General features: G+C 52.7%; 16 protein-coding genes, 11 tRNA genes and 1 pseudogene (1 of these 28 running past the window's edge). 1 reads left to right on the top strand and 27 read right to left on the bottom strand.

The genetic code is table 11. From position 1 onward, the window contains the following. The 15 genes and pseudogenes from FGI41_RS19875 to sigW form a co-directional block, all read right to left on the bottom strand. On the bottom strand, nt 1-10,438 hold the 5' portion of the coding sequence (locus FGI41_RS19875; protein WP_255298559.1) for an SDR family NAD(P)-dependent oxidoreductase. The gene continues 3,218 nt to the left of window position 1, outside the view; the window shows 10,438 of its 13,656 coding nt (coding positions 1-10,438); the start codon lies at nt 10,436-10,438; the stop codon falls past the left edge of the window. Between the two features lie 54 nt (nt 10,439-10,492). Beyond that, the gene (locus FGI41_RS19870) at nt 10,493-25,399 is read right to left on the bottom strand and encodes an SDR family NAD(P)-dependent oxidoreductase (RefSeq protein ID WP_304364769.1); all 14,907 of its coding nucleotides are present in this window, start codon (nt 25,397-25,399) and stop codon (nt 10,493-10,495) included. Nucleotide 25,400: 1 nt separating this feature from the next. Beyond that, nucleotides 25,401-40,976 carry a non-ribosomal peptide synthetase gene (locus FGI41_RS19865; RefSeq protein ID WP_139492060.1) on the bottom strand — a complete coding sequence of 5,192 codons (15,576 nt, stop codon included), beginning with the start codon at nt 40,974-40,976 and terminating at the stop codon, nt 25,401-25,403. Nucleotides 40,977-41,067: 91 nt separating this feature from the next. Beyond that, on the bottom strand, nt 41,068-41,817 hold the full coding sequence (locus FGI41_RS19860) for a polyketide synthase (RefSeq protein ID WP_139492059.1): 750 nt from the start codon (nt 41,815-41,817) through the stop codon (nt 41,068-41,070). A 63-nt stretch (nt 41,818-41,880) separates the two neighbouring features. Continuing rightward, nucleotides 41,881-42,648, bottom strand: a complete 768-nt coding sequence (locus tag FGI41_RS19855) for an enoyl-CoA hydratase/isomerase (protein WP_139492058.1) — start codon at nt 42,646-42,648, stop codon at nt 41,881-41,883. After that, on the bottom strand, nt 42,645-43,907 hold the full coding sequence (locus FGI41_RS19850; RefSeq protein ID WP_139492057.1) for a hydroxymethylglutaryl-CoA synthase family protein: 1,263 nt from the start codon (nt 43,905-43,907) through the stop codon (nt 42,645-42,647). The genes FGI41_RS19855 and FGI41_RS19850 overlap by 4 nt, the downstream gene beginning before the upstream one ends. Before the next feature lie 87 nt (nt 43,908-43,994). After that, nucleotides 43,995-45,206 carry a cytochrome P450 family protein gene (locus FGI41_RS19845; RefSeq protein ID WP_139492056.1) on the bottom strand — a complete coding sequence of 404 codons (1,212 nt, stop codon included), beginning with the start codon at nt 45,204-45,206 and terminating at the stop codon, nt 43,995-43,997. 135 nt (nt 45,207-45,341) lie between these two features. Then, nucleotides 45,342-46,208 (bottom strand): annotated as a pseudogene (gene fabD, locus FGI41_RS19840) (ACP S-malonyltransferase); the annotation flags it as partial. A gap of 11 nt (nt 46,209-46,219) precedes the next feature. Continuing rightward, nucleotides 46,220-46,897 (bottom strand): MBL fold metallo-hydrolase, encoded by a 678-nt coding sequence (locus tag FGI41_RS19835; protein ID WP_438358042.1) that lies wholly within the window; start codon nt 46,895-46,897, stop codon nt 46,220-46,222. 1,099 nt (nt 46,898-47,996) lie between these two features. Beyond that, entirely contained in the window at nt 47,997-49,829 is a 1,833-nt protein-coding gene (glmS, locus tag FGI41_RS19830; RefSeq protein WP_139492054.1) for a glutamine--fructose-6-phosphate transaminase (isomerizing), read from the bottom strand. A gap of 454 nt (nt 49,830-50,283) precedes the next feature. Further along, nucleotides 50,284-51,630: a phosphoglucosamine mutase gene (gene glmM / locus FGI41_RS19825; protein ID WP_139492053.1), complete on the bottom strand. Its 1,347-nt coding sequence runs from the start codon at nt 51,628-51,630 to the stop codon at nt 50,284-50,286. A 58-nt stretch (nt 51,631-51,688) separates the two neighbouring features. Further along, nucleotides 51,689-52,927, bottom strand: a complete 1,239-nt coding sequence (locus FGI41_RS19820; protein ID WP_139492052.1) for a CdaR family protein — start codon at nt 52,925-52,927, stop codon at nt 51,689-51,691. Then, on the bottom strand, nt 52,920-53,735 hold the full coding sequence (cdaA, locus tag FGI41_RS19815; protein ID WP_255298557.1) for a diadenylate cyclase CdaA: 816 nt from the start codon (nt 53,733-53,735) through the stop codon (nt 52,920-52,922). The genes FGI41_RS19820 and cdaA overlap by 8 nt, the downstream gene beginning before the upstream one ends. Before the next feature lie 137 nt (nt 53,736-53,872). After that, nucleotides 53,873-54,499 (bottom strand): zf-HC2 domain-containing protein, encoded by a 627-nt coding sequence (locus FGI41_RS19810; RefSeq protein ID WP_139492050.1) that lies wholly within the window; start codon nt 54,497-54,499, stop codon nt 53,873-53,875. An 18-nt stretch (nt 54,500-54,517) separates the two neighbouring features. Continuing rightward, the gene (sigW, locus tag FGI41_RS19805) at nt 54,518-55,081 is read right to left on the bottom strand and encodes an RNA polymerase sigma factor SigW (protein WP_139492049.1); all 564 of its coding nucleotides are present in this window, start codon (nt 55,079-55,081) and stop codon (nt 54,518-54,520) included. 176 nt (nt 55,082-55,257) lie between these two features. Here sigW and FGI41_RS19800 point away from each other — a divergent pair, with 176 nt between their 5' ends. Further along, nucleotides 55,258-55,449, top strand: a complete 192-nt coding sequence (locus tag FGI41_RS19800; RefSeq protein WP_368656790.1) for a Spo0E family sporulation regulatory protein-aspartic acid phosphatase — start codon at nt 55,258-55,260, stop codon at nt 55,447-55,449. A gap of 172 nt (nt 55,450-55,621) precedes the next feature. Here the strand turns inward: FGI41_RS19800 and rocF are convergent, their stop codons facing one another. From rocF to FGI41_RS19740, 12 genes are all read right to left on the bottom strand, one after another. Next, a complete protein-coding gene (rocF, locus tag FGI41_RS19795; RefSeq protein WP_139492048.1) occupies nt 55,622-56,518 on the bottom strand; it encodes an arginase in 897 nt (298 codons plus the stop codon). A 177-nt stretch (nt 56,519-56,695) separates the two neighbouring features. After that, nucleotides 56,696-56,769 (bottom strand) — tRNA-Gly (locus tag FGI41_RS19790). Nucleotides 56,770-56,778: 9 nt separating this feature from the next. Next, a tRNA-Pro gene (locus FGI41_RS19785) sits at nt 56,779-56,855 on the bottom strand. Between the two features lie 15 nt (nt 56,856-56,870). Further along, a tRNA-Arg gene (locus FGI41_RS19780) sits at nt 56,871-56,947 on the bottom strand. Between the two features lie 8 nt (nt 56,948-56,955). Then, nucleotides 56,956-57,031 (bottom strand) — tRNA-Gly (locus FGI41_RS19775). A 12-nt stretch (nt 57,032-57,043) separates the two neighbouring features. Next, nucleotides 57,044-57,119 (bottom strand) — tRNA-Lys (locus tag FGI41_RS19770). A 4-nt stretch (nt 57,120-57,123) separates the two neighbouring features. Continuing rightward, a tRNA-Gln gene (locus tag FGI41_RS19765) sits at nt 57,124-57,198 on the bottom strand. Nucleotides 57,199-57,206: 8 nt separating this feature from the next. Next, nucleotides 57,207-57,291: transfer RNA gene (locus FGI41_RS19760), tRNA-Tyr, on the bottom strand. Between the two features lie 14 nt (nt 57,292-57,305). Further along, a tRNA-Val gene (locus FGI41_RS19755) sits at nt 57,306-57,381 on the bottom strand. Between the two features lie 7 nt (nt 57,382-57,388). Further along, nucleotides 57,389-57,465: transfer RNA gene (locus tag FGI41_RS19750), tRNA-Glu, on the bottom strand. 11 nt (nt 57,466-57,476) lie between these two features. Beyond that, a tRNA-Thr gene (locus FGI41_RS19745) sits at nt 57,477-57,552 on the bottom strand. A gap of 1 nt (nt 57,553) precedes the next feature. Next, nucleotides 57,554-57,628, bottom strand: a tRNA-Asn gene (locus FGI41_RS19740). Between the last annotated feature and the right edge of the window lie 43 nt (nt 57,629-57,671).

The raw sequence follows: 57,671 nt of genomic DNA, 5'->3' as shown, positions 1-57,671 counted from the left end.
TCTCGGTCGTCTTCTCGTCCCCGATGCCCATGCCGCCGTCTTTCCACACCGGCCAGTTGATGACAAAGGTCTTCCCTTGACCCTGCTGTTCATTACGATAGCGGGCATATGCCATCTGGAACCGGTTGCCGATGGCGTAATCGCAGGAACCGAAGTCGCCTAAGATCGCTGCTGATGAAGAGAAGTAGCAGACAAAATCAAGCGTCTCAGCTTGGAGCAATTCGTCTAGCAGCATCGTTCCGTTGACTTTTGGATCGATGATCTCTTGGAAGCCTTGCATATCTTTCTCAAAAAGATTCTGGCTGCTCACGACACCTGCAGCATGAATGACGCCGTGGATGGCACCGAAGCGTTTTTTCGCTTCGTTCAGACCTTCTTCCATGCAGGCAGAATCGCAGACATCTGCCTGTACATACATGACCTGACCGCCCAGCTCTTCCAGCGCTTTCACCTGAGCCTGCTTGTCCGCATCCATCGGGGAGCGGCCTGTGAGGATCAGGTTGGCAGAGTAGTTGGCCGCCAGATGCTTGGCGAAAAGATAGCCGAGACCGCCACAGCCGCCTGTAATCAGGTAGGTGGCTTCTGGTCGCAGGAGGTTTTCGCCTTGCTCGACGATGGTCGGCTCGATGGTAGATACATAGCGCTTGCCACCCTCATATAAGACACTCTCCGCTTTGGGAGCTTGAAGTTCTGCCCAGAGGATGTGCGCCCAATCTCTCACCGTGTCGGCTGGATTCACGTGGCCCGCAACTTGATAGACTGCTGACACCTTGGTATTCGGCAGAGCTAGTCCGAGAGAGCGTTCGAAGCCGATCCATGACTCCGCGTAGCAGCGGTCGAGTCCATTCTCATATGCGCCTGCGAGTAATAGGCGCTTTGGCTTCCAATTGGCGTGGCCGATTGATTTGAGGATATGGGCGATGCAAGAGTAGTCTTGGATGCAGCCCGCATCCTCCAGCGTCCAGAGATACAGGATCGCGTCTGGCTCGCCGTGGTCTGCCTGAATGCTTGCGAAGGCTTCCGCGTAGCTGTTCAGCCCGTTGCGGGAGATGCTGTATACGCGGTCAGATTCTTTTTGATAGACCTGGCCTTGGGCAATAAAAATCACCTTGGTCTGGGAATCAAAGGTGTGGACTGCTTCTTCCACCGTTTTTTGATTCTCTGGATCGGTGAGGAAGCATAGCAGAGTGTTGATCTTGGTAGCAGTCGTCTCCGTGAGGCTCTGCTCTGTCCAGTTCTCAGCGAAGGTCATCAGTTCATAGGCTTCCGGGAGTTGGATATCGCGGCTGTAGCCAACGGTATGGTTGCCAGCTTCCGTTGCGTATCCTTTGAGTTTGGCGCGCAGCTTCCCTTTTAGCTGGTTGGGTGCTTTGCGTGAGCGGGTTCCTTTTCCTTTAGCGTCGGACTCTGGAAGCCAGTATCGCTCGCGGGCAAACGGGTAAGTAGGAAGACTGGTACGGAGCGGCTTATTGCTGCCGTACAGCTTGTTCCAGTCGAAGGTAAGCCCCTTGACCCACAGCTCCAGAAGCTTGGCGTATTTGCCTTTGCTGATCCATGCTTCGATGATCTTCTCGGTATCTTCGTCCGCCGCAAACACAGCCAAAGAGTTCTTGTTGTGCTTGATATGATCGCGGTAGAGGTCGTCTACATAGTCACTGCCGTCCAAGAATTGCTTCAGCTTGCCGATAAGCTCTTGGATCGAGCCAGCCAGTACGCCGAGGCGCTCTTCCATCGCTTCACGCCCGACTTGGAGAGTGTAGGCGATGCGTGGGAGATCAGCGTCGGTCCATTGCTGTTCTTGGATCGCGGTCAGCAGGCGCTCGACCTGTTCTTGCAGACGCTCTGCATTTTTCGCGGAGAGGACGATGAGTGCCGGTTGGTTCGGGTTGTTTTGGTTCGCTGTAGCTGACGCCTGTGGAATGTACTCCTCGATGATGAGATGGGCATTGGCCCCACCCGCGCCGAAGCTGCTGATACCAGCCCGTCTTGGTACTTCTTGTCCGTCGATGACCGGGCGCTTCCATTCGCCAAGCTCGTGCTGGACGACAAATGGCGTGTTGCTGAAATGGATATTTGGATTCGGCACCTCGGAATGCAGAGAAGGCGCGATCTGGCGGTGTTTGAGCTGAAGCAGCACTTTGGTCACAGCGGCGACACCTGCCGCACTCTCACAGTGACCGATATTCGATTTCGCGGAACCAATCGCGCAGAACTGACGGTCTTGGGTATCTCTCTCAAAAGCACGGGTCAGACCGGAAATCTCAATCGGATCTCCAAGCGCTGTACCTGTTCCGTGTGCTTCAATATAGCTGATCGTTCTCGCCGGAACCCCTGCTCTCTGCAAGGCTTCGGTGATCAGCTCGTACTGGGCGTTTGGATTCGGTACGGTGTAGCCGTTGGTTTTGCCCCCGGCGTTGATCATACTGCCTTTGATGACACCATAGATCTGGTCGCCGTCTGCGATTGCTTTGTCCAGAGGCTTTAACAGGATGGCTCCTACGCCTTCCCCATCGACGAATCCGTCTGCGTGATCTCCGAATGACTTGCACTTATCACCTGCTGAGAGCATCTGCATGGCTGATAGATTGAGATAGTGGATCGGATCTACCACCAGATTGACGCCGCCTGCGATGGCGACTTCGCTCGTCCCGCTGTATAAGCTCTCCAGTGCGAGGTGAATCGCTGTCAAAGAAGCTGAGCATGCGGTATCCACCGCCAAGCTTGGGCCCTGGAAGTTGAGCAGATAAGAGATTCGGTTGGCAAATGACCAGTAGCCATACCCGGTCGGATAGTTCTTGTTCATGACGCCGGTGAAGACGCCTACTTTTCGGCTGGCACTCAGATTGGCAGGAGTGTAGCCTGCGTCTTCGATACTGGCATAGGCGGCTTCGAGGAAGACTCGCTCCTGCGGGTCCATCCGCTCTGCTTCTACCGGAGAGATCTGGAAGAAGGCAGGATCGAACTTGTCGTAGTCCTCGATGAATCCGCCCCACTTGGTATAGATCGTGCCGCGCTTGCCTTTTTGCGGATCGTAGTAGTCGTTGTAGTCAAAACGGTCTTTTGGAATCTCGGTGATGCAGTTCTTGCCTTGTCTGAGATTGTCCCAGAATTCGTGTACCGTTTTGGCTTGGGCATAACGGCCGGACATACCGATGATGGCAATATCACGGACGGTGGAAGCAGGTGCTGTGGATGCTGTCCCGGTGACCGGAGCATCTGCTGTCTGCTTCATGAAGCGTCTGGATTTGTGGCGGGACTGGCTTGGCAGACTGGACGACTGGTCGGTTGTCTCTACGGCTGCTGTCTCCACGCTCTGGCTGCCCGCTTGATTCATCTCGTGCTGATCGAGACCGACGAGCTTGATCAATGCGTCTTTTTGCGTCTTGATAAAATGCTCGACCAGCGCATCAATCGACTGGTGCTCAAAGAACAAGGTGCTGCTTACATTCTCCAGTACCTTGCGCAGGGTATTGGTGAGTTGGACAACGACGATCGAGTCGATGCCGTATTTTTCGAGCGGATCAGAAGGGTCGATCCGGTTGGCCGGGATTTTGAGTGTTTCCCCGACCAGCTTGACGATGTAGGTCGTCACCTTATCCCGGAGCAGAATGTCTGCCTGACTGGTTGGCTTGGCAGTGCTCTGTGCGGAAGATGCTGTTGTCGCTTTTGCCTGCGTATCCTTCGCGCGGGCTGCTGAAATCGGCTGCTGGTGAACCACTTTCTTTTGGCGGATCACCCCGTCGCTTTGGGCGACGACGATCTGGTGGTGCAGGGTGTGTGCTTCTTTGGCTGGGAAAATAACGGTGTCGTAGCCTTCCCCCACAAGCACCTGCTGCCAGGATTCTGGGTACAGACCAGGGCAGCCTGCGATGCGGATTTCAGGGTCCTCATACAGCCACCAGCCCTCTAAGAGACCAAAAGTAAGGTGGGTAAACAGACCGTTTCCTGCCATCTCATTGAGCAGGATCAGCCCGCCTTTTTTGAGGACGGCTTTGGCGTTGCGCAGGGTTTGACGGATGTTCTTGGTTGCGTGCAGGACGTTGGCTGCGATCACGAGATCATATCCGCCCGCATCGATGTCTTGCCCGGCAAGCGGTGCTTCTACGTTGAAGATCTGATAGGTCAGGAATGGATTCTCAGGACCGTACTCTTTTTCGGCGTGCATGAGGAACGCACGGGAGAGGTCGGTGTAGCAGTATTCCTGAACATACTGCTGGTATGGCTTGAGCTTCTGGAATACCCCGGCACTTGTTCCCCCGGTACCTGCCCCGATCTCGAAAATGCGGATTTTCGCGGCAGGGTCTTGCGCAAGGCGCTCCTGCAGGTACGCGACTACGGTGCTAGAAAGCACATCATTGAAGTGGTCGGCGACTGGATTGTGCTTGTAGATGCCCTCTACCAGTCTCATCGAAGAGTCCGGGAACATGATATCGGTGGCAGGAACCTTGCCTGTCAGAATCTGTGGCAAGGATTTGAGCGTGGCATCGACGAGGATGGACGAAGCTTTGGTGCTGCTGTCTTCCTGCCATGCTGCCTTTTGCGCCTCCCATTCCTTCCACAGGGTATCCATATCCATCAGGGTTGGGTTGACTACGTGATAGGTGTCTCCTTCTTCTTTGAGGTAGTTGTAGCGCAGCAGAACGGCGATGCTCTCATCCAACCACTTGTCGTACAGGGCGTGCAGCTTGTAGGTGGAGGCGAGGTCTGCTTTCGCTACTTTTGGCTCGGTAAACATGCCGATGGTTTGCAATTGGGCAAACAGCATTTTGGCGAGAAGCGCGTCCATCTCTTGATTGTGGGCGTACTTGATCTGTTCGGCGGTGACACTCTTCTTCGGAATCTGGTGCTCCAGTTTGTAGATATCTAATGAAGAGACAGCTTCATAGGCGGTGATCTCTTCCTGTGGATTCATGCCTTCGACGGTAACTGGCTTGCTCGTATGGATGAGGGCCATCTGATCGATTGGGCCGGACAGCAGGACATCGAGTGCCTTCATGCCTGCCTGTGGTTCGATCAGGGCTAAGCCGATCTGACCGAGTAGCTGGGCGAATTCTTTGTCCTCGGCTACCGAGCCATCGCCCCAATAGCCCCAGTTCATCACCTTGACTGGGCACTTCCAACGCTTGGAGAGCTGGTGGGCAAAAGCGTCTTCAAAAGCACAGCCTGTGGCGTAGTGGCTTTGCTTGACATTTTTGATATAGGCGACGAGAGATGAGAAGAACAGGACAAAATCAAGCGGCTCCTGCCCAAAGACTTGAGCCATACGGACGCTCACCGCAATCTTAGGAGCAAGTCCGGCTTGGAATTCTTCCACCTTCATGTTCTCCAGGCTCTGTTCGTTCAGGACCATCGCAGATTGGATGATTCCGTGAATCTCGTTGTGGCGCTCTTTGATCTTGGCATACGCTTGCTGCATGGACGCAAGATCAGATGCGTCCGCTGCGATATACTCGGGAGCCGGACCTAGAGCAGCGAGTCTGTCGATCTTGGCTTGGATGCCCGCATGGATCGCACTGCGGCCGATCCAGATGATCTGGGCTTGATGGTGGCGAATCATGTATTCGCTCCATGCTTCCCCGATGTAACCGGCCCCGCCGATGACGACATAGACCCCGTTCGTCCGGTATAACGACTGGCTGGCAGATGGCGTGTGCTGGAATGGAACCAACTGCTGCTGATACCATTCTCCTCTGCGGTAAGCCCAGGCATGTCCCAGACGATTGGCAGGCAAGGTAAAGATATGGTGGCCCGGCCAAGGACGACCCGCTTCCAGATCGATCAGCCTGATGGCCCAGTTCGGATATTCCTTCGCCATCGTGCCAGCAAGTCCGTGCAGGCTGGCATGGGACGGATTAACGTCGTCTTGCTTGTGGACATGCTGGGCTTGGCTCGTGATGATGCTCCAGCTGACGCGCTTGTCGCTGTAGCCTAGTTGAAGCATCGCTTTGACCGTCCGGAAAAGCTGGATCACACCGCGATTCTGCTCGTCTAGCAGTTCCTCATCTGAGAGAGACTGCGGCTGATGAGGGGCAATCCAGAACATATGATCAACTGCGCCATAGGAGGCCAGTTTCTTGGCGATGTCTGATATGTCATCGGTTGGGTGCAGGTGTAAGGCGGCGGCTGTCGGGAAGTATTGTTGGATGATGCTGTGGTTCTCTTCCGTGCCTCCTACGATGACTACCCGTTCGGTTGAAGCGGGTGCGTTCGGAGCCAGTTCGACTGAAATCGGTTCCCATGTCGGGAGCAGCATGATATTGCCGACAGGTGGTTGTGTCGTGTCTGCTGCGATGACTTCTACTTTTACTGTTTTCGTTTCAGATGCGGTATGTTCTGCTTGTGCGCCGCCTTCCATAGCTCGGATGGAAGCACCTTTCATCTGTACATAGATCACTCCGTCTTCATCGCACAGGTCGATGTCATACTTGACGACCTTGTCTCCGGCTTCGCTGCCCTCGCTGTAACGGACGTACGACCACATCTCAGCCGGGCATGGGCCGAAGATCTCCAATTGCTCCATGGCAAATGGAAGGGAGAGTCTGGCCTCCGCTCCATCTCCCTCCTTCGCGCCTAACACAAATCCCACTGAGGTATGGAAAGCGGAGTCCATCAAGCTTGGGTGCAGGAGGTATTGGTCTTGCGTATTTCTCACAGAGACAGGCAGTGAAATGCGGGCGAGCAGCTGCTTCTCTCCGATGTAGAGCTTCTCAATGCCTTGGAAGCCTGGACCGTAGCCCAGCTCCATGCTATGGAACGCTTTGTAGATGTCCTCCTGCGTCACGGTCAGTTGGTTGCACTCGGCTTGCAGGCTTCTGATATCCAACGTCAGATGTGCATCTGGTCTTGTACCCAGTACGGCGCTTCCTTGGCTGTGTACCACTTGGCCGCTGTCTGCATCGGCGGACTCACTGTAGACCTCATACGAGATCTCCCCGTTGTCCTCCGCGTACAGCCCGATATGTACGTCTACCGGCTGATTGGTCTGAATGATCGGTCGAATCCAAACGATATCCTTGAGTCTGATGACACTCAGGTCTTCTTCGGCTGCGCCTGTTGCCTTTTCAACAGCGGTGCGTGCCATCTCTAGATAGGCGACGCCCGGCAGGATTTTTTGCCCCCGAACGACGTGATCGGCCAAGAAGAATTCTTGTCCGGTAAAGGTGGAGCTGAACCGTTGCTCTGTGAAGTCAGAGGTGTTCTGATGCAGTAATGGATGGATGACTTGAGTGATGGTTTTGCTGTTTGACTTGGCAGGAGCTTCTGGTACCCAATAGCGTTCCTTGGCAAAAGGATAGGTCGGTGCGCTGATTCGCTCAGGACGATGCTCTCCGTAGATGGCATTCCAGTCGATACTCATGCCGTTGACCCATGACTCGGCAATTTGCTGGAGGTTGCCGTTATCCATCCACGTACGGACGAGTTCATGGGTATGTTGATGTTCCCCTGACGGCACGGTCAACTCTTTGCCATTCTTGACCAGTCCAATCCAGCAGTCGGAGATCGCGGTCTGACCTTCTGTAAAGGCTTTTAATTTGGCCTTCAGCTCTTGGATGTCGCCAGCGAGGAAGACTACACGCTCTTCCAGCGGTTCGCGGCCAACCTGCAAGGTGTAGGCAAGGTCAGCGAGATTGATTCCGTCATGGAGGAAAGCCAATAGTTTCTCGGCATAGGCTTGCAGACGGTCTTTGGTCTTCGCTGACAGCGGAAGGAGCGTCGGCTTCGCATGGGAAATAAGCGGCACCGTGTTGTCGCCCCGCTTTGGTTGTGGGATGTATTCTTCTAAAATAATGTGGGCATTGGAGCCAGATGCGCCGAATGAACTGATCCCGGCGCGGCGTGGAAGCTTGATTTCCTGACCGTTGTCGATCATCACGGGCTGCTTCCACTCTTGGGTCTCTTGCTGGACATAGAATGGAGTGGACGGTAAATCCAAGTAAGGATTAAGCTCCTCAGAGTGCAGGGACGGTACGAGTGTCTTATGGTAGAGCTGTAGCGCGACCTTGCTCAGACCGCTGATGCCCGCTGCTGATTCGGCGTGTCCGATGTTGGATTTGACGGAGCCGATTGAGCAGAACTGCTTGTCCGCTGTGTAGAGGTCGAATGCTTTTGTTAAACCCTGAATCTCGATTGGGTCGCCCAACGATGTGCCTGTTCCATGTGCCTCGATATAGCTGATCGTGCGCGGGTCTACTCCTGCCTTTTCCAAACAAGACTCGATGACATCTGCCTGTGCTACTGGGCTTGGGACAGTGATTCCGCTTACGGTACCGACGTGGTTGATCGCACTTCCTTTGATCACAGCATAGATATGGTCGCCATCCTGTACGGCTTTGTGCAGTGGCTTCAAGAGGACAGCCCCGACGCCTTCGCCTGATACATAGCCGTCCCCGCCTTTTCCGAAGGTGTGGCAGCGACCGTCGCTTGCGAACATGTCCCCGGTGTTATAGCTTATGTATTTATTCGGGTGAAGCGAAAGATTGACACCCCCTGCGAGCGCTGCCTCACATTCGCCACGGCGGATGCTTTCCAATGCCAGATGCAGGGCAGTCAGAGATGAAGAGCAGACTGTATCTACTGCCATGCTAGGGCCGTGGAAATTGCAGATGTAGGAGACACGGTTGGCGATCTGCGCGTAGTTGAGGGAGAGCGGGAAGACATTCTCCTTGGATACTGCTTCTGTACCGACCAAGGAATAATCTTTGTGCATGACCCCGACGAAGACGCCTACCGGACGTCGTTTGTTCTGGCCTTGCGCTTTGACCAGTGACTTAGGTGTGTAGCCCGCGTCCTCGATGGTTTCCCAGCAGGTTTCGAGGAAAAGCCGCTCCTGCGGGTCCATGATCTCTGCTTCTCTAGGAGAGATACGGAAAAATTGCGGGTCAAAGCAATCCTGATCGTCGATGAAGCCGCCCCATTTGGAGAGCGTTTTGCCTGATGGTGAGGTTAGGTCTTCGAGCTCTTTCCAATCCCAGCGAGAGGCAGGGACTTCGCTGATGCAATCTTTGCCTTCCATGAGGTTTTGCCAGAACTCTTGAATGTTGCGGGCTTGAGGATAGCGGCCTGCCATCCCGATGATGGCGATGTCTTCTTCAACGGTTGGTCTGGCTGTATGAGATGATGAAAGCTTCTCATCGTTCTGGCTCTGATTCTGGTCGGACGATACGTATCTGTCTGTTGATGTGTGGGAGCTTCCCGCATCAGTCGCTACTGTAGCCGAAGAGACGGCTGTGTGACCTGCCCCCTCTTTTTCCTGTGCGGATGTAGGGGATGCTTGAAAATAAGCGCCGTACTTATTCGCCAGATAGGCGGCCAACTCGGCAATAGTCGTATATTCGAACAGCAGGGTCGGCGTCAGACTGGCACCGATTTTGGTTCCGATCGCATCTACCATTCCGAGCAGACCGGGAGAATCCAAGCCGATATCGTAGAAGCCTGCTTTTGGATCGACTTGGTCGTACGGTACGTTCAGCTGTTGTGCCAGTAACTGCTGTAAAAAGAGTTCAATATCGTTGATCGAGCCGGTGCTTGGTGTGCCCGGCAGATTGGTGTTGGGACGAGAAGAAGAAGGCTGATCCTTCTTCTTCCCTTCCGCTGCTGGCTGTGGTGTGCTTGTTCTGTCTGGATGGATCAGGTCTGCTTCGCGGACCAGTTTGCTGGCGAAGTTTTTCAGTTCGGCCACCTTTTGTCCAGATTGATTGAAAAATTCGAAGGTGAGGTAGATCAGCTCTTTCTCCTGACGCACCGATGAGGTCTGAATCCGGGTCATGCATTGTTTTTGCAGGGGTTCAGATGCACGGAATGATTCATAGAAAAGCGGAAGATAGAGTCGTTGCTCCCCTTCTAATAGAGAAGACAGCATCCCGGCTGAGCCTACTCCACTGCCATCAATGAGGGTCGGATGGAACAGAAAAGCCTGTGCATGAGGCAGGGCCTCCTGACCGAGAGAAATCTCGATCAGCATGCCCTCTTCCTTCTGATACATCTGTCCTTCTGCCTTCATGAAGCCGGTATGAACCAGCTCCTTCGCGCGGCCTTGTGCATAGATGTCGTCAAGCTTCATGGTGCTTTGTGCAGATTGTTTCCAAGCTTGGGAGTCCAGAGCTTCTTGGAAACGGGTGGCTTGGCCTTTGACCATTTCGGCGGTGGCGTATTGTTTTGGGCCCTCCGTCAGTTGGCCGTTGGTCTTGGTCTGGCCTTCGATGCGGATACGCCAATGGCCCACTTGGGTTTGTGTGCACTGGATGTCGAGCTGGATCTCATCGTCTTGACCCACGATCAGCGGATGATAGATGGATACGTTCTTGAGCTCCAGCTCCTGATAAGCAAAACCATGTTCGCAAAACACCTGATAGATGAGGTCAATGTAAGCCAGACCCGGTAATAAGTCTTGTCCATGAACCCGGTGATTGGCGACAACCGGGTTCTTTCTCGTTATCATGAGTTGTTCATGAATGCTAACTTGTTCAGAAATCACTATCTTACAACTCCTCTCTTACGCAAATGTTTTCCAGAACATTCCCTTGGAAGCACCCTGGAGTTGAGGTTGGCTGTCTTGTTTGAGCGGCTTGCGCTTTAGTTCCGGCTGTGGCAGAGGGTGTCTTGTCACCGTGCGTGGTGAAGTCTCTTCCCATGCTTCGATGATCACATGGACGTTGGTTCCTCCGTCGCCGAAGCAGTTAATGCCTGCGACAGGTGTGGCACCCATCCACTCGGTAGATTCGCGGTACATGCGGAAGTTGGCAGCTTCCATATCAAAATGCTCCATGCCTTGTTCGCCGGACAGGAATGGGGCGAGCTGGCGGTTCTTCAGCATCAGCACCACTTTGATCAGACTGGCGATCCCTTCTGCGCACAACGGATGGCCGATGTTCGGCTTGACCGATCCTAAGCCGATGGGAGCCTCACCAAAAGAGCGGTAGACAGATTGAATTGCTTTTAGCTCCAGTAAATCAGTAACGGTGGAGCCTGATCCGTTGGCTTCGATGTAGCTGATGTCAGAGGCTTTTTTGCCGCTTTTCGCAAGGGCTGCCTGCATGACATCCTTCTGGGCTTGCAGGTTCGGAGTGGCCGGGCCTGCTGTTTTTCCGTCATTATTGACCGCTGTTGCTTTGATTACGGCGTAGATGGAATCTCCGTCCTGAAGCGCCTGTGACAAGGTCTTCACCAGAACCATACCGACGCCTTCCCCGAGGACGACACCACCTGCGCGCTGGTCGAATACATGGAAGGCAGGATCTGCGCACAAAAGTCCGCGCTGCGAGAACATCTGATGAGCATCATCTGTATTCAACAGGCTGACGCCACCAACAACTGCTGCTTCGATATCGCCGCTGCGGAGGGCTTGAATCGCCATGTTCAGACCGACCAAGGCTGAGGAGCAGGCCGTATCGAGAACGAGGCTTGGGCCGCGCAGGTCGAAGAAGTGCGAGATGTTGGCTGCCAGATAATTTTGACCCAGTGCTACAACTGGATTGCGTGCTTGCTGCAGGCTTGCTTCGCCCGGCTTATGCTGGCTTCGTCCGCCAAGGTAGACCCCGATTGGCTTACCCTTGATCTCCTGATGGGTGTATCCCGCGTGATACCACAGCTTGAGGCTTTGCTCCAGCACGGCCAGTGCCTGCGGGTCCATCGCTTGGACATCCTCATCTGGCAAACGGAAAAATTCGGAGTCAAAATGCGACATGCCGTCGATCAGGCCCGCGTAGTAGGAGTTGGCGTATCCCCAGCGTTCCTGTGGGACAGGGCCGATGGCGGAGCGGCCTTCTGCGATCAGGCTCCAGTATTGCTCCAGCGATTCTGCCCCTGGGAAGTGGCAGGAGAGTCCGATGATGGCGATATCTTCAGTGCGGGTGGTTGTGCTTGGTGGTGTCACCGTTACCTGCACTTGTGCGGGTTGTTGTGGTTGGATGATTTCTTGTGCAGATGCGGTGAACTGGTTTGCTACTTCGCTCTGAATGACAGAGGACACGGTCGGGATCGGAGAATCGGTTGGGGCTGGTGACGCATCCGGAGCCTGATCCGTGCTCGGAGCCACCACTGGCGGCTGCTCTGGCTTCTTCGAAGAAATCCCCAACACTTTCATCAATTCATGCGCATAAGCATCCATGAGCCATTCGGCAAAAGACTCAATCGTCGGATACTCAAAGATAATCGACGGATCGATGTTTCCTGCGATCTGCTGGTTAATCTGCTGCAACAGCTGGGTCAGCACAATCGAATCGATCCCATACTCTTCGAACCGTTCGTCGATCTCCAGATTGTCACGGCTGATTTTCAGTTCTTTAGAGAAAAGGCCTAGCAACCATTCATGTGTGAGATCTGCGAACTCTTGAGAGATTGGCGCAGATGAAGATGGGGACGCAGAGACAGATCCCGATACAGGCGCCGATACAGGCTCAGGCTTGGCAGGCTCTACTCTGACCACTTCCGCCTTCACAGACTCACTTCGCGCCGTAACTGTCTCCGCGTCATTCCGAAGCGGTGTTCCAGCTGAAGGGTTGTCTTCTATCACACGTTGCATCAAGCGGCGAGGGTTCCACCGATCAGGGTTAATCACCGCCGGGAGGATGACCGCATTTATTTTCTGGGAAAGAATCTGATCCAACAGCTGCAAGCCTTCCGCATTGGTCATTGCCTGCAGTCCGGTCAGACCGTACGCTTTGCCTTTTACTTCACCCATGCCTGTCTCTTTCCAGTTCGGCCATACGATGCTGACGATTGGACTGTCGTTCTTGTGCGCTTCCGCAAAATAGTCCATGTAGGCATTTGCCATGGCGTAATCGCTCTGTCCTTTTGCCAGAACAGGAATCGTGCCGGACACAGAGGAGAACAGGACAAAGAACTGCAATGGTTCATCGCGGAGTGCATGGTACAGGGTTTGGAGTCCAGCGACCTTTGGCTCCAGTACCTTTTGGATATCGGCTACGGCTTTGCGCATGAAGGCAGGGTTTTTGATATCGCCCATCCCCGCGCAATGAATCACGCCGCCAATCGGGCCCATACTGGTTTTGATGTCCTGCAGGGCTTCTTGGACGGCAGCAGCATCAGATAAAGGCAAGGAGAGCACTTGTACTTGTGCGCCTAGTGCTTCCAGCTCCAGAATGGACTCGATTTTCTTCCCGACAGATGTGCCGGATTGTTGGAGCGCGGTCCATTGGTCACGAGGCGGCAGTGCTTCGCGGCCAGTCAGTACCAAGCGTCTGACCCCGTAGTGCTTCACAAAATGCTGGGCGCACAGATAGCCAAGACCTCTTGTCCCGCCTGTGACCAGCAGTACATGTCCTTCGGGGAATGCCTGTGGCATCTGTTCCGTCGTATCCTCCGAGATCGACCATTCAGCCAGATGGGCACGGTACCGGATTCCGTCGCGGTAGCACACCTCAATATCCGTACCCTCTGCGTACAGCTCTTCGGCGATCAGTCGGGCGATGGCCTGATCATCGAGGAGGGCTTCCACATCCATATGTCTTGATTTGAGATGGCTGTACTCGGTCTGCAGCATGCGATAGAGCCCGACATAGGCTGCACCGGACAGGTTCATCGAAGAATTTTGGAAAGACTCCAAGCCTTTGGTGACACACATCACGGTCAGGCCTTCCCGATGCCCGTGCTCGATCAGCTTTTGCAGCCACATCATCCAGTTCATCTGCTCATCAGTGCTGCTTCCGCAACCGATGAGATCGATAAACCCGTCAAAGCTTGTCCAGTCATACTCGGACAGTTGTGACCCAATATTATTGATCTGAAGGATCTGGCAGTCAAAGAGGTGCGCGGATAGCTCAACAGCCAGGCTCGCAGTCTCCTTGTTAGCCAAGATCGCGATGGTGCGGCTTCCTTTTTTGGTAGAAACGATTGGGCTTGGTTCCCACTGTTTCTTCAGGAAGACGGTCGGGCGTGTCTCTGCGCTGTCATTCGTCCCCTCAGCCACCGTCGTTGTCGGTACGGTTGCAGTTGTCGTCTTAGGCGCAAGACCATTCTCCGCCTCTGGTTTGTCCGGATTTTCTGGAATCCAGTAATATTCTTTGGCAAACGGATACGCAGGAAGGCTAATCCGGCGCGGTCTGACTTCGCCGCCATACAGCTTGTTCCAATCCATCCGTAAGCCTTTGACCCACAGCTCAGCCAGTTTGCTGAGTTTTTTCTTTTCAATCCACGTCTCAAGCAGGGATTTGGCGTCTTCATCTGTTTCGAAGACCTTGACCTCCCCTTTGCTCTGTTTCACTTGGGCTGTGAAAATGCCTGCCGTGGTTTTGTCTGCGAGGAATGCATCCAAAGATTGCAGCAGTGTTTCCTTGGAATCCGCTACAAAAGCCATCCGGTGATCCATCGCTTCTCGTCCAACCTGCAGAGTGTATGCCAGATCGGTCAGACTCCATTGCGCTTGGGATTGGATGAAACGCTTCATCCCTTGAGCATAGGTCTTGAGCTGTTCCTTTCTCTTGGCAGACAGGACAAAAAGAACCGGTTCAGTAGATTCGGTTTGTTGCGGTCTGTTTTTACCTGGCAGGTACTCCTCGATCACCAGATGGGCATTCGTCCCACTGTATCCAAAAGAGCTGACACCAGCCCGGCGCGGTGCACCCTTGGCTGTCTCCCACTGCTTGTACTCGGTATTGACATAGAACGGCGAATTCTCAAAATCAAAATGCTCATTCGGGTTCGTGAAGTTCAGGGTCGGAACCAGCTTTTCATGCTGCATGCAGAGCAGCACCTTTTGCATGCTGGCTACCCCTGCGGCTGCTGAGGTATGGCCGATGTTGCTTTTTACGGAACCGATGGCGCAGAAGTTCTTTTGGTCGGTTCTTTCTTGGAAAACAGTAGAAATCGCATCCAGCTCGATCGGATCGCCTTGCTTGGTTCCGGTTCCGTGCATCTCTACGTAGCTGATGCTCTCCGGATGGATGTGATAGCGGTCATAGATGTCGCGCTCCAGCTCCATCTGGCTTTTGGCGCTCGGTGCGGTGATGCCGTTGGTTTTGCCGTCCTGATTGATGCCTGTACCGATGATGACCCCGTAGATATGGTCGCCATCCGCCTCGGCATCCTTCAGCCGCTTGAGCACCAATGCACCCGCCCCTTCACCTGGGACAAAACCGTTGGCGCTGTTATCAAACGTTTTGCATTGACCGTCTGGCGACAGCATCCCTGCTCCACACATGCTGATGTAGGATTCTGGCGTGAGGTAGAGGGTGACACCGCCGACCAGAGCCATGTCGATCTCCCCGGTCTTCAATGCCTGGCAGGCCAGATGCGTCCCGACTAACGAGGAGGAGCATGCTGTATCAATCGAGATGGCAGGGCCTTTCAGGTTGAGATAGTACGAGATGCGGGCGGCTGCGATGGAATAGGTGTTGCCGGTCGCACTTCCACCAAGCTGATTCTGCAAAAGCAAGGTGCCGTAATCATTGTTCATGATGCCCAGATAGACACCGCATTTTTGGTTGCTCAGGGATTGTGGACTGTAGCCTGCATCCTCGAACGCTTTATAGCTTTCTTGTAAAAAGATGCGGTGCTGCGGGTCGATCAGTTCCGCTTCGGACGGAGGAATATTGAAAAAGAGCGGATCGAAATATTCGATCTCATCCAGTGCGCCGATCGATTTGCAGTAGATTTTGCCTTTTTGGCTCAGCTTCGGATCATAGTATTGATTCACGTCCCAGCGTGATGTCGGAATTTCACGGACGGAATTGCGGGCATGGATCAGGTTGTCCCAGTACTCCGTCAGATCGCCTGCCCCTGGGTATCTGCCAGACATGCCGACGATGGCGATGGCGTCTGGAGATGTTGGGATGGTGGCGTCTGAAGGTTTCGGTGCTGGAGTTGCAACTGTTGGGGCTGCTGCTTCTTTTGGTGCTGTAACGACAGGTTTGATCCCTACGGATTCCGTAGCTCGCGTTTCCTTCGCAACTGGCTGTTCGGCTTGGACATTTTCCATTGCTGGCTTCGGTTGTGCAGTTGGAGTTACAGTAACAGGCTGCAAGACATGAGCCGATGCTGGTTCTGGCGCAGGCTCTTGCGTTGGCAGGGTTACGGTCGTACCCAGTTCCTTTTGCAGGAATCCGGCAAAGTCACGGATGGTCGGGTAGTCATATACTTTGGTGACCACGATCGAGGTTCCGTAACGCTTATTGATGGCTTTGATCCATTCCAGACCCGTGATGGAATCCATGCCGAGGTCGATGAATTTTTCATCCAGATCCATATCGGAGTGTTCCATGTATAGGACTTCGGCCAGACTCGCTGCGAGTTCTTCGTGCAGGGCTTCTACCGACACGGCAGGCTGACTCATAGTGGTAGCGGCAGTCGTTGCCGTTGCCGCTGGGATTGGTGTCAGTTCATCCTGTGCGGTGTGGACTGGCTGCAACGCAGAAGCGGCGGCCAGAGTATGAGTCCCCAGTTTACCCAGTTCATTTTTCAAGAACCCGGCAAAATCACGAATCGTCGGGTAGTCGTACACCTTGGTCACCATGATGTTGGTTCCATAGCGCTTATTGATTGCCTTGATCCATTCGAGTCCGGTGATGGAGTCCATGCCGAGATCAATGAATTTTTCGTCCAGATCGACTTCTGATTGATTCATGAAAAGGACTTCTGCCAGACTTTCCGTTAATTCTTCGTGCAGAGCCTCGACCGAAACCGAAGGCTGTGCTGGTGCAGAGGCCGCTGGAGTTGGCTGTTGGACTGGTTGCTGTTGAATGGATGGTTGCTGGGTTAGCTGCTGTTGCTGTACCACTACGACTGGTGTAGCTGATTGAGTTGCGTTTTCCGAAACAAGTGTTAGTGGTTGTAACAAGATGTTCGTTGGCTTATTCAGTACCTGCGCTGCTTGAACAGGTGTCACTGGGGTCGCCGGGATCTCTGGGAGCGACTGATTCCCTTGCTTCGCCAGTTCGTTTTTGAGGAAACCGGCAAAATCACGGATCGTCGGGTAATCATATACCTTGGTCACCATGATGTTGGTTCCATAATGTTTATTGACGGCCTTAATCCATTCCAGACCCGTGATGGAATCCATACCGAGATCGATGAATTTGGCGTCTACATCTACGTCCGCCTGATTCATGAAAAGAACGTCGGCCAAGCTTGCCGTCAGCTCTTCGTGCAGAGCTTCTATAGATACGGTCGAGTGAGACGTGGTCGTGGATGATGTTGTCGGAATCACATGTTGGGTCTGTCCATCCAGCAACGGCTTCAATGCGACATCGGTTGGTTTTGCCTTCACATGAGAAGCGGTGAACTCTGTCGCGATAGGTTGTGTGTTTACGATTGCTCGTGCAGGAGTGGATGGCTGTTGAACAGCACCTGGCATTACACTGCTGACAGGTCTTGCTTGATCGGCAGATCTGGTACTACCAGAAGATCGCACCGGAGTAACAGGCTGTATACCTCCAGCGGATTGAGCGGCTGCCACAGGTTTGAGGGTATCAACCGATGTTGCCATAACTGGTTGCAGGCTGCCCCCGGTCTCGCCCGTGGTTCTTCCCCCTGCCTTTTTTAGACTGTTCTCCCCGATCCAATAGCGCTCCTTGGCAAACGGATACGCAGGGAGGCTGATCCGGCGCGGCTTCGTATCGCCGTAGAGCTTGTTCCAATCCAGGTGCAGTCCCTTCACCCATAGATCCATGAGCTTTCCATACTTCCCTTTTTGGATCCAAGCTTCAATGGTCTGCGCCATATCTTCGTCTGCAGCAAATACATCGAGGGTGTCTTTGTTGCGCTTGACTTGTCCGCGGTAGAGGTCTTGGATATAGGCTTGGCCTTCGGTGAATCTGCTCAGTTTTTCTTCGAGGTCGGAAATACTTCCCGCAAGCACGGCCAGACGCTCGTCCATGGCTTCGCGTCCGACTTGGAGCGTATAAGCGATTCTCACAAGGTCGGCGTCGGTGTAGTGATATTCGCGGATGGCGGCAAGCAGGCGCTGTGCCCGTTGTTGAAGCTTCTCTTCGTTCTTGGCGGAGAGCACGATCATGACAGGATTTTGGCGGCTTGGAGCAGTCGGGCTGATGCCAGCACCTGCTGTCTCCGCACTCGGAATATACTCTTCAATCAGGACATGCGCGTTGACCCCGCCTGCGCCGAACGAGGAAATCCCGGCAATTCGCGGAACTTCTTTGGTGACGCCGTTGATTTCTAGCTCAGGACGCTTCCACTCGGCAAGCTCTTGCTGGACGACAAATGGCGTGTTTATAAAATCAATGTTCGGATTCAGCACCTGGGAATGCAGTGAAGGCACGATCTGTCGATGTTTGAGCTGGAGCAATACCTTCGTGATGGCGGCAATTCCGGCTGCGCTCTCGCAGTGACCGATGTTGGATTTGGCTGATCCGATGGCACAGAACTGCTTGTCTTTGGTGTGTTCGCTGAAGGCTTTGGTCAGACCCGCGATTTCGATTGGATCACCCAGCGATGTCCCGGTGCCGTGTGCTTCGATATAGCTGACAGCACGTGGATCGATTCCCGCTTCCTTCAAGGCGCGGCGGATGACGTCGGCTTGTGCATTTGGGTTCGGAACGGAGTAGCCGTTGGTTTTTCCGCCGTGGTTAATCGCGGTGCCTTTGACGACCCCATAGATGTTGTCACCGTCTGCAATCGCTTTTGCCAATGGCTTGAGCAGAATCGCCCCGACGCCTTCACCCGGTACATAGCCCTCCCCGCCGATGCCGAAGCTCTCGCAACGGCCTTTGCTGGATACGAATTTGCCTTGTCCGAGCATCAGGTATTTGTTCGGATGGATGGAGACGTTGACCCCACCCGCGACAGCGACCTCGCATTCTCCATGCTGCAGGCTCTGGCAAGCCAGATGCAACGCGGTCAAGGAAGAGGAGCACATCGTATCCATAGCGATGCTCGGCCCGTGGAAATTGAAGTAATACGACACACGGTTGGCGATGGAGGATGGATTGCCGGTCAGCGCAATTGGTCGGCCGAGTGCCTGCTCCTGCGCCCCATATAATTGATATTCCTCATACATCACCCCGACGTAGACCCCGACATTGGCACCCACATCAAAACCGCTTGGTGCGCCGATATTTTCACGGGTATAGCCCGCGTCCTCCAACGTCTCGTAGACGCATTGCAGGAACAGGCGCTCCTGCGGGTCGATCAGCTCTGCTTCCCGTGGTGAGATATTGAAAAAGCGTGGGTCGAACTTGTCTACATCATTGATGAAGCCGCCCCATTTGCTGTAGGTCTTGCCCGGTTTGTCTTTGTCCTCATCGTAGTACAGGCTGTGATCCCAGCGGTCTTTTGGAATTTCGGTGACGCAGTCTTTGCCTTCCCGCAGGTTTTTCCAGAACTCGTGGATCGTATCGGCCTGCGGGTAACGTCCCGAGATCCCGATGATCGCGATGTCTGTGTCTGTTTTTGGTGTTTCCTTTGCTTTTGGAGCCAGCTTCTGTACAGGTACATAGCCAGATGATTTGCGGCGGCGGTTGGCTTTTGTATGGATCTGTACTTGTGTCGGTGTCTTCTGTGACTGCGCTTGCGTCTGTGACTGAACTCGTGGGTCATTCGAGCCTGCGCCTGTGTTCGCGGCAGAAGTACTTGTCTGCTCATCCGCTGGCGTCGCTTCTTCCTTGATACCCAGCAAGCCGATCAGCTGGCTATGATAATTTTCGATGAAATACCCTGCCAATGAACGGATATCCTGATACTCGAAAAATAAGGTTTTGGATAATGACCCGAACTCACGCTCCAATTCGTTGGTCATCTGCATGATCATCAGCGAGTCGATGCCGTATTTCTCCATCGGAGCACCTGCGTCGATGCGATCGGCTGGCAGCTTGGTGATGTGGGAAAGGACGCCTTTGAGGTACTGTTCGGTTTTTTCCTTCAGTACGTCTTGGGCGACGCCTGATGCTGCTTGCGGATCATGGCTTGGCAGAGCGGCGGTATCGGTAGCGGTTGCCGTATCAGATGGCTCAAGCTCCAGCAGGTTGCGGACTTGTTGGACATCGCCTTCGACGACCAACACTTGTGACTTGCCATAAGCCAGCCCTTGGTACAACGCTCGGATACCGGTTTCGGTCCGCATCGCCACCATGCCAGTGGTTTTCTTCATGAACTTCTCGGATTCGGCGTCGACGTGCATGCCGCCCTCTTTCCACAGTGGCCAGATCATGGAGAGAGTCTTGCCGTGGCGTTGTCCACTGGCTGTCAGTGTGTTGCGGTATTCCGCGTAGACGTTCATAAAAGCATTGGCCATCGCGTAATCAGCTTGACCCAGGTTGCCGACTGCAGATGCTCCAGATGAGAAGAGAATGAAGAAATCAAGCGGCAGCTCCTTCGTGATCTCGTCCAGATAAGCCAGTCCAGTGACTTTTGGTGCGAGCACTTCTCGGATCTCTTCGCTGGTTTTCTTCAGAATAAAATTGTCCTTGATGACACCTGCGCTGTGGATGATACCGTTGAGGCTTCCGTATTCAGCTTGGATGTCTTGGATCAGCTGGTGTACCGCCGCTTTTTGCGTGACATCGACTTGCTTGTATATCACCCGTGCTCCTGCGTTCTGCAAGTCGCGGAGCTGGGATTCTTTTTCGTTGTTCAGTGGGGAGCGGCCTGTCAGGATCAAGACGGCATCCTTCACTTGGCTTGCGATTTCCTGTGCAAAAATCAGCCCGAGACCGCCTGCACCGCCCGTGATGAGGTAGACGCCTTTGTCTTTCCAAGGGACGCCTGCTTGCGCATCGGCTTTTCCTTCGGCACCCGCTTGTGCAATCTCAATGTCATTCCATCCAGCCACCAAGCGTTGGCCTTCTTGGTAACGGACGTGCTTGTCGATTCGGCCCCGGCTGTTCTCTTCGAGCAGGCGGGCGATATCTTCTGCGTGGATGCCCGGTTCTGCTTCGATCAGTTGCCCGGTCAGTTTTGGGTTCTCCATCTGAGCTGTTTTTAACAATCCAGACAGAGCGCTGAGCAGATGCTGACCGCGTTGGGATGAAACGACAACCTGAATCAGCACATTCCCCTTTGGCTTGGACAGCAGGATTTTCTGGATTTCCGCGAAAACCTGCACAGCATACGCTTCAAAACGCTCTTGGATGCTGTCCTGTCTATTATGGAACGTGATGCAGTCAAGCTCCGCTTTCAGTTGCCCCGATGTGATTTCGCTGAAGTCGCAGAGAATTGCTTTTCTCGCTGTAAAATCAACCGCTGGCTGGCCTTGGGTAACAGCCCGTTCCGTCCAGACCGGCTCAAGCAACAGCGTGCCGATCGTCGCAGAATCTCCAGCCACAGCCGCTTCACCCTCCAGCGCACGAGAGGCAAAGCCCTTCAATCTCACGCCTACCTTGCCTTGGTCATCGCACAAGTCGATATCCAGCTTTTGAATCAGATCGTGAGGGGTGCTGCCTTCGCTGTATCTGGTGTATACCCACATCGAGGAGGTGCATTTCCCGAATATTTCAACAGACTCCATAGCAAAAGGTAACATGGGCTTGCTCAAATCATCTGCGGATAGCCGCAGCCCTACAGACGCCTGCAAAGCGGAATCGATCAGGCCCGGGTGCAGGACATACTGGTCAATCGTATCGGCAATGGCGGTTGGCAAGGACAGCTTGGTCAAAAGCTGCTGATTCCCCACATAGATGTTCTCGACCCCTTTGTGGCCCGGCCCATACTCGATCCCCATCTGCTGATACGCTGCATAGCATTCAATGGAGCTGAATTCCCGTATGTTACAGCTTTCTTTTAACGTGCCGATATCCAGCACAGGTGCTTCTTCTACTGGGTAGAGCACTGCACTGCCTTGACCGTATACCACATCTTCCGCATCCACCTCGTCGTGGGATTCGCTGAAGATCTCATAGGCAATCTCTCCATCATCCTCTGGGTAAAGCCGGATGTGAAGCGGTGTCTTCTGGTCTGCTACGGCAAAAGGACGAATCCAGACGATATTTTTCAGCTCGATTCGTGCTTCTGTCTGATCCGCTACCGCCTTCTCCACAGCGGCCCGAACCATCTCCAGATAAGCGGCTCCCGGCAGCATGCGTTGGCCTTGGACTACGTGATCTGCCAGGAAAAATTCTTCCCCGGTAAAGACCGAACGGAACTGCAAGCCCGAAATGTCAGAGATGTTCTGATGCAACAGCGGATGAATGGCACTGACGGCGGCTGCGCTCGGTTTTCCGTTATCCTGCGAGCGGTCTGTCAGCGGCAGCCAATAGCGGACTTTTTCGAACGGATAGGTAGGCAGGCTGATCCGTGCAGGCTTGGCGTCTCCGTAAAGGAGCTTCCAGTCCATCGCAAGGCCCTTGACCCATCGTTCTGCGATCTTGGTGGCGTTGCCTTCTTTGATCCATGTATGTAAGTCAGCCGGGTTGTCCTGACTGGAGCTTTTCGAATGGGAATTAGTCTTCTCTTGATTGCTGTCTTGCCCAATCCAACGAGGTGTGGCCGCTTCGTTACCTTCTGCGAAGGCGGCAACTTTTTCCTTCAGTTCTCGGATGCTGGTCGCAAGGAACACGACCCGCTCTTCCATCGCTTCACGGCCTACCTGCAAGGTATAGGCGAGATCTGCCAGATTGATTCCGTCGTGGAGGAAATCGTGGAGCTTCTTCGCATACGCTTGGAGGCGATCCGGGCTTTTCGCTGAGAGCGGGATAATGGCTGGGGCATCGGTCATCAGCTGGACAGGCTTGTCATTGTGCGCTTTCTCTGGGATGTATTCCTCCAGTACGATGTGCGCATTGGAACCTGTCGCGCCAAAAGAACTGACTCCTGCGCGGCGTGGATAGGTGATTGCTTGTCCGTTTTCGATGATGACGGGCTGCTTCCATTCTTCGGTGACGTGCTGGATATAGAATGGAGATTTCGGTAAATCCAGATACGGGTTCAGCTCCAGAGAATGCAAGGATGGCACGAGCGTTTTGTGGTGGAGCTGGAGCGCTACCTTGGTCAAGCCGCTGATGCCTGCTGCGGATTCAGCGTGACCGATGTTGGATTTGACCGAACCGATGGAACAGAATTGCTTGTCCTGTGTATGCTGGCGGAATGCTTTGACCAAGCCTTGGATCTCAATCGGGTCACCGAGGGATGTCCCTGTTCCGTGTGCTTCGATGTAGCTCATCGTCCGCGCGTCGATGCCCGCTTTGTCCAAGCAAGCCTCGATCAGATCTGCTTGGGCGACCGGACTTGGGACGGAAATGCCGCTGACCGTACCGACGTGGTTGACGGTGCTTGCCTTAATCACCGCATAGATCCGGTCGCCATCCTGCACAGCCTTATCCAGCGGCTTCAGAAGAACAGCACCAATCCCCTCACCGGATACGTAGCCGTCACCGCCTTGGCCGAAGGTGTGGCAGTAGCCGTCGCTGGAGAACATGTCCCAGATGCCGTAGGTCATATATTTATTCGGATGCAGGGAAAGGTTGACCCCGCCCGCCAGTGCCACCTCGCACTCGCCGTGGCGAATGCTCTCCAATGCCAGATGAACGGCGGTCAGTGAAGATGAACAAACTGTATCGACTGCCATGCTCGGCCCATGGAAATTGCAAAAATAGGAGACGCGGTTGGCAATCTGTGCGTAGTTCAGCGAGAGCGGGAAGACATCACCCTTCGCAATCGCTTCGGCACCGATCAGGGAATAATCCTTGTGCATGACCCCGACGAAGACGCCGACGTTTTGTCTTTTGCTTTTGCCCTTCGCTTCTACCAGTGTCTTAGGGGTGTAGCCTGCATCCTCGATCGATTCCCAGCAGGCTTCGAGGAACAGACGCTCCTGCGGGTCCATGGTCTCGGCTTCCCTTGGTGAGATACGGAAAAATTGCGGGTCGAAGCAATCTGGATCATCGATGAAGCCGCCCCATTTGGAGATGCTTTTGCCAGAAGGAGACGTGATGCCTTCGAGACTGCGCCAGTCCCAGCGAGAGGCAGGAACTTCGCTGATGCAGTCTTTTCCGTCTTTGAGATTTTGCCAGAACTCATGGATGTTGCCTGCTTGCGGATAGCGGCCTGCCATCCCGATGATGGCGATGTCACCGACTACATTTTGATAAGGTGTAGCAGCGGTTGTTGATGGTTTGTGAGTGGCTGTGCCTTGGGAAATAGCTGGTTCAGCCGTAGTGGTGGCTGCTGTCATAGATGAGGTCGCCGAAGCAAAAGTAGAATGAGCAGGCGTGACTGCCTCTCCGTCCTCCTGCCCCGCTTGGGCTGACCCGCCAAAGCTTGACGCGTAATTTTCCTCCAGATACTCAGCCAATTCCGCGACGGTTGTATATTCGAAAAGCAGTGTCGGAGACAGGCTCTCGTCGATCTTGTCCCCGATTGCTTCTACTACATCTAAGAGACCAGGCGAATCGAGGCCCATCTGGTAATAGCCGACCTCGGTTTCGATCTGGTCTTTTGGTTTGTTGAGGCGCTCTGCCATGAGTTGTTGCAGGAAGTCGATGATGGTGTCGTATGATCCGGTGTTGGTGGTGTTGGCATTGCTCGCGGGAGCCGTAGAAGATGCTGCTTGGGTTGAATCCAAAGTAGCAGCAGCAGGCTCAGCCAGCTGTTGTCCCTCTGCCGACTGTACCGCCTCTGGCTCTTCCGCTGATTGGGCTGTCTGTTTTCGCTCCGGATTGATCAGCTCCGCTCCCCGGACGAGCTTGCTTGTGAAGTTTTTCAGTTCGGCGACCTTTTTCCCGGCAGAATTGAAGAATTCCATGGTCAGGTAGATCAGCTCTTTTTCCATGCGTACGGAGGAAGTCTGAATCCGTGTGATACATTTTGTCTGCAAAAGTTCTGTGGCACTAAACGACTCATAGAACAAAGGCAGGTAGAGCCGCTCCTCACCTTTTACCAGTGACGCTACCATCAGGTTGGAGCCGACCCCGCTGCCGTCGATCAGAGTCGGGTGAAACATAAAATGCTCTGCTGTGGGAAGAGCCTCTTCCCCGACAGACAGGTCCATCACGATTCCCGTCTCGGTCTCGTAGATCTGGCCTTCTACCTTCATGAAGCCGATGTGTACCAGCTCCTGACTGCGGCATTGGTCGTACATGGTATTGAGATCGACGGTACGGAGCAAAGACTGCTTGAGTTGATCCAACTCAAGCGTCTCTGCAAATACCACGGGTGTGCCTGTGTGCATTTCGGTTTTCATGTAGATTTTTTTATTGGAAGCCGGTTGGCCGCTGCGCTGTTCGTGGCCTTCTACGGTGACATTCCAGCGTCCTGCCTTCTTCTCCACACAACTGATTGTGAGGATCGTGGTGGCATTCTTCCCCACGGAGAGTGGGGTGTAGATAGACAAGTTGCGGAGTTGAAGGTCGGCATAGGAATAACCATGTTCTCTGAAAAGCTGATAGATCATGTCAATGTACGCCAATCCCGGCAACACTTCTTGTCCATAAACCACATGATTATGGATAATCGGATTTTTGAGCGACAAGGTGATCTGTTTCACTATGTTTTTCACGTTAGACCTCCACTTCATAAGTGTCCCATATGTTTGCCGTAACGGTTGGGGACGACTGCTGTTCCGGTTGTATCGATGAATGTCCGGTACCTTGTGGTGCAATCGGGCGTTTATTCAGCGCAGGAACTGGCAGTGGGCGACGTCTCACCGTATGGGCGGTATCTTCTTTCCAAGCCTCGACGATCACATGTGCATTGGTGCCTCCGTCTGCGAAGCAGTTGATCCCCGCGATTGGCACAGGGGCTGTCCATTCTTCCAGTGCCCGGCTGAACGTGATGTTCGCCGCTTCTCTGTCAAAATGCTTCATCGGCTGGTCACCGGATAAGAATGGAACAAACTGGCGGTGACCCAGCATCAGCACCACCTTGATAAAGCTGGCGATGCCTTCCGCGCAGAGCGGATGCCCGATGTTTGGCTTGATCGAGCCAAGACCCAGGGGATGACTTCCCGCGACAGTTGCAGGCCGGTAGATAGATTGGATCGCCTTGAGCTCCAGCAGGTCGGTCACCATCGAGCCTGAGCCGTTCGCTTCGATGTAGCCGATCTCTTCAGGCTTCTTCCCGCTTTTCGCAAGAGCTGCCTGCATGACATCCTTCTGGGCTTGCAGGTTCGGTGTCGCTGGGCCTGCGGTTCTTCCGTCGTTATTGATCGCCGCCGCCTTGATGACGGCATAGATGGAATCACCGTCCTGCATGGCTTGCTTCACGGTTTTGAGCAGTACCATTCCAACGCCTTCCCCGAGGACTACCCCGTCGGCGCGCTCGTCAAAGACATGGAAGGTCGGTTCCGGGCACAAAATATCGCGCTGCTCAAACAGTCGGTGGGTGGCATCTGACTGCAACAGGCTGACCCCGCCGACGACAGCGGCTTCGATATCACCACTGCGCAGGGCTTGGACCGCCATATTCATACCCACCATAGCGGAGGAGCAGGCGGTATCTAATACGAGACTTGGCCCACGTACATCAAAAAATTGCGAGATGTTGGCCGCTAAGTAGTTCTGTCCGACGGCGACGATTGGATTTCGCGCATGGAGAAGATTCTCCTCCGTCGGTTTATGCTGGCTTCGGCCTCCGAGGTAGACACCGATGGCTTTCCCCTTGATTTCTGTATGGGTATAGCCCGCGTGATACCACAGCTTGAGGCACTCTTCCAACACGATCAAAGCCTGTGGGTCCATCGCGGTGACATCCTCTTCTGGAAGCAGGAAGAAGCCCGGGTCGAACTCGTTGATGTGATTGATCGTTCCTGCATAGTACGGGGATTGATAGCCCCAGCGTTCTGCCGGGACTTGCCGGACTGCCGAGCGCCCTTGGGAAAGGAGCTCCCAGTAAGATTCCAGCGTGTCCGCTCCTGGGAAGCGGCAGGAAAGACCGACGACGGCGATATCCTCAGCGTTCGCACCAGAGATCACATTTGATTGGAATGTGGAAGAACGAAGCTGGTCTGCTGTTGTTGGTTTTGCGGTTATTGGTTCTGCTGCATGCTGTTCCGCAATCACCTGTACGGACGCGACCTCAGCCGTCGGACGCTCAAAAATCGACGCCAATGCATCTGCATGCGTCTCCACGAGCCACTCCGCAAACACCTGAATGGTCGGATACTCATACAGAATCGACGGATCAAGACTCGTCCTGATTGTCCGGTTAATCCGTTGCAGCAGCTGTGCGAGGATGATCGAATCCACCCCATAATCCTGGAATGGCTCCTCCATGTCTAAAAACTCGCGGTCGATCTTCAGCTCTTCGGAGAACAACCCCACCAGCCATGCTTGCGTATCTGCCAGCAGATGCTCCGTCGCATCCAATCCGGTCCCGTTCGTGGCTTCTGTGGTCATTGGCTCTTTTGGCTCTGCCGGCTCACTCATCTCTGCTTGTCCGAATACCTGTGCCAAAGAGCCCGCATGCGTATTCACCAGCCAATCCGCAAAAAGCTGAATGGTCGGATACTCATACAGAATCGACGGGTCAAGGCTTGTGGTGATTGCCCGGTTAATCCGTTGTAGCAACTGAGCGAGAATGATTGAATCCACACCGTAATCTTGGAACGGCTGATCGATTTCCAGCTGTGCAGGATCGATTCTAAGCTCTTCCGAGAACAATTCTGTCAACCATGCTTGGGTATTTTCTGTAAGAGTCTTCGATCGAGCAGAAGCACTTGCACCCGCACTGCCAGAAGCTTTGGTTTCTTTCAACCCGTTACGAGAATCGGTACGTCGTTGGGAAGCACCAGCCTGTGATGATGACCCAGCTGCCAGAGCAGGATCGAGCAGTGTGCGTCTCATCAGGCGCCCCGGTCTCCACTGACCCGGATCCACCACTGCAGGCAATACAACGGTATGCGCCTTCTGACCGAGAATCTGATCCAAAGCATGCAGACCCTCTGCATTGGTGATGCTCAATAGGCCGCTTTCGGTATAGTTGCGGTTAGACACTTCGCCCATACCCGTCTCTTTCCAGTTCGGCCACTGGATGCTGACGAACGGGGTATTCTCTCGATTCGCTTCAGCAAAATAGTCCATATACGCATTCGCCATCGCATAATCGCCTTGCGCCGCACCGAGTACCGGGATGATCGCGGATACAGAAGAGAACAGAACAAAGAACTGCAATGGCTCATGACGGAGCACACGGTACAGGTTGTTCAGCCCCGCAATCTTAGGCTCCAGCACGTTCTGGATATCGCTCTTGGTCTTGCGGATAAAGGCGAGGGTCGTCATATCGGTAATACCCGCACAATGCAGGACACCGCCAATTGGCCCCATCGTCTGCTTGATCTGATTCAGGCTTTGCTCGACGGCAGCCGAATCGGACAGGGGAAGCGACACTACTTGGACTTGCACCCCTTGGGCTTCCAGCTCTTGAATCGCTTGAAGCTTCTGTGCTGTCGATGTGTTGGATGACTTATGCAGATCCCACTGCTCACGAGGCGGTAGCTGTTCTCGACCCGTCAACACCAGCTTTTTCACGCCGTATTGTTGGACAAAATGTCGGGCACATAAGAAGCCAAGCCCTCGTGTACCTCCGGTGATCAACAGGACATGATCCTCTGGGAAGGTTTTTGCCGACGGATAGACAGCGATTTTTTCAAGCTCGGACTGCTCTGCCAAGAAAACACGATAACGCATACCGTCTCGGTAGCATACTTCCGGCTCTTCACTGTCAGCATAGAACTCAGCGGCAATTTGTTGGGCCAAAATAGACTCTTCGTTGGTTGCATCTGTATCCATGTGTCTGGATCTGAGATGGCTGTACTCGCTTTGCAGCATGCGGTACAGACCAGCCCGTGCAGCACCTGACATATTAATAGAAGAATTGCGGAACGGTTCTAATCGGCTGGTGATACCAAGAAGCATCATGCCTTCTTTATGTCCGTACTCGATCAGGTTTTGCAGCCACTTGATCCAGCCTGTGGACTCATCTGAATCGTTGCCGCAGCCGACGAGATCGACAATACCGTCAAAGCCCTTCCAGTCGTAATCAAATGTCTGCGGATTCATCTGCTCTACATTCAAGATCAGATGCTCTGGGAAGTACTGAGAAAGCTCGACCGCCAGCTTCGCCGTCACCTGATTGGTCAGGATTGCGATGGTGCGGATGCCTTTTTCCCTCGCAACAGCTGGACTCAGTTCCCACTGCTTCGTCAGGAAACGGTGGTTGCGCTGCTTTGCACCCGCAGAGCTATGCAGCGATGTGGCATGGGCATTCCCACCAGCATGAGAAGCAACTCCCTGCTTGTTGTCTGGAGCCAAAGCCATATCCTCCGGCAACCAGTAGATGTCTCTGGCAAATGGATAGGTCGGCAGGCTGATGAGGCGCGGCTTATTCCCGCCATACAGCTTGTTCCAGTCGACGTTCAGACCTTTTACCCAGAGATCGAGCAGCTTGGCGTATTTTCGCTTGCTGATCCAAGAATCAATGGCCATCGCCATATCTTCATCGCCTGCAAAAATAGCCAGCGTCTCTTTGTTGCGGTTGGCCTGTCCACGGAAGAGGTCCTCGACGCCTTTTTTGCCGTCGGCGAAGGCTTGGAGCTTCTCTTCCAGTTGGGCGATACTGCCTACGATCAGAGCCAGACGCTCTTCCATCGCTTCACGCCCGGTCTGGAGTGTATAAGCGATGCGGCTCAGATCCTTGTCACTGTACGTACCTTCGCGGATGGCAGCGAGCAGTTGTTCTGCTTGATCCTGAAGTCTCTTTTCATTCTTGGCAGACAGCAGGATGACGGCAGGATGGTCTGGAGTGACGTTAGGTGCTTGCGACACTTCGTCTTTCGGGATATATTCCTCAATCACGATATGCGCGTTGACACCTCCGATTCCGAACGAGCTTACACCCGCCCGGCGCGGCAGCTCCTTCCCTGTCTCATCGAGGAGTACTTTCCACTCGGCTTTTTCCTGCACGATGTAGAATGGACTGTCCTTGAGCTGGATATATGGATTAAGCGTCTCGCTGTGTACGCTTTTGACTAAGGTCTTGTGTTTCAGTTGGAGCAGGATTTTGATCACGCCGGAGATACCCGCGGCCAGCTCCAGATGACCGATGTTAGACTTCACAGAGCCGATCCCGCACTGATGTGCTGCCGGGTCTGTTTCCCCGATTTCCTGGTACAGCTCTTTAAAAGCAGCCTTCAAGCCATTGATCTCGATTGGGTCACCCAGCTCTGTGCCGGTTCCGTGTGCTTCGATATAGGTGACGGTGCGTGGATCGATACCCGCTTTTTTATAGGCGGTCACCAGTAGGTCGGCTTGTGCCTTCGGATTCGGCGAGGTCAGGTTGTTAGCCCGTCCGCCGTGGTTTTCCGCTGTGCCTCGGATGACACCGTAGATATGGTTCTGATCGCGTTCGGCATCGGACAGCTTTTTGAGCATGACCATCCCGACACCTTCACCCCGTACATAACCGTCTGCACCGACGGAGAAGGTTTTGCAGTGTCCGTCGATGCTGAGCATGCCCGCTTTGCTGTAGCTGATGTGGGCTTCTGGCGTCAGGATCGTGTTCACGCCGCCTGCGATTGCCATGTCACAGCTTCCGTCTTGGATGCAAGACACAGCACGGTGGATCGCAACCAGTGAGCTGGAGCAAGCAGTCTCAACAGGTTCACTTGGCCCGTGAAGGTTGAGGAAGTAGCTCAAACGGTTAGGCCCGACAGATGGGATCAGACTGCCTGTAGTGGCATGACCTTCGAGCGGGATATTAGCTTTGTAGAACAGATCTTTGTATCCCGTATTGCCTGTACCGATGAACACACCTGTTTTCGACCCGGAAAGGCTCTGGGCTGTGCATCCTGCGTCCTCGATTGCCTTCCATGCGTAGGTCAGCAACAGGCGCTGCTGTGGATCGATATAGTGCGCCTCTCTCGGAGAAATCCCGAAGAATAACGGATCAAACTCGGACACGCCATCGATAAAGCCGCCCCACTTGATATTGGTCTTATTCGGTTCAGCCGGGTCTCCATAGTACTCCTGCCAGTCCCAGCGGTCTTTTGGTACTTCGGTGATCGTATCTTTGCCTTCGGCGAGGTTTTTCCAGAATTCATCGAGGTCTCGTGCCCCCGGGAATTTCCCGCTGATCCCGACGATGGCGATTGGTTCGAAGTCGCGTGCCTTTGCTTTCACCTCTGTCGCAGCAGCGGCTACCGCTACCTGGGCAAAACGGCTTCTTCTACGCTGTCTCGAAGCTACAGGTGCTGGCTGTTCGACGGCTGGTTCGATCTCTCCCCCGACAGGTTCCACCGCCGTCCCCTGTTCTGCAACGGCTTTTGGAGCAGCGACCGCCGATGACCCGGCGAATTTCTCCGCCAGCTTCGACTGATACTCACTGATCAGCGCTTCGATCAGGCTCTCCAGCGTCCCGTGCTCGAAGAAGATCGTTGGCGCCACATCGACTTGATATTCCTGATTGATCTGATTCGCAAACTGAGTGAAGGAGATGGAATCAAAGCCATACTCGCCCAGCTCCGAATCTACATAAATATCTTGAGGATTCACTCTCAAGATGTTGGAAGCGATCTGCTTGAGAGACTCCGCTACCTTATCAAAAAGCCCTTCTGTCTCAACGCCCGCACCGCTCACTTGCACCCCCTGTGCTTCGCGAGGTTGCACTTTTGGCGGTGTCGGAGCGGCAAAGAGCTTCTGCTTGAGCTTATTGATGTTGCCCTCCACGACGAATACCTGACTCTTCTCAGAAGCAAACGCCTGATAGAGTGCTCTGAGACCGTTCTTCGTTTTCATCGGGGCAATCCCGATGTTTTGCAGCATCATTTTCTCGGTCTCGGCATCAACATGCATCCCGCCCTCTTTCCACAGCGGCCAGTTGATCGATAAGGTTTTTCCATGGCGTTGCTTGGAGGCTGTCAGCGTGTTGCGGTACGCGGCATATGCATCCATGAAGGTATTGGCTGCGGCGTAGTCGGCCTGACCCGCGTTGCCCATACTGCCGGAGATGGAGGAGAACAGAATCAGGAAATCAAGCGCCAGTTCTTTGCTCGCTTCGTCCAGATTGACCAGTCCGGCTACTTTTGGCGCCATGACCTCTTGCAGCTCGGTGAGCGGTTTTTTGACGATGAAATTGTCTTTGATCAGACCCGCGCCGTGGATGATGCCGTCGAGCTTGCCGTATTCCTGTACGATTTCTTGGATCAGCTGACGGGCCGCTTGTTGATCGGTCACATCGGTCTGCTTGTAGGTGACGTTGGCTCCCAGTGCACGAAGCTCGTCCAGCTGTTGTGCTTTGTCCGCTGTGAGAGCAGAGCGTCCGGTGAGGATCAGTCCTGCGTGTTGTACCTGCTGTACGATTTCCCGGGCAAAAAGCAGGCCTAAGCTACCCGCACCACCCGTGATGAGGTAAATCCCGCTGTCTTTCCACGGTAATGGCATCTGTTCTCCGTCCGCAGGCTGTGCAGGGGTCATCTCACGCCAGTCGGTCACATAGCGCTTGCCGTCTTGGTAACGGATATGCTTGTCGCTTGGGCTTTGGCTGTCGGCTTTCAGCTTTTCCGCCACATTTGCAAAGCTCTCTTGGTCTTCGCCGCCGATCTCGATCAGCTGACCGATTAGCTTGGCGTTTTCCAGACGGGCTGTTTTGAGTAAGCCTGTCAATCCGGCAAACAACTGCTGCTCGCCTTGCGTGGAGACCACGACTTGCAGGAGGACATTGCCTTGTGGCTTGGCGTTGAGGATCGCTTGGATGCGTTCGAACAGCTGCTCTGTGTAGGCTTGGTAACGGTCGGCAGGTGTTCCGTCCTCGCCGCCAATGCCAGTACCCAGGGTAACCACATTGACGTCCGCCATATGAGATGCGATGTGTTCACGAGCTGCTTGGGTCGCTTCACATAGAAAGACGGTATGCTCCACATATTCATGTACGGAAGCCTGCGCTTCTACAACAGCCTCTTGTTCCTTCCAGACTGGTTCGAGCATCAGAACTTCCCGTTTGGACGCCGAATCGGCTGATTGGACGCCACCCTCCAGCACACGCGTCGAGAAGCCTTTGATCCGCGCGCAGACAGCTCCGGTGTCATCACACAGGTCGATATCAACACGCTGTACCGCATCTCCGACCTTGTTGCCTTGGCTGTATCGTGCATAAGCCCACATGGAAGAAGCGCATTTCCCGATCACTTCCAGCTCTTCTAAGGCAAAAGGCAGCAGCAGCTTCTGATCAGCATATCCTTGCATGATGCAGATCGTACCGGTCTGCACAGCGGCATCCATCATACTCGGATGCAGGACGAACTGATCCAGTGTGGCCGCTACGGATTCAGGCAAAGTCAGCTTGCCCAATACCTCTCCATGACCTACATACACTTTTTCAATCCCACGGAACCCGGAACCGAACGCAATGCCTCTGCTGTTCGCCTCTTCATAAAAATCAACAGGGGAAATCTCGCTTTGATTGCACCGTTCCCGTATCTCTGCCAGATGGACAGCGTCTGCTTCTGCCGCTGTGATCAATTCCACACTGCCTTGGCCGTGTACGACAGCATCGGATTCATTCTCTGTTTCATCCTCTGTCAGGCTGTAGACCTCATAAGCAATTTTTCCGTTCTCTTCTGGGTAGAGTCCGATATGCACCTCTGTCGGCTGGTAATCGACTACAATCGGCTGAACCCACACGACATGCCCCAGTCTGATTCGGGTGCTGGTATCCTTCGCAAGCCCTGCCGCTTGATTCACTGCGGCCCGTGCCATCTCCAGATACGCTACCCCCGGCAAGATCGGCTTCCCTCTCACCACATGGTCAGCGAGGAAGAATTCTTCGCCTGTAAACGTAGAAGTAAAGCGCTGTTCTGACAAATCAGAGGTGTTCTGATGCAGCAACGGATGCAGGATGCTTGCTGTCGCAACCGTCCCAGCCACTGCGCCAGTGCTTACGGCTTTTGCCTTGGTGGTCTCCACCTGCGGAATCCAATAACGTTCCTGTGCGAATGGATACGTCGGCAGACTCATCCGGCGAGGCTTGTCTGTATGCTGATAGAGCAGTGCCCAATCGACATGAAGTCCCTTGCACCAGATGTCTGCCAGCTTGTTCACTTTGCCTTTGGCGAGCCAAGTACGGATCAGCTCTGCACTGTCTTCGTCTTCCTCCAGCCAAGCGGCGTCTTTGGCTTGTTTTCGTTCACCGCGAAGGCAACCGTCGATCTTTTCTTTCACTTGGATGAAATCCGTCAGCTGCTGCTTGAGCTGATCGAGATCCTCCGCGATAAAAATCACCCGGCTGTCCATCGCTTCCCGCCCTACTTGGAATGTATAGGCGAGATCAGCCAGCGAGCCAGTGTTCCAGTGATACGTATCGAGGAAAGTCAGAAGATCCTGCACATAGGCTTGCAGACGAGTCTTGTTTTTCGCTGATACCGGGATGAGATACGGACGGATGACCGCCGCTTCCCCGCTTGGTTTTACCGATGACACCGCTTCGATGCATTGTTCAAAAATCGCGTGAGTATTCGTACCACCAAGCCCGAATGAACTGAGTGCAGCCCGATGCGGACGAATACCTTTTTCCAAGGCTTTTCTCTCCTTCACCACATAAAACGGAGAGTTGACCAAGTCCAGATTCGGATTCGGCTCTTGATAGTTAAGGGACGGAGCAAGCTCACCGTGGTACAGGCTCATCGCCACCTTGATGCAGCCAGCCAGACCCGCGGCGGTATCTGTGTGCCCGATATTGGTCTTCACCGAGCCGATCCCGCAGAACTGCTTTTTGTCCGTAAACTGCTTATACACCGTGTTCAAAGCCGCAAGCTCAATCGGGTCTCCCAGCTTCGTGCCTGTCCCGTGCGCCTCCATATAGCTGATGGTCTCTGGATCGATGTTGGTCTTGTCCAACACCTCTTGGATGACCTCGGCTTGGCCCTTGACGCTTGGTGCATAGAAGCCGACCTTGTCCGCACCGTCGTTGTTGAGGCCGACGCCTCTGAGCAGGGCATAGATATGATCACCGTCTTTTACCGCATCGATCGCTTTTTTCAGTACGATGACGGCAACCCCTTCTCCGCCGATCATCCCGTCTGCGGAAGCGTCGAACGCCTTGACATGCCCGTCACTTGAGAAGTTCAGGCCCGTCTGGTGCACATATCCCATGCTCGACTGGGAATACAGTGTCGTCCCTCCGACCAAGGCATACTCGGATTCACCAGACAGCAGGCTCTGGTACGCAGAATGCAATCCGACCAACGAAGACGAGCAGTTGGAATGCACAAAATAGCTCGGCCCCTTCAGACCCAGCTTATGCGAAATCATCGTCGGGATCGTCCCGCTCTGAGCCAGCACCCACGATACATAGCCGTCAGGTGACTGGAACATGTCGGTTGACTCATCAGGCAGCATGGCGCGGTAGGAGTTGTTGCTTGCTGACATGTAGACACTGGTTTTTGGAATCTGCTTGGAGACATATCCTGCATCCTCGATCGCTTTCCAGGAGTGGAGCAGCAACAGTCTTAGCTGCGGGTCCATGAACTCGGCATCTTTTACCGAGATATTGAAAAAGCTTGGGTCGAACAGATCCTTCCCGTCAATTGTGGACTGTACCGGGACGAAGCTTGGATTCTTCACCAGTTCTTCGGGCACACCCATGCCAAGCAGCTCTTCTTCGGTGAAGAACTTGATGCTCTCTTTGCCTTCACGGAGGTTATTCCAGAACTCCACATGGTTTTTCGCTCCCGGAAATTGGCAAGACATACCGATAATCGCCAGGCTGTCTTTGTAATAAGAAGGAAGATCATCCGCTCGATCTTTTGAATGGTTTTGCTGTTTTTCATGACTTCCCCGCTCGTTGATGGCCGATCCTGCACCTTCTGGCAAGTCTGTCAAATCTGTATATCCGGTCGGAACGTTCCCTTTTTGTTTGTTGACATAGGCACTGACCGCTTTGATATTCGGATACTCGAACAAATCGGTTACACTCAGCTCGCAAGCCAGCTCCTGCTTGATGCGCTCGACCACGGAGACAGCAAGCACCGAATCTCCACCGACATCGAAAAATCCGTCTTCCGGCCCGATGTTGCTGATCCCAAGCACATCCTGCCAAATCGTCTGGATGGTCTCCTCCACACGAGATTGTGGCATGATCCGTTGTTCTGGGCGTGTCAGGGTTACCTCTCTTTTTTCGAGATCTTTACGGTTGATTTTGCCGTTGGGGGTCAGCGGCATCTTGTCGAGCTGGACGAAATGCACAGGAACCATGTAGTCAGGCAAGCTTGCTTTTACATGGTCGCGCAGCTCTTGCGGAGTCGGGATGGCTTTAAGGTCGGTTGCCGTATAGTAGGCCACCAGCTTTTTGTTGTCGTTGTGCTGGTGAACGACGACCGCATTGTCCCGTACGCCTGTGTGTTCGCCGATCCGGCTCTCGATTGCTCCCAGCTCGATGCGGAAGCCGCGGATTTTGACTTGGTTGTCCATCCGTCCCAGGCATTCGATCTGACCGTTCGGCAGCCAGCGCGCCAAATCGCCGGTTCGGTACAGCTTGGTTCCCGGCTGGAACGGATTGTCGACGAATTTCTCTTGGGTGAGTTCAGGCTTGTTGTAATAGCCTCTGGCCAAGCCGTCTCCTGCGATGCATAGTTCTCCCGGAATTCCTGCTGGAGTGAGCTTGAGATTCGCATCGACGATATACACCTGTGTGTTGGCAATCGGCTTGCCGATCGTGACTGGTTCGTCAGCCTCTATACGCTGAATTGTTGACCAGATGGTCGTCTCAGTCGGGCCGAACATATTCCATGCTTCACTGCCCGTCCGGGTAAAATGCTGCTTCAGCCCAGGGGACAGCGCTTCGCCGCCGCAGAGGATTTTGACCTGCTCTTCATTTTTCCAGCCGGATTGGAAAAGCATCGTCCATGTGACCGGCGTCGCCTGCATCACGGTCGGCTTGTGCTTCTGAATCTCTTGTTGGAGCTTGTCCGCATTTTTCGCTGTCTCCGCTGCACAGATATAGCATTGGGCGCCCACCATCAGCGGCAAGAACAGCTCCAGACCTGCGATGTCAAACGAATACGTGGTCACGGCAAGCAGTCGGTCACTTGCCTGCAAGCCCGGTTTGTGAGACATCGTCACCAAGAAGTTGGTTAGGGCCTGATGCGGGATCATGACTCCTTTTGGTTTGCCGGTACTGCCGGAGGTATAGATCACGTAAGCGAGATGGTTTGGAGTCACTTCACGCTTCAACGTGCCACTCTCGTTCGCCTCACGTGCGATACGCTCGATTTCGTCCCAATCGGTGTCCAAAAGAACGACCTGTGCTTGCTTACCTGCACTTAGCTGATCGAACTTACTGCGTAACGGAGCTTGTGTCAGCACGATGGATGCTTGGCTGTCTTCGAGCATGTAGGCCAATCGTTCCTCTGGATAGTCCGGATCGAGCGGCACATATGTCGCTCCCGCCCTCAGAATCCCCAACAGCCCCACTATCATATCAAGCGAGCGTTCCACACAGATTCCGATTAAGCGGTCCGGACCTGCCCCTTGCGCTTGCAGGTACATCGCAAGACGTGTGCTTTTCTCATTCAATTCCCGGTAGGTGAGAGATTCCTGCTCATAGACTACCGCGACAGCATCAGGAGTCTTGGCGGCCTGCTGCTCGAACAATTCATGGAAGCATGCATCCGGATACGCTTCCTGTGTTGCATTCCACGTATGCAGCATCGTCTGCTCTTCTTCCCTCGATACGAGTGAGTACTCTTTTACCGCCAACTCTGGATTCTCGATCATCGTCTCGATCAGATGGATATAACGATCGTACATGCGCTCAATCGTGGTCAGGTCGAATCGGTCCGCATTGTACTTGATGTGCAGCTCCATCTTCTCTTCCTGATCCCATAGCTCAAATGCTAAGTCGAATTCACCCTCCTGATAGACCCCATCCAAGAAGTCCACAGAGACGGTCTCACCGTACTGCCCCAGCATCTCTTGGTAGCTGGTCGATTGCAGGTAGTTTTGATAATAGAAGCCCGTCTGGAAAATCGGGAAGCCCACATGGTCACGCGGGATGTTCAGGTCACGAATCATTCGCGTAAACGGATAGTGAGCATGATCTACCCCATCCAGTACGGTCATCTGCAATTGGTTGACGAACTCCAAGAACGATTCCTCTGCCGCAATCTGTGCGCGAATCGGAATCATATTGAGGAAATAACCGATCACCGCATCAAAACGTTCCTCCGGTCGTACCATCGCAGGCATCCCCACGACGATCTCGTCCTGACCCGAATAGCGGTTCAACAGCACCATATAGCTGCTGAGCAGGACAGTCGATACATTCTTGGCATGCTGCTTGGCAAATGCCTTAATCCGTCCGATCAAGTCAGCCGGAAGCACTCTGGTATAGGTCTGCCCCTCGATCTGCAGGTCGGAGCGTGCCGGACGGTCGGCCGGAAGCTGAAGCGTCGGCAGCTCTCCTGACAGCTGTTCCAGCCAATACGCACGGTGCCCCTCGCCTTCCTCGCCTGCGAGCATCTCCTGTTCCCACATGACGAACTCATCAAAGGACGCGGACAGCGGCACGACCTCCAGCTGCTCACCCTTCATCAATCGCTTGTATCCATCCAGCAGGCTCTGGATAAATGTCACAGACGATACCCCGTCGAAGATCAGATGGTGGAACACAACCAGCAGGTAATGCTCCGTCTCCGAGCGCGACAAGATGTAGGTACGCATCAATGAGCCTTGCCCGAAGACAAACGGCTCTTTTACCTTGCCTCTCAGATATGGAAGTATCTCAGTCTCTTCCAAGCCCGATACATCCTCCACCGAAAAGATCAGCGGCTGGGATGGCTGTGTTTTTATGTACGGTGCTCCATTTTCCTCATGGATCGCACTTGTCAGGATCGGGTGTTGCCGGGTGACGTGACGGAACGCCTGCTTCAGCTTCTCGATATCCAGCTTGGATGTAAAATGGAAGCCAAGTGGAACATTGTACGCCGTGGTTTCAGGCGATATTTTTTGCAGCGCCCACAATCCTTTCTGTACTTCGGAAAGCGGGGTCTGGAAGGATGTCTTGGCACCCGTCTGTTTCGGGATCATGCTCTTCGCGTCCATGGCAGTGGCAGTCGGCTTGTTCTGCGTTTTCGCGCTGGCCGCTGCTTTTTCTGCTTTTTCCGCCAGATAGCCCGCTAAGGCATGCAGGGTCGGATACTTGAACATATCTCTCGCTGTCAGCTTGACACGGTAGCCTTTGTCGACCATCCGCATCATTTTCATCAACGCGATGGAATTGATCCCGATGCTGTGGATATTGGTGTCTGGCTCCACCCACTCTGGAGTAATATTCAGATCCTCTATGAAAAAGCGGATCAGCTCCTGCTGGATGTCTTCTCTCGTCACCTTGTCTGTCTGCTTGTCTTGGACAGCCCCTTGCCCGCCTCGGATGACCAGCTCCAAAAGCTCAAGCAGGTCAGCGAACTCGCCTTTTTCAAACGCTTTTTTCAGCTGAGCACGCTGGATTTTGCCAATCGCCGTCTTGGGAATCTGCTCTCGATCCAGCGGCAAGAGATAATCAGGCGTAATCCCGACGGTCTGAGCCATATGGGAGCGGATTTTTCTCAGCAGCTGTGCCATCTCTGCATCCGTAAGCGCTGTGGCTGTAACGAAGAAGATCGCCAGCTGGTCGGTCGTATCGTCATTCAGACGAACCCCGCATGCCGCTGTATAAGAAGTCTCGATCTCCGGCAATTCCTCGACCGCTGATTCGATCGCATGGCTGTAATAGTTGATCCCGTTGATGATAATCGCATCATTGTTGCGGCCCGTAATGGTCAGACGGCCATTGCGCAGATACCCGAGGTCTCCTGTATCAAACCAGCCGTCAGCCGTGAAGACTGTCTCATTGAGCTCCGGACGGCGATAGTAGCCACTCGTGACAGAAAGCCCGGACACTTGGAAGCGCCCGATCACGCCTTCTTCTACCACTTCGTTCTGATCATCGGCAATTCTCATCGAAAAACCTGGCATCGGCAGACCGATCTCGACGAACTCATCCTCATCACTGGTCGTGGCTCTCGTGAATTCCCGTGAAAAAATCACGCCAGACGAGGTCTCCGACATCCCCCAAGCCGGGACAATTGCGTTGGCTGGCAACCCGTACGGCTCCAGTAACGCAAGCAGCCTGCGTCCTGTCTTGGCAACCAATGCTTCCCCACCGTTGAACAGACAACGCATGCACGACAGATCCCAGTTCCGCCCTTCGAACTCGTCGGCAAAATCGGCGATCAGCCCAAAGGCAAAGTTCGGTGCCCATGTAACTGAAGCCCGATAATGATTCATCCAATCCATCCATCTCAGCGGATCGACCAGAATCGTCTCACTCGTGCAGGTGATCTCCTGACAGCCCAGCATGACACCGCGCATATGCATCATCCCGATTCCACCGATATGATCCAGTGGCATCCAGTTAAAGGTCACATCCTCACTGGTAAACCCGTGCATCTGAATGTTACCGATCAGCATACTCACGATGTTGCGGTGATTCAGCATCACAGCCTTAGGAAGTCCTGTACTGCCGGAGGTCAAGAGCAACAGCGCCATCTCTTCTGGATCAGCGCGATGCCAGTCTTCCGCCATCTCCTCTGCATAGAGATCTTCAATGGCAAAAGCCCGGAACTGCTCAATCCCTTCTCTTTTCGCCCATTCGATCATTTCATCCAGCATGTCGCGGTTGGTGATGACAGGCGGGTGATTCAGGGTGATGAGGGCATTTTGCAGCTTCTGCGTACCGCTGTTGGTCTGCGTATAGGTCGGGGCGACAGCGAGCGGAGCGGGTACCACCCCGGCTGCGACACATCCCCAGAACGCTGGGATGAACTGATCGTTTTCACCGAGCTGAAAGACCACGGTATCCTGAGGGCCGAATCCCGCAAGACGAAGGCCTCGTGCAATCCGCAGTGCATCGTTCCATAGCCCGGCAAAAGACTGATGTACCTCTGTGCCATCTGGCTGCAGATAGATGATGCCTCTGGTGTCACCTACTTTACTCGCTGTTTGATATAAGATGTCGGGAAGGATCGTTGGGTGGTCTGCTTCTCTTCGTAGTTGCTCCCCATGACTGATTGACAGATTGATGGTTTCACTAGCATGAACCTTACTCAATTAGAGCTCCCTCCATTTCTCCTGCTCTTCCACAAACGCAAGGCAGGTCCTATCATCTCGGTGCATTCTCTTATGCATCCACGAATCCCGGCTAGCTTCCATACAGCTGGGTGATCCGCTCTTTGACCTCTGCTTGGTGAAAGGTCTTCTCATGCATGATCAGCTCCTGCTCGATCACACGCGGAAGCTGTTCACGAAGCGGTGCCACCAGATGATCTTTTAACGTAATCAGAGAATGCCGCGGCTTCTCTGCCAGCTCACGGGCCAGTTCCAGCGCATAGCCCATCACTTCCTGACGCGGCAGAACCGGGTAGGGCACTCCTCTTTTCTCCAGATCAGCCCCACGGTAATTGCCCGCATTCATCAGCAGCTCTTGTCCGAGGCTGAACCCGAGCTTCTGCGGAACGATGAAGGTCCCACCCATGCCAGGTGTGAAGCCATATTTCATAAAGTTCGTCGTATAGATACTCTCCCGGCTCAAGACCACGAAGTCAGCGAACAGCCCCATGACGAAGCCGCCCCCGATCCCATGCCCCTGCATCGCCGCAATCACCGGAATTTTGCAATCCAATGCGAGAGAATAGATGTTATCGTCAGTAAACTTGGTTTTACCTTGTTGGATATTTAACAAGCCTTCTTGTGTTCCACCAGATGCAAAATAGCTATCATACCCTGTTAAAATCACAACCTTATACTGTGAGTTATTCTGGATGACTTCAAAAGCACTGATCAGTCCTTGGATCAACCCTTCTGAAAATGCATTCTTATGGACTCTATCCTGCATCTTCACTTGGATAATACCTGGCTCCATTTCACGTAACTCAACAACAGGTTCTGACATATTGCCTCCTTACACACTCTCGTAACAGATTTGGTTCATCTACATCTATTAGGAAACGCTGTACTATCGGCTCTCCCACGGAAATTGCCCGGTCTGCACATACCGGATGATTCCCTCTTGGTTCTGCGGGTCGGCAAACACCTCTTGATTGGACGCAAGAGCCAGCCCCTTGGATTGATACAGCAGATCGTTCAACTCAGCAGAAAACCTTTTATACCGCTGCACAGCAGACTTCGACAACCGTCTCAGACGTACCAGATGCTTGCGCAAAAGCACCTCACTGTTCGCCTCATACGCATCCACCAAGCGCCAGGTATGTGCCTGCTGCACCGTGATCGGCTGGGTCATCAAGGTCAGATAATGCGCATTCTGATGTCCAATCCTCCGCACCAAAAAAGGCAGCACACACGCCGGAAACAATCCAAACAGCAATTCAGACAAGCTAAAATGCGCCGTCTCATCAGCCACGACAATATCACTCGCAGCCACGAACCCGACGCCACCCGCATTTACTTTTCCCCGGACATGCGAAATCGTAATAAATGGCCCGGTAGCCAGCTTCAGCCACAGATCATACAGCGGCTCCTGACTCTGTGCCGTCCGATTCCCGCTGACCAGCTCGTTGTAGATCCCGTCAAAATCAGCCCCGAAGCAAAACACCTCCGGCAAGCCCTCCAGCACCACAACCGTTGCGGCTTCCTCACACAGCGCCAGCACATGATGCATCTCTTCGATCAGACGGTCATTGATCGTATTGTTCGCCTCAGGCCGGTACAGCCTGATGTAGCAGATCGACTCCTGAAACCGAACCTGTATCGTCTGGTAATTCATCGGACCCACCGGTATTTGCGATGGAATTCAGAGATCTCCTCCAGATACAGCCGTTCCTTGCCTTTCCCTGCCGCCAATACACCTGGGATGAAATCCAGATCCAATTTGACATTGCGGGTCCCGAATTTCACGGCTCCATTCCCTTTAAAAATCGCCTCATACTCTTCCATCGAAAGCTGGTAACGCTCATCGAGATGCCGCTCCATCGCAAAACGGCGCTGGCGTTCCTGCCCCTGTGGTGTCACCACACCGCTGAAGAATTCGGAGCAGCAGCCAGAGCCGTAGGAGAAGCAGCCTACCCGTTTCGGTGCTGTATACTGTCCCTGATCGACCGTACTTGCCAAGGACAACAGCATCGTCGCCCCCATGATATTGCCCACCCGCTGGCAGTAGGTCATCCCCGGTATGACACGCGTCTCGAAATCCTGTTCGATCTCATTGCGATTCGCTTTGGTCATCTTGCGCATCATGGTTCGATGTGCCCCTTTGACCATCCCTCCGAACGGAGTATGGTAAGCAAGGTACTGGAATGTCTCCTGATAATCCGCCTCTGGTACCCGTCTCTGATATTCGCGGAATGTCTGCTCACAGCAGTCCATATACGACATCAAGGACAGGTCAGCATCTCCCGCCTCACTGTCTGGCACCGGACGGCATGTGTCCATCACTTCATAGCCATAATAACCGGTTGCGCCCACATCCACTTGGAATACGGACGGATTTTCTCCAATCAGTACGGCGACCGCACCAGCCCCTGCACTCGGCTCAGAGTACGACCAGTCCTCACTCAATGCATCTCCGCCCTCTGCCACCAAAAAGCGGGAAATATCGGTCGCCACCACCAAAGCCTTCGCCCCAGGAGAGGACTGCGACAAAATAAAATTGACCGCCATCTGAAACCCAGCCGCCCCAGAATAACAGGCTTGCTTGATTTCAAATAAGCGGCAGTTTCGGTTCAGCCCCAGATAATGATGAATGTAGGTACTCATGGATTTCCCGAAATCGATCCCTGATTCGGTGCAGGTGATCAACAGCTCAATCCGGTCCTTCTCTGCTTCTGACAACGAGTCAATGATCGGCTTCGCCGCATTCACGCCATACGTAACCGGATCTTCATACGGCAAGGCGACCGCCTTTTCTTTCATCAATAAATTCTCGAATCGCGCAGAATCCAGATTGCGGTGCTTCGCCAGCTCCATTACATCCAGATACGCCGATCCCCCAAAAATATTTATCGCTTCCACTCCGGCAGAGACCATACCTGCTTTCCCTCCATCTGACACTTTTATTGGTTAATGATTGCGATTAGCTGCAAGGAACCTGCTATGGGTACTGCCAATCCCCCCTTACAGGGAGACTGGCAGCTCCTCCAACCCACGCAAAAATGCATTCTTTCTCCATTTCAGCTCATCTGCTGTTACCTTCAGCTGAATATCCGGGAACCGCTTCAATAACGCTGAGAATGCAATCTGCCCTTCCATTCTCGCAAGCGGAGCACCCAAGCAGACATGAATGCCATTCCCAAACGCAATATGGCGGTTCGGTGCACGGTCGAGATCGAGCTGATCCGGATTCTCGAACTGCTTCGGATCGCGGTTCGCTGCCCCTACCCCGATGAAGAACATATCTCCTTTTTGGAAGGAATGACCCTCGTAGCTGAAATCTTCAAGCGCCCAGCGGTTTGCCATCATCATGACCGGAGACGTATAGCGAAGCAGCTCTTCCACAGCGGATTCGATCATCTCAGGATGTTGCTTCAATGCTTCCAGCTGATCTCTGTGCTGAAGCAGTGCCAGTGTACCCGAGCCAAGCAGATTTACCGTCGTTTCCAGACCAGCCACCACCAGAATAAACAGCATCGCATACAGCTCTGCTTCATCCAGCCTGTCGCCATTCTCTTCCGCCTGTACCAGTTTACTGATCAGGTCGTCTTTTGGATTGGCTTTCCGGTCTTCGATCAGCTTGCCGAGATAGCTTTTGAACTCTCTGATATATTTATTGCTCAGCTCTTGATTCGCTTCGGATGTATCGACAATCGTGTTGGTCCACACGTTGAACGTCTCGCGGTCCTCTTCCGGAATCCCCATCAGCTCAGAGAGCACGATGAACGGCAGTGGAGAAGCGAAATCTCTCATGATATCCACTTCTACCTTTTTCTCCATCTCATCCAACAAGCGCTCTGCTGTCTGTGTAATGCTGGCACGCATATTCTCGATCGTGCGCGGCGTAAATGCCAAGTGAACCAACGAACGCAAGCGAGTATGATCTGGAGCATCCTTAAACAGCATGTGATCCGATACAAAATTGACATCTTCACTCACATTGATCGCCTTGATCATCTCTGGGCTCATGACCTTTTTGACGTCCCTTGTAATACGCTCTTCTTTGATGAACGTATTGCAATCGTCATACCCCGTGATCAGCCAGCAACGAAGCGTACGGCCAAAACGGTTCAACTCAAAAAAATGAATCGGGTCGTTCTCGCGGAAATAGCCCATCACGGCAAACGGATCTTGGTTAAACTCTACTGAATTCGGGTTAAATGCTACTTTTTCCATTTCAATTCTCCTCGCATCATATTTATAAAAGATACATTCTATCTATAAAACAAAAGAAACACTCTCCTCCGGCGGAACGGTATCACCGAATGATAGAGTGTTTTTTGGGTGGAAAATGAAGGTACAGACCGATCAGACCAGCTGAATCGGTGTTGCTTCTTTTCTGATCTTCGTAATCAGCCCGGTTAAGACCATCCCCGGCCCGATCTCTTCAAATGTCATGTCTCCCTGACCCATCAAGTAACGGATGCTGTCTGTCCATCTGACCGAGTGATTGATCTGCTCCGCCAGCGTCGCCTTCAGCTTCTCCTGCTCATAGGGCCGTGCATGCACATTGGAGATGACCGGAATCGATAATGGGTTGAGTAGGAATGCACTTAGGAACTGTTCAAATTCCTGCTTCGCTTCACTCATATATCGGGAATGGAACGCACCGCTGACATCCAACGGGCGATACATGCGAACCTCTTTGACCGCTTCAAAAACAGGTCTGGCCCGGTCAATGTCCTCTTTTCGCCCGGAAATAACGATCTGGGTAGGCGTATTGAAGTTGGCCACATCAATCGCATCCAGCTGACTCTGCTGCAGGATCTCGGTCACCTGCACATCACTCAGCCCCACGACCGCAGCCATCCCGCCGCCCGTGACCCTGCTCATCAGCTCGCCTCTTTTTCGTACCAACTGCAAGCCAGTCACAAAATCAAAAGCCCCCGCGGCAAACAATGCGTTATACTCCCCTAAGCTGTGACCTGCCACGAAGTCTGGCACTTTCCCGGTATCCCGGATTTTTTTCAGATAGCTCAAAGCACTCACCACGTATAGCGCTGGCTGCGTATATTGTGTCTGGCTCAGATACGAATACGGGTTGACCGTGCAAAGCCTCCTGATCGAATATCCCAGCACTTCATCGGCCTGCTCTGTCAGCTCCACAAACTCATCAAAGAGCGCCTCTCCCATCCCTTTGTGCTGAGAGCCTTGCCCTGGGAACACATAGGTGATCATCTTTTCCCCTCCTATTTAAAATCAAACAAGCCCTTCTGGTTGCCTCGCATCCTGAACTTAATGAAATGCTCGATTCTCTCTATATGAAAATAAATATTGTTTCGCAGCAGATAGCTCAGCGGCTGTCCCGGCTCTTTCCCAAACGAATGTCCCGGATAGACCCGTACATGTGGCTCAACCGTTCTTTTCACCCGCTGGATACTCTCAAACATCTCATAGGGAGAGCCTCCCACGGTCGTACAGATGCCACACCCCTCTATGAAAATCGTATCCCCGGTAAACAGACTCTCCGATAAAAGATAGCAGGTGCCTCCCACCGTATGCCCTGGTGTCACCAGACAGGTGATGCCAGTTTCCCCCAGTTGGATGGCATCGAGGTCCTCCACTGGATTCAGATTCGGACAACGAAACTGATAAGTATCGATCTCCTTGGCAGACATATAGACCTGTGAGCCATACAGTTCCACCAACGGAGCCGCCATGTTGACATGATCATCATGGGAATGCGTCAGCAAAATCACGTCAGGCTTCACACCAAGTGCCCGAAATGTCCCCGTAATCAGCTCCAAATCCCAAGCAGGGTCGACGATGGCAGTCTGTCCCGTTGCCTGATCGACCACGATATAATTGAAGTTTCGTATATTGGCAGAAGCGACCTTGATTTGGTATAGGTCATACCCTGTATGGATCCCGCGATGCTCCAGCATTTGCAAGATTGCTTGCCACCTCCTGAGGCATGATTCTGTTCAACCCCACCAAATAAAAAAATGCTGTTACCAGCAGATTTTCCAAATGATCGCTATTTGATTTTGGGCCGGATTTTGATGATCGGTGTTCCATCTCCTACATTCGTGAGATTATTTTTGTTTATTAATAAACTTGTTGATGCTTTTGTATATATATGCCCGTTATATTATCACGCAATTGTTTTCGACTAATCGGCAAGAAATACGGAGTGGTTTTTTCCAATTTGAACGACTCCTGCTGTTCGCATATCACATCTCCGATTGCGAACAGACCTCTCCCCTTTCATCTGCCTTTTCGACACATTACATAATTATGTGCTTATAAAACCTAATTTCCACTAACGTGCCGCAACAACGATTAGTTTTGATTAGGATTTTTCCCTATCTACTGTAATTTTAGTTGTTCTTATCCCTTGTATGGGAAATTTTATAATACCACTATTATAGTAGTCATACTGTCTAGATTTGTCAATATTTTCTCTTTTATGGTTATATAAGTCGACTGAATATTATTGCATTTGGTAGAAGAATATGAGTGAAGATGTGAGGGGAGATCATTCGCGGATAAACATTCTTTTATATGGGAGGGGTTATGGACTAGGTCCTGGGGTACTTGCAGGTAGTAGATTTCACTTTGAACAGATGAAAGTCTACCTATTTCTTGCAAAAGTTAAAAGCCGAGTAGAACTCAGATCAATGACCTGAGTTCTACTCGGCTTTTCGAAAAGATGTAGATGATGTGTATTTAGGGTTTTAGTTTGTATGCCTCAACTAAGAACGGTATGATTTGTTCAATATCATTCACCAATTTAAGATTGACGAATGGTTCACGAGCTTTATCATAGGCAAGCCAAGCCGTTCAAGCCCCGTTCTTGCTTACGGTTGTATTCAATGAAAATATAACATAACAGATAACCTCTGCTTGCATCGATAATCAACCGTTAGTGTACGCAATCTATGTACAAAAGAAAAGAGCGAGAGGCTTTAAAATCGTCCTCTCGCTCTTTATTGCTTACATCTTAATGTTCTATCAAAAAACCTCTTACTCCACCGTCACACTCTTCGCCAAGTTACGCGGTTTATCAACATCCAAACCACGCGCTGCGGATGCATAGTATGCGAGCAGCTGGAGCGGGATTACGGACAGAACTGGAGACAAGAACGGCAGTGTTTGTGGGATGTGGATCACGGAGTCGACGGTCTTGCCAAGCTCTTCATCACCTGCAACTGCAAAACCAAGCGTACGCGCACCACGGGCGATTACCTCAACGATGTTGCTGACAGTCTTTTCATAGATGTCAGGTTGAGTCGCAAGGCAGATCACAGGAACATTGTCCTCGATCAGAGCAAGCGTACCATGCTTGAGCTCGCCTGCTGCGTATGCTTCGGAGTGGATGTAGGAGATTTCTTTGAGCTTGAGAGAGCCTTCGAGCGTCACAGCGAAATCAAGACCGCGGCCGATGAAGAACAGGCTGGTTACATCGGTCAGGGTGTTCGCGAATTCGCGGATCGCTTCTGGATTTTCCAGGATTTCAGCCACTTTGCCCGGCAGTTCAAGCAGGTTGGTGGTGATCTCCGCGATTTGTGCGTCGGATTGCGTGCCTTTCACTTGCGCAAAGTAGAGCGCGAAGAGATACAGGGAAATCACTTGGCACGTATATGCTTTGGTGGATGCGACTGCTACCTCTGGGCCAGCCCAGGTGTAGATCACTTCGTCTGCTTCACGGGCTACAGAGCTGCCTACCACGTTGGTGATAGCGAGTACTTTTACGCCGCTCTTTTTCGCTTCGCGCAGAGCTGCGAGGGTATCTGCTGTTTCACCGGATTGGCTGATGACCACAACGAGTGTTTTGTCGGTGAAGATCGGGTCGCGGTAACGGAACTCAGACGCTACTTCTACCGCTACTGGTACGCGTACCAGCTTCTCGATGACTTCTTTCCCGACGAGACCTGCGTGCATGGATGTACCGCAAGCCACGATGTAGATGTGGTTGAACTGAGACAGCTCCTCGGCGCTCATCTTGATCTCAGGCAGAACCACTTTATTGGTGTCTACATCGATACGGGAACCCATGGTGTCGCGGATCGCTTGTGGCTGCTCATAGATTTCTTTCAGCATGAAGGAATCGTAGCCGCCTTTTTCAGCCTGCACGAGGTCCCACTCGACGTGGAAGATATCACGCTCGATTTTTTCACCGGTTTCAGCGACAGACAGTTCAATACCGTTACGGGTCAGAACAGCCATTTCCCCTTCATTGAGGATGTAGACGTCACGGGTGTGTTCCAGGATTGCTGGAATGTCAGAGCCGATGAACGCTTCACCTTCGCCGATCCCGACGATGAGTGGGCTTGCCAGACGAGCCGCGATCAATTTGTCAGGCTCATACTCAGACATGATTCCCAGCGCATAAGCACCGCGCATTTTCTTGATCGCTTGACGGACAGTGGATTCGAGATCACCATCGTACAGGTCAGCGAGCAAGTGAGCGATGACTTCTGTGTCGGTCTCAGAGATGAATTTGTAGCCTTTAGCGATCAGCTCTTCTTTAATAGAAAGGAAGTTCTCGATAATCCCGTTGTGTACCACCGCGAATTTTTGCTTCTCGTCGAGGTGTGGGTGAGAATTCTCGCGGGATGGCTTACCGTGTGTCGCCCAGCGAGTATGACCGATCCCTGCTGTACCTTCCAGCGGTTTTACTTCCAGGAGAGCTTCGAGCTCAGCGAGGCGTCCTTTTGCTTTATCGTGAGCCAGACCATTTTCCGTGAGAACGGCAACACCTGCAGAGTCATAGCCGCGGTATTCAAGCTTACGCAGACCACCAACAATAATTTCTTGAGCATTCTTTTGACCAATATATCCAACGATACCGCACATGTATAAATAATCCCCTTTCAAAATACGGCAGGGGACACATCCCATCTAAGCTGCTTATGACGGGGCTGCGTCCCCGCCGTTCTCGTGTTGTACTTGATTAACCTCATTTCGGTGTATCTGTATCATGTTCAGGTTTTGTCCAGCCGGTTACCCTGCTGTTTTGTCCTTGAACTTTGCGGCGCTGATACAAGCATCCGGGAGGCATCCGCCGAAACATTCGATAAACCTCCTCCTCGTCCACTGTGCTCCATGTCGGGCAGCCACAGTGCTGGCGCTTTACAATTGTCAAACCACAGGTAATTTCCCTTATATTCACCACCTTTCCAAAAGTCTATGAGATGAATCACTAGAATACTTTATCACAGCTTAGGCAAGTGTACAATGCTTTATTTGATACCTAATTTTATGCAAAAGGGAGCAGCATTGTGCCACTCCCTTACACTTGCATTGCCTATTAGGAAAGCTCGGCTTTCACGATGTCTACGATGTTGCCGACGATCTTTTGCAGCTCGGCTTCGTCTGGACCTTCTGCCATGACGCGGACAAGCGGTTCTGTACCGGATGGACGCACCAGCACACGGCCATTGCCTGCGAGTGCATCTTCCGCATCACGGATCGCTTGCTCAATCACCGCATTGCCGGAGAGCTTGGATTTGTCTTCGACGCGTACGTTCACCAGCAGCTGCGGGAACTTGGTCATCACGCGGGCCAGCTCAGAGAGTGGCTTGCCTGTTTCCTTGATGATGTTGAGGATTTGCAGACCAGTGAGAAGTCCATCCCCAGTCGTATTGTAATCGAGGAAAATGATGTGACCGGATTGCTCCCCGCCGAAGTTGTAGCCTCCACGGATCATCTCTTCCACTACATAACGGTCGCCTACTGCGGTTTTGGTTGTATTGATCCCGCACTCTTCCATACCTTTGTAGAAACCAAGGTTGGCCATGACAGTGGTCACGATGGTGTTGTTGTTCAGCTTACCTTTTGCTTTGAGCGCACGGGCACAGATCGCCATGATGAAGTCACCGTCGATGATCTGACCGTTCTCATCCACCGCGATACAACGGTCAGCGTCCCCGTCAAAAGAAAGACCAAGCACAGCTTTGTGCTTCACGACTTCCTCCTGCAGACGCTCTGGGTGAGTGGAGCCACAGTTTTCGTTGATGTTGACACCATTCGGGCTTGCCCCGATCGTGATGACCTCTGCTTCTACATCTGCGAACAGACGCGCAGCGAGAGAGGATACCGCACCATTGGCACAGTCGAGCACGATCTTCATGCCGTCAAAACGCTCGTTAACCGTGTTTTTCAAGTGAGACAGATATTTTTGACAGCCCTCCAAGTAATCGAGGACCGTACCGATTTGATCGCCGGTTGGACGTGGCAGTGTATCTTCTGCTGCGTCCAGATATTGTTCGATTTCGCTTTCCACTTCGTCGTTGAGCTTAAAGCCGTCGCCGCCGAAGAATTTGATCCCATTATCCGGGTACGGGTTGTGAGATGCAGAGATCATGACACCAGCATCCGCACCCAATGCGCGGGTCAGATAGGAAACACCGGATGTCGCGATGACACCAAGACGCACGACTTCTGCTCCCACGGAAAGCAGACCTGCGATCAACGCGTTCTCCAGCATATGACCAGACAGACGAGTGTCACGTCCAATCACTACTTTTGGTTTGCCTTCTTGTTTATGTCGAGTCAGCACGTAACCGCCGACGCGCCCTACCTTAAACGCCAACTCAGGCGTCAATTGCGCATTCGCTACGCCGCGAATCCCGTCTGTACCAAAATATTTCCCCATCCTTGTCCCTCTTTTCCTAACTTCTACAGATATTAGCCTATGGTTATTCCTATGTCTCTTATGGTTTATTCGTGATTTCCACGGTTACCTGCTTGACCGCAGTCGGTGCTACCTTGAGATAGTTCGGCAACGGATTGTACGTCACCGGTACTTCATGCACACCAACCGGCAAGCTGCTCACATCGACCAGCACCTGTACATCCTCTACAGTCAATCCACGCAGATTCTGCGGTGCACCGATTACATCAAAATTCACGGTCGTGACCTCCTGACCGTCAGCAGCCAACACTCTTGCCGTCAGCTTGTCAGCTAGTCCACTTATGCGAAGCGGCACGTTCTCCAAGCGCTTCGTCTCTGACGGTACCACCTTGAGTGATACCTCGATGAACTCCGGCTCTACTTTTACCACACCCGGCATCAACGGCATTTTGAGCTGCAATACCAAGTCTGATTTGATTTTGGACAAATCAATATCAGGCCCTGGGTATGTCGTAACCGACTTGATGACATCCTGTGGCCCGTAGACAGTGGCTTCTTCCACACTTGTTACTATACTAGCCAAACTATAGCCATCCGGCAGGTCATTCGTCAAGTTCATTTTCAATGGAATTAACAGGTAAGGGCTTGTTACCGGTACTTTTACCTCGACTGTCGGCGGATATACCTCTACCCGCTGCATCGGTGATCCTGTCTTATCGTACACCTTGAGCGGCACGGTATCGGTGATTTCCTCCTTGGCCCCTTCGAGATTGACCGTCGCCTTGACCAAGCCGATATTCTTCAGCTGGCTGGCCGGTCCTTTCACATGTACGCGGAACGGTTTGACAATCGCTTCTCCCGCTTTGTAGCCCAGAGCCACCTTCCCAATCGGATCGATGCTGACATCCTTTTCGACGATCTGCTTCTCCTCCAAGGTGATCGGCACGACGCTTGGGGTGATGTTCACCACGGTACCCTCAGGGAAGCCCTTGTACTGCACCGCGACGTTATGCGTACCCTTGCCAAGCCCTTTGGCATCGACGAAGAACTCATAACTGTCGGTGGTAAAGAAATTATTATAACGGAAAAACGGATTGGTACTCTCTACCGCCACGCGTACCGTCTGCAGCTGTTTGACGACCTCAAAGCGTTCGGAATCATAATACGGAGTAATCTTTACCCCCTCGATAAACGTAGGCTGTGCCACTTCCGTCGTTGCCCCGGACTCCGGTTCAAAATTAACCACCATCCAAAGCATGATGGCTAGCAGCAAAGCCACACTTCGGGCAAACCAATGACTGTTTAACCATCTATCCATGTTTTCGCCTCCATTGCAAACGACTTCCCATGGACTTGCTCTGTTGCGGATTCAGCTGCTCCAGCAAAATTCGGGTCAGATCCTCTTCCGTCAAGTTACGGGTGATATCCCCGTTATACGTGATCGACACCTGCCCTGTCTCTTCAGATACCACGATGGACAAACCATCTGATACCTCACTCATCCCGATCGCGGCCCGGTGACGTGTCCCCAGCTCCTTGGAAATCGATGAATTCTCCGAGAGCGGCAGGTAACATCCGGCAGCCAGCAGTGCATCTTTTCGGATAATGACCGCTCCATCATGAAGCGGCGTATTCGGAATAAATATATTGATCAACAATTCCGAGGTAACTTTCCCCTGGATTTGAATCCCTGTCTCCACGTAATCATTCAGCCCTGTCTCGCGTTCCAGCACGATCAGCGCCCCAATCCGCCGCTTCGCCATATAGGTGACAGATTTGGCTACATCCTGCACAACCCGCTGAACCGTCTCTTCATCATCAGTGGAATGCGACCTCGAAAACAGCTTGCCTCGTCCAAGCTGCTCCAACGCTCGGCGCAGCTCCGGCTGAAAAATAATCACCAACGCCAAAACCCCGAAGGTAAAGGCCTGTGACATCAGCCAGTGCAGCGTCTTCAGTTCGAAATACTTACTGACGAGCCACGTCATCACAATCACCAGAATCCCGCGCAGCAGCTGGACCGCACGCGTACCCCGGATCAGGAGGATCAGCTTGTAGATCAGATACGTTACCAACGTTATATCAACCGCATAGCGCAGTAAATTCGCGTAGTTAAGGCTTTCCAAGAACCTTATGATCAAAACGTCCTCACATCCCTGCTCCATTTCATTTCCGCCTGCATCCTGTTTACAGACAAACAGATTAAATCTGCGGAAAAAGCACGGCTCGCCATGGCCGTGCTCCCTGTTTCTTCTATTTTCCCCTATGGAGTCATTGGAAGCAAGTCATTTCCGATATTTTTTAACTCATACCAAATGTAATCCACAATCTGCTTAATCGACTCCTGATTACCGGCGATATGAGCCGTTGATGCCATCAGCCGGACCTCCCCGTCAATGGCCACCACGTCCCCGTTTACTTGCCCCTCGACTTCCACGTTCCCGTTCCGGACGATGATATCCCCGCTCACGGTTGTTCCTTCGGGTACGATCACCACATGCCGTTTTTGATCGATTTTCAGCTTATCCATCTCAGATGAGGCCACCTGCAGGTAATCATCCTGATCGACCCAGGAAGAGACCAGGCTACCTCCCATCAGCAATAAAAACACAGCCGCCGCGGACAAAAACGGATGTGCCCGAAGCCAGCCGGCAAACCGGTTCGCCTTGGTTGGAGCCGGCAGCTTAGCCATCACCTTCGCTGTAAAATCACTCGGCGCATGAATATGCGATGCACTCTGCACAAACGCGATCGCTTTCTGAATCTCGTGCATGATCTCACGGCATTCTGCACAGGTCTGCAAATGGGCTTGCAGAATCTGATTTTTTTCCGAATCTATATCTTCATCCAAATAACCATGGATCAGGGGGCGAATTTGTTTGCAATCCATCGAGATAAGCTCCTTTCGCTACATGAATTTTAATTTCCCGCGCAATGCTTCCCGTCCACGGTGAATCCTTGTCTTGATCGTTGTAATCGGCAATTGCAACACATCACTGATCTCCTGCAGCGAAAGATCCTCAATATACCGTAAGATCATGATCGAGCGGTATTTTGGGTTCAACTGTGTAAGTGCCCCCTGTACCGTCTCCTGCAGCTCATGCACAACGACCTTTTCTTCTGGAGTCTTTTCCTTCGATGGCAGGCGGGAATACCAGTCCATACCGCTGTCATCCTGTGTCTCTTCATCTAAAGAGAAGTGCGGTTTTTTCTTTCGCCCTCTGTCGATACAAAGATTGGTGGCGATCCGGTAAATCCAAGTCGAGAATTTGTACTCCTCGTTGTAGTTCTGGAAATTGGCATACACACGTAAAAACGTCTCCTGCGCAATATCCTCGGCTTCTTCACGGTTCCTTACCATACGATATGCCAGCGAATAGATCTTGTCTTTGTACATCTCTACAAGCTCTTCAAAAGCCTCCCGATCACCGCGCTTGGCCCGCTGAACCAATCTTTTCTCTACAAATTCCATGCTATCCTCCTAAAGGTTATCGCACATCAAGGTATACGAACCACTTCATATCAGGTTTCATCTGTTTAAAAAGAACTTTTTGGAAATAATTTTGCTAAAAATGGTTATTTTATTGCAGTTTTTCTATATAATAAAAGTGGGAATCATTATGTATTGAAACCTTTTTGTGGAGTGTGATGATGATGTGCACCAAATCCCTTTTATCTGAAATTGAAGTAGTCCGCCGGGAGATGAACGATCAGTACAAACATCATGCTGTCATCACACCTGAACTCCTCGAATTAAGTGTAAAGCTGGACAAGCTCTTGAACCAGCTCCAGAGCCCGACACTACTATGCAGCCAGTTACTTTGTAATTGTAAAGTATAACCAATAAGTTGTCTAATTTAGATATGAAAAAAGAGAGGCGCGTCTGCCTCTCTTTTTATTATGCCAACCTAATGGCTACCGATATGCTTTATGGCTTGTCTGCTGTATTACCTAACTGAGAGCGTTGACCAGCGCTACCCTAGCTTATTCCGAATGCTGAGCCAAATTAGCGCTACAGCAGCTTGTCACCAAACGCTGAGCCAATCAGCGCAACCGCTACCTTTGCTGTCATGTTTTCGCGGTCGAGAATCGGGTTCACCTCTACGAACTCCGCGGATGTCAGGATATCCGCCTCAGCCAGGATCTCCATAGCCAGATGACCTTCCCGGTACGAAATCCCGCCAATCACAGGCGTACCCACACCAGGAGCGTACAATGGATCCAGACCGTCCAAATCAAGGCTCAAGTGCACGCCATCGGTGCCGTTGCTGACATGCTTAATCGATTCTTCCATCACGCGCGTCATCCCCAAACGGTCGATCTCATGCATGGTGTATACCTTGATACCTTTTTCCTTAATCAGTTTACGTTCCCCTGGATCAAGGTCACGGGCACCGATGATGACGATGTTCTCCGGCTTGATCTTCGGTGCATATCCACCAAGGTTCACCAAACGGTTATGGCCCAGTCCCAAACTAGCTGCCAGAGGCATACCATGGATGTTACCAGATGGCGAGGTTTCCCCTACGTTCAGGTCACCATGCGCATCAAACCAGATAACCCCTACGTTCTTTTTGCTCGCTGCCACCCCAGCAATTGTCCCGATCGCAATGCTGTGGTCACCACCCAACACGAGCGGAAAACGGCCTGCTTCGACTTCCTTGCGTACAGCATCAGCCAGCAGATGATTTGCTTCAAATACTTCATCCAAATACTTATGATTTTCGGTCTCGCTGAATGTCTGTGGACGAGACACCGGAATATCACCAATATCTTTTACGGAATAACCCAAACCCTCTAAACGCTCTACCACACCCGCGTGTCGAATGGCACTTGGCCCCATTTCTACACCACGGCGGTCAGCTCCCAAATCCAAGGGTACTCCAATAATACTAATGTTTTTATTCATGAACATTACTCCTTCCCCTTATGTGCTATTCTTATTGTAGCCTTAGAAGGTGAAATGACTCAACCAGACAGAAATCTGTATAGATATGAGCATATGAGCCGCACTCAGCCCAGTAATTTTTTCTTCCAAAACAAAAAACGAGCAATCCCCAAAAGGATTACTCGTTGTCTTTTCATATGGAGCGGGTGATGGGAATCGAACCCACGCGACCAGCTTGGAAGGCTGGAGTTCTACCATTGAACTACACCCGCAAAACTAAATGGTCGGGAAGACAGGATTCGAACCTGCGACCCCTTGGTCCCAAGCCAAGTACTCTACCAAGCTGAGCTACTTCCCGACTGTTTTTGTAAGATGGCGTGCCCTGAGAGATTCGAACTCCCGACCTTTTGATTCGTAGTCAAACGCTCTATCCGGCTGAGCTAAGGGCACATCTTTTATGGAGCGGACGAAGGGTCTCGAACCCTCGACCTTCGCCTTGGCAAGGCGACGCTCTACCAATTGAGCTACGTCCGCATGTTATGAAAATGGTGAGTCATGAAGGACTCGAACCTTCGACCCTCTGATTAAAAGTCAGATGCTCTACCAACTGAGCTAATGACTCACAATGGCTGGGGTACTAGGATTTGAACCTAGGAATGACGGAGTCAAAGTCCGTTGCCTTACCGCTTGGCTATACCCCAATGTGAAGTGGTGGGGAGAGACGGATTCGAACCGCCGAACCCAGAGGGAGCAGATTTACAGTCTGCCGCGTTTAGCCACTTCGCTATCTCCCCGATATGATGTTAGATGGTGGAGGCTGACGGGATCGAACCGCCGACCCTCTGCTTGTAAGGCAGATGCTCTCCCAGCTGAGCTAAGCCTCCGTATAGATGGTGACCCGTAGGGGATTCGAACCCCTGAATGACAGCGTGAAAGGCTGCTGTGTTAAACCGCTTCACCAACGGGCCAAGTGATAAAATGGTGCTCCCGACAGGAATCGAACCTGCGACCTCTTCCTTACCATGGAAACGCTCTACCGACTGAGCTACAGGAGCATGGCTCCTCAGGACGGACTCGAACCGCCAGCCTACCGGTTAACAGCCGGTTGCTCCACCATTGAGCTACTGAGGAATATTATGAAGGATGTTGCACCTTCAAAACTGGGTATGCAATA

The sequence above is a fragment of the Brevibacillus dissolubilis genome (assembly GCF_006170445.1).
GTDB classification, from domain to species: Bacteria; Bacillota; Bacilli; order Brevibacillales; family Brevibacillaceae; genus Brevibacillus_B; species Brevibacillus_B dissolubilis.
Note: the sequence above shows the minus strand (reverse complement) of the source record. Positions and strands in the feature narration are given on the sequence as shown.

Bases quoted from the DNA above. Each gene is read 5' to 3' on its own strand.
- FGI41_RS19800 (WP_368656790.1), top strand. From the start codon at position 55,258: ATGATGATGTGCACCAAATCCCTTTTATCTGAAATTGAAGTAGTCCGC.
- FGI41_RS19850 (WP_139492057.1), bottom strand. From the start codon at position 43,907: ATGGTCTCTGCCGGAGTGGAAGCGATAAATATTTTTGGGGGATCGGCG.
- glmM (WP_139492053.1), bottom strand. From the start codon at position 51,630: ATGGGGAAATATTTTGGTACAGACGGGATTCGCGGCGTAGCGAATGCG.
- FGI41_RS19810 (WP_139492050.1), bottom strand. From the start codon at position 54,499: ATGGATTGCAAACAAATTCGCCCCCTGATCCATGGTTATTTGGATGAA.
- FGI41_RS19855 (WP_139492058.1), bottom strand. From the start codon at position 42,648: ATGAATTACCAGACGATACAGGTTCGGTTTCAGGAGTCGATCTGCTAC.
- FGI41_RS19860 (WP_139492059.1), bottom strand. From the start codon at position 41,817: ATGTCAGAACCTGTTGTTGAGTTACGTGAAATGGAGCCAGGTATTATC.
- sigW (WP_139492049.1), bottom strand. From the start codon at position 55,081: ATGGAATTTGTAGAGAAAAGATTGGTTCAGCGGGCCAAGCGCGGTGAT.
- rocF (WP_139492048.1), bottom strand. From the start codon at position 56,518: ATGAATAAAAACATTAGTATTATTGGAGTACCCTTGGATTTGGGAGCT.
- FGI41_RS19820 (WP_139492052.1), bottom strand. From the start codon at position 52,927: ATGGATAGATGGTTAAACAGTCATTGGTTTGCCCGAAGTGTGGCTTTG.
- FGI41_RS19845 (WP_139492056.1), bottom strand. From the start codon at position 45,206: ATGGAAAAAGTAGCATTTAACCCGAATTCAGTAGAGTTTAACCAAGAT.
- glmS (WP_139492054.1), bottom strand. From the start codon at position 49,829: ATGTGCGGTATCGTTGGATATATTGGTCAAAAGAATGCTCAAGAAATT.